Source organism: Mesorhizobium sp. M7A.F.Ca.US.007.01.2.1 (assembly GCF_003998165.1).
In the GTDB taxonomy this organism is placed as follows: domain Bacteria; phylum Pseudomonadota; class Alphaproteobacteria; order Rhizobiales; family Rhizobiaceae; genus Mesorhizobium; species Mesorhizobium ciceri.
The window spans coordinates 1-54527 of record NZ_RZQP01000016.1 but is presented as its reverse complement, the minus strand read 5'-3'; the positions used below and the strand labels follow the sequence as shown (position 1 = coordinate 54527).

Annotated in this window: 48 protein-coding genes; 16 read left to right on the top strand and 32 right to left on the bottom strand. The window is 63.7% G+C overall.

Annotation, left to right across the window (positions count from 1 at the left end):
* Together EN949_RS05355 and EN949_RS05350 are read left to right on the top strand one after the other, a co-directional pair.
* Positions 1 to 752: UTP--glucose-1-phosphate uridylyltransferase (locus EN949_RS05355; RefSeq protein WP_164782476.1), on the top strand; the 752-nt coding region annotated here is incomplete at its 5' end.
* Between the two features lie 235 nt (positions 753 to 987).
* The gene (locus EN949_RS05350) at positions 988 to 3375 is read left to right on the top strand and encodes a polysaccharide biosynthesis tyrosine autokinase (RefSeq protein WP_024501825.1); all 2388 of its coding nucleotides are present in this window, start codon (positions 988 to 990) and stop codon (positions 3373 to 3375) included.
* A 65-nt stretch (positions 3376 to 3440) separates the two neighbouring features.
* On the opposite strand, the gene EN949_RS05345 is transcribed toward EN949_RS05350, so the two are convergent.
* The 3 genes from EN949_RS05345 to EN949_RS05335 all read right to left on the bottom strand — a co-directional run bounded on the left by EN949_RS05345 (position 3441) and on the right by EN949_RS05335 (position 7549).
* The gene (locus EN949_RS05345) at positions 3441 to 4199 is read right to left on the bottom strand and encodes a metallophosphoesterase family protein (protein WP_013528097.1); all 759 of its coding nucleotides are present in this window, start codon (positions 4197 to 4199) and stop codon (positions 3441 to 3443) included.
* Positions 4200 to 4445: 246 nt separating this feature from the next.
* Positions 4446 to 5528 (bottom strand): acyltransferase, encoded by a 1083-nt coding sequence (locus EN949_RS05340; RefSeq protein WP_024501824.1) that lies wholly within the window; start codon positions 5526 to 5528, stop codon positions 4446 to 4448.
* A 113-nt stretch (positions 5529 to 5641) separates the two neighbouring features.
* The gene (locus tag EN949_RS05335) at positions 5642 to 7549 is read right to left on the bottom strand and encodes a propionyl-CoA synthetase (protein ID WP_127370852.1); all 1908 of its coding nucleotides are present in this window, start codon (positions 7547 to 7549) and stop codon (positions 5642 to 5644) included.
* 209 nt (positions 7550 to 7758) lie between these two features.
* Here EN949_RS05335 and EN949_RS05330 point away from each other — a divergent pair, with 209 nt between their 5' ends.
* From EN949_RS05330 to EN949_RS05315, 4 genes are all read left to right on the top strand, one after another.
* Positions 7759 to 8505 (top strand): DUF2259 domain-containing protein, encoded by a 747-nt coding sequence (locus tag EN949_RS05330; RefSeq protein ID WP_245459047.1) that lies wholly within the window; start codon positions 7759 to 7761, stop codon positions 8503 to 8505.
* 442 nt (positions 8506 to 8947) lie between these two features.
* Complete coding sequence (locus EN949_RS05325; RefSeq protein ID WP_032898709.1) at positions 8948 to 9235, top strand: PqqD family protein; 288 nt, start codon at positions 8948 to 8950, stop codon at positions 9233 to 9235.
* Positions 9235 to 9669 (top strand): lasso peptide biosynthesis B2 protein, encoded by a 435-nt coding sequence (locus EN949_RS05320; protein WP_064992960.1) that lies wholly within the window; start codon positions 9235 to 9237, stop codon positions 9667 to 9669. Before EN949_RS05325 ends, EN949_RS05320 begins: the two co-directional genes overlap by 1 nt.
* Positions 9666 to 10643 carry a hypothetical protein gene (locus EN949_RS05315; RefSeq protein WP_013528091.1) on the top strand — a complete coding sequence of 326 codons (978 nt, stop codon included), beginning with the start codon at positions 9666 to 9668 and terminating at the stop codon, positions 10641 to 10643. Before EN949_RS05320 ends, EN949_RS05315 begins: the two co-directional genes overlap by 4 nt.
* 7 nt (positions 10644 to 10650) lie before the next feature.
* Here the strand turns inward: EN949_RS05315 and EN949_RS05310 are convergent, their stop codons facing one another.
* The 15 genes from EN949_RS05310 to EN949_RS05240 all read right to left on the bottom strand — a co-directional run bounded on the left by EN949_RS05310 (position 10651) and on the right by EN949_RS05240 (position 24525).
* Positions 10651 to 11631 (bottom strand): nucleotidyltransferase family protein, encoded by a 981-nt coding sequence (locus EN949_RS05310; RefSeq protein ID WP_224618437.1) that lies wholly within the window; start codon positions 11629 to 11631, stop codon positions 10651 to 10653.
* 100 nt (positions 11632 to 11731) lie between these two features.
* A complete protein-coding gene (gene dhaK / locus EN949_RS05305; RefSeq protein WP_063173532.1) occupies positions 11732 to 12718 on the bottom strand; it encodes a dihydroxyacetone kinase subunit DhaK in 987 nt (328 codons plus the stop codon).
* 92 nt (positions 12719 to 12810) lie between these two features.
* A complete protein-coding gene (locus EN949_RS05300) occupies positions 12811 to 13233 on the bottom strand; it encodes a hypothetical protein (protein ID WP_013528088.1) in 423 nt (140 codons plus the stop codon).
* An 11-nt stretch (positions 13234 to 13244) separates the two neighbouring features.
* Positions 13245 to 14831 (bottom strand): phosphoenolpyruvate--protein phosphotransferase, encoded by a 1587-nt coding sequence (gene ptsP, locus EN949_RS05295; protein WP_127371028.1) that lies wholly within the window; start codon positions 14829 to 14831, stop codon positions 13245 to 13247.
* A complete protein-coding gene (locus tag EN949_RS05290) occupies positions 14815 to 15117 on the bottom strand; it encodes an HPr family phosphocarrier protein (protein ID WP_013528086.1) in 303 nt (100 codons plus the stop codon). Before EN949_RS05290 ends, ptsP begins: the two co-directional genes overlap by 17 nt.
* A 22-nt stretch (positions 15118 to 15139) precedes the next feature.
* Entirely contained in the window at positions 15140 to 15529 is a 390-nt protein-coding gene (gene dhaM / locus EN949_RS05285; protein ID WP_013528085.1) for a dihydroxyacetone kinase phosphoryl donor subunit DhaM, read from the bottom strand.
* Complete coding sequence (gene dhaL / locus EN949_RS05280) at positions 15526 to 16128, bottom strand: dihydroxyacetone kinase subunit DhaL (protein ID WP_063170451.1); 603 nt, start codon at positions 16126 to 16128, stop codon at positions 15526 to 15528. Before dhaL ends, dhaM begins: the two co-directional genes overlap by 4 nt.
* Before the next feature lie 72 nt (positions 16129 to 16200).
* On the bottom strand, positions 16201 to 17844 hold the full coding sequence (locus EN949_RS05275; RefSeq protein WP_063169895.1) for a dihydroxyacetone kinase subunit DhaK: 1644 nt from the start codon (positions 17842 to 17844) through the stop codon (positions 16201 to 16203).
* A 54-nt stretch (positions 17845 to 17898) separates the two neighbouring features.
* Complete coding sequence (locus EN949_RS05270) at positions 17899 to 18912, bottom strand: ABC transporter ATP-binding protein (RefSeq protein WP_063169896.1); 1014 nt, start codon at positions 18910 to 18912, stop codon at positions 17899 to 17901.
* Positions 18905 to 20017 (bottom strand): ABC transporter ATP-binding protein, encoded by a 1113-nt coding sequence (locus EN949_RS05265; RefSeq protein ID WP_013528081.1) that lies wholly within the window; start codon positions 20015 to 20017, stop codon positions 18905 to 18907. The genes EN949_RS05270 and EN949_RS05265 overlap by 8 nt, the downstream gene beginning before the upstream one ends.
* Before the next feature lie 2 nt (positions 20018 to 20019).
* Positions 20020 to 20226: a hypothetical protein gene (locus tag EN949_RS05260; RefSeq protein WP_013528080.1), complete on the bottom strand. Its 207-nt coding sequence runs from the start codon at positions 20224 to 20226 to the stop codon at positions 20020 to 20022.
* Positions 20223 to 21173, bottom strand: coding sequence for a carbohydrate ABC transporter permease (locus EN949_RS05255; RefSeq protein ID WP_013528079.1), 951 nt, complete (start codon positions 21171 to 21173; stop codon positions 20223 to 20225). Before EN949_RS05255 ends, EN949_RS05260 begins: the two co-directional genes overlap by 4 nt.
* A complete protein-coding gene (locus EN949_RS05250; RefSeq protein ID WP_063169897.1) occupies positions 21170 to 22117 on the bottom strand; it encodes a sugar ABC transporter permease in 948 nt (315 codons plus the stop codon). The genes EN949_RS05255 and EN949_RS05250 overlap by 4 nt, the downstream gene beginning before the upstream one ends.
* A gap of 109 nt (positions 22118 to 22226) precedes the next feature.
* Positions 22227 to 23558: an ABC transporter substrate-binding protein gene (locus tag EN949_RS05245; protein WP_027164284.1), complete on the bottom strand. Its 1332-nt coding sequence runs from the start codon at positions 23556 to 23558 to the stop codon at positions 22227 to 22229.
* 277 nt (positions 23559 to 23835) lie between these two features.
* Positions 23836 to 24525 (bottom strand): PIG-L deacetylase family protein, encoded by a 690-nt coding sequence (locus EN949_RS05240; RefSeq protein WP_063169898.1) that lies wholly within the window; start codon positions 24523 to 24525, stop codon positions 23836 to 23838.
* Between the two features lie 28 nt (positions 24526 to 24553).
* On the opposite strand from EN949_RS05240, the gene EN949_RS05235 reads away from it, so the two are divergent.
* The 5 genes from EN949_RS05235 to nhaA all read left to right on the top strand — a co-directional run bounded on the left by EN949_RS05235 (position 24554) and on the right by nhaA (position 31232).
* Entirely contained in the window at positions 24554 to 25444 is an 891-nt protein-coding gene (locus tag EN949_RS05235) for a DMT family transporter (protein WP_063169899.1), read from the top strand.
* A 47-nt stretch (positions 25445 to 25491) separates the two neighbouring features.
* Positions 25492 to 27954, top strand: coding sequence for an ATP-dependent helicase HrpB (hrpB, locus tag EN949_RS05230; protein ID WP_063169900.1), 2463 nt, complete (start codon positions 25492 to 25494; stop codon positions 27952 to 27954).
* Between the two features lie 26 nt (positions 27955 to 27980).
* The gene (locus tag EN949_RS05225; protein ID WP_063169901.1) at positions 27981 to 29312 is read left to right on the top strand and encodes an ActS/PrrB/RegB family redox-sensitive histidine kinase; all 1332 of its coding nucleotides are present in this window, start codon (positions 27981 to 27983) and stop codon (positions 29310 to 29312) included.
* An 85-nt stretch (positions 29313 to 29397) separates the two neighbouring features.
* Positions 29398 to 29961 carry an ActR/PrrA/RegA family redox response regulator transcription factor gene (locus EN949_RS05220; protein ID WP_013528072.1) on the top strand — a complete coding sequence of 188 codons (564 nt, stop codon included), beginning with the start codon at positions 29398 to 29400 and terminating at the stop codon, positions 29959 to 29961.
* Between the two features lie 62 nt (positions 29962 to 30023).
* Positions 30024 to 31232, top strand: a complete 1209-nt coding sequence (gene nhaA, locus EN949_RS05215; RefSeq protein ID WP_063169902.1) for a Na+/H+ antiporter NhaA — start codon at positions 30024 to 30026, stop codon at positions 31230 to 31232.
* A gap of 14 nt (positions 31233 to 31246) precedes the next feature.
* Here the strand turns inward: nhaA and EN949_RS05210 are convergent, their stop codons facing one another.
* From EN949_RS05210 to cueR, 4 genes are all read right to left on the bottom strand, one after another.
* Positions 31247 to 31747: an MmcB family DNA repair protein gene (locus EN949_RS05210; RefSeq protein WP_050596417.1), complete on the bottom strand. Its 501-nt coding sequence runs from the start codon at positions 31745 to 31747 to the stop codon at positions 31247 to 31249.
* A gap of 91 nt (positions 31748 to 31838) precedes the next feature.
* Positions 31839 to 32099, bottom strand: a complete 261-nt coding sequence (locus EN949_RS05205) for a hypothetical protein (protein ID WP_127219059.1) — start codon at positions 32097 to 32099, stop codon at positions 31839 to 31841.
* A 941-nt stretch (positions 32100 to 33040) separates the two neighbouring features.
* Positions 33041 to 33472 (bottom strand): OsmC family protein, encoded by a 432-nt coding sequence (locus EN949_RS05195; RefSeq protein WP_013528068.1) that lies wholly within the window; start codon positions 33470 to 33472, stop codon positions 33041 to 33043.
* Between the two features lie 58 nt (positions 33473 to 33530).
* Positions 33531 to 33953: a Cu(I)-responsive transcriptional regulator gene (gene cueR / locus EN949_RS05190; RefSeq protein WP_024501803.1), complete on the bottom strand. Its 423-nt coding sequence runs from the start codon at positions 33951 to 33953 to the stop codon at positions 33531 to 33533.
* A gap of 226 nt (positions 33954 to 34179) precedes the next feature.
* Between cueR and EN949_RS05185 the strand changes: the two genes are divergently transcribed.
* Complete coding sequence (locus EN949_RS05185; RefSeq protein ID WP_013528066.1) at positions 34180 to 34797, top strand: L,D-transpeptidase; 618 nt, start codon at positions 34180 to 34182, stop codon at positions 34795 to 34797.
* 111 nt (positions 34798 to 34908) lie between these two features.
* Here EN949_RS05185 and EN949_RS05180 read toward each other — a convergent pair whose 3' ends face one another.
* From EN949_RS05180 to EN949_RS05150, 7 genes are all read right to left on the bottom strand, one after another.
* Positions 34909 to 35235: an NIPSNAP family protein gene (locus tag EN949_RS05180; RefSeq protein ID WP_013528065.1), complete on the bottom strand. Its 327-nt coding sequence runs from the start codon at positions 35233 to 35235 to the stop codon at positions 34909 to 34911.
* An 82-nt stretch (positions 35236 to 35317) separates the two neighbouring features.
* Complete coding sequence (locus tag EN949_RS05175; RefSeq protein ID WP_013528064.1) at positions 35318 to 35887, bottom strand: NifU family protein; 570 nt, start codon at positions 35885 to 35887, stop codon at positions 35318 to 35320.
* Between the two features lie 189 nt (positions 35888 to 36076).
* On the bottom strand, positions 36077 to 36568 hold the full coding sequence (locus EN949_RS05170; protein ID WP_013528063.1) for a universal stress protein: 492 nt from the start codon (positions 36566 to 36568) through the stop codon (positions 36077 to 36079).
* Positions 36569 to 36660: 92 nt separating this feature from the next.
* A complete protein-coding gene (gene trpS, locus EN949_RS05165; RefSeq protein WP_013528062.1) occupies positions 36661 to 37728 on the bottom strand; it encodes a tryptophan--tRNA ligase in 1068 nt (355 codons plus the stop codon).
* Positions 37729 to 37898: 170 nt separating this feature from the next.
* Positions 37899 to 39506 (bottom strand): murein biosynthesis integral membrane protein MurJ, encoded by a 1608-nt coding sequence (gene murJ / locus EN949_RS05160; RefSeq protein ID WP_013528061.1) that lies wholly within the window; start codon positions 39504 to 39506, stop codon positions 37899 to 37901.
* A 46-nt stretch (positions 39507 to 39552) separates the two neighbouring features.
* Complete coding sequence (locus tag EN949_RS05155) at positions 39553 to 42354, bottom strand: [protein-PII] uridylyltransferase (RefSeq protein ID WP_063169904.1); 2802 nt, start codon at positions 42352 to 42354, stop codon at positions 39553 to 39555.
* Between the two features lie 78 nt (positions 42355 to 42432).
* A complete protein-coding gene (locus EN949_RS05150) occupies positions 42433 to 43257 on the bottom strand; it encodes a glycosyltransferase family 25 protein (protein WP_013528059.1) in 825 nt (274 codons plus the stop codon).
* 189 nt (positions 43258 to 43446) lie between these two features.
* Between EN949_RS05150 and EN949_RS05145 the strand changes: the two genes are divergently transcribed.
* The 3 genes from EN949_RS05145 (at position 43447) to EN949_RS05135 (ending at position 47319) form a co-directional block, all read left to right on the top strand.
* Complete coding sequence (locus tag EN949_RS05145; protein WP_013528058.1) at positions 43447 to 45951, top strand: heavy metal translocating P-type ATPase; 2505 nt, start codon at positions 43447 to 43449, stop codon at positions 45949 to 45951.
* Between the two features lie 43 nt (positions 45952 to 45994).
* On the top strand, positions 45995 to 46387 hold the full coding sequence (locus EN949_RS05140; protein ID WP_013528057.1) for a DUF305 domain-containing protein: 393 nt from the start codon (positions 45995 to 45997) through the stop codon (positions 46385 to 46387).
* An 86-nt stretch (positions 46388 to 46473) separates the two neighbouring features.
* Positions 46474 to 47319: an aldo/keto reductase gene (locus tag EN949_RS05135; protein WP_063169905.1), complete on the top strand. Its 846-nt coding sequence runs from the start codon at positions 46474 to 46476 to the stop codon at positions 47317 to 47319.
* On the opposite strand, the gene mutS is transcribed toward EN949_RS05135, so the two are convergent.
* The gene (gene mutS / locus EN949_RS05130; protein ID WP_063169906.1) at positions 47320 to 50049 is read right to left on the bottom strand and encodes a DNA mismatch repair protein MutS; all 2730 of its coding nucleotides are present in this window, start codon (positions 50047 to 50049) and stop codon (positions 47320 to 47322) included.
* 213 nt (positions 50050 to 50262) lie between these two features.
* Here mutS and EN949_RS05125 point away from each other — a divergent pair, with 213 nt between their 5' ends.
* Positions 50263 to 52542, top strand: a complete 2280-nt coding sequence (locus EN949_RS05125) for an NADP-dependent malic enzyme (RefSeq protein WP_127366779.1) — start codon at positions 50263 to 50265, stop codon at positions 52540 to 52542.
* A gap of 33 nt (positions 52543 to 52575) precedes the next feature.
* Here the strand turns inward: EN949_RS05125 and EN949_RS05120 are convergent, their stop codons facing one another.
* Both EN949_RS05120 and EN949_RS05115 read right to left on the bottom strand, forming a co-directional pair.
* Positions 52576 to 53277 (bottom strand): antitoxin Xre/MbcA/ParS toxin-binding domain-containing protein, encoded by a 702-nt coding sequence (locus tag EN949_RS05120; RefSeq protein WP_127370743.1) that lies wholly within the window; start codon positions 53275 to 53277, stop codon positions 52576 to 52578.
* Between the two features lie 240 nt (positions 53278 to 53517).
* Positions 53518 to 54510, bottom strand: a complete 993-nt coding sequence (locus tag EN949_RS05115) for an adenosine kinase (RefSeq protein WP_013528052.1) — start codon at positions 54508 to 54510, stop codon at positions 53518 to 53520.
* Positions 54511 to 54527: the final 17 nt, after the last annotated feature.

Here is a 54527-nt window from a genome sequence, read left to right as displayed (position 1 = left end):
GCATCGAACACATCGTCTTCGTGACCGGTCGCAACAAGGCGGTGATCGAGGACTATTTCGACCTGCATCCGGAATTGATCGGCACCCTGGAGCAGACCGGCAAGAAGACCCAGCTGGAGGCGCTCGAAAGCATGCTGCCTGTGGCCGGCGCCACCAGCTTCATCCGCCAGCAATCCCCGCAAGGCCTCGGCCATGCCGTCTGGTGCGCGCGCGAGGTTATCGGCAACGAGCCCTTCGCCTTGCTGCTGCCGGACATGGTGTCCTTCGGCGGTCGCGGATGCCTCGCCGAAACCGTCGAGCTTTATGAGCGCACGGGCGGCAACGTGATCGCCGTCGAGCGTTGCGAACCCAGCGAGACCAACAAATACGGCATCGTCGGCCGTGGCGCCGAGATCGGCGGCGGTTTCGAGGTGACGGCCATGGTCGAGAAGCCGGCGCCGGCCAATGCGCCTTCGAACTTCTACATCAACGGCCGCTACATCCTGCAGCCCGAGATTTTCGCGCTCCTGGGCAATCAGCAGCGCGGCGCCGGCAACGAGATTCAACTGACGGATGCCATGGTTCGTCTGTCGAAGGATCAGCCGTTCTTCGCCCAGCCTTTTCTCGGCCGCATGTTCGACTGTGGTTCCAAGGAAGGGTTCATCCAGGCCAACATCGCCTTCGCGCTGGCGCGCGACGACATGAAGGGTCCGGTTTTCGAGATGCTTCAGGAGTTCGTCCGGTCGCATGAACGCCAGGAAGAAGCCGCATAATGCCCATCTTTCGGGAGTATCGTCAGATGGCCGGCGAAGAGGGGCCGGCAGGTTCTCTCCGTCTGGCACGACGCTTGCATTGCTCTGGCGATGCTCCCGATCTTCGAGGCGCCTGCAAGCCAAGGCATGATCCCTGAAAGTGGGTCCCGGTTTCCGGAAAAGATCATGTTGAAACAGTAAGATAGAGCCAATTGCGATCAATCGGAATAGGACCGGCTCTAGAATTGGACCGAAGATGAATTATGCCAACTTTCCTCTCGACAAGAGGATGCCATTGCCGAATTCGGACGCAGGAGACGGCGAAGACTTCATCGATATCGAGCGGCTGCTTGGCATGGCCGCACGGCAGGCCAAGGTGGTTGCCGTGTGTGCCGTCATCGGTCTCTTCCTGGGCCTGCTCTATTTGCAGACAACGCCGCCCAAATATCAGTCGATCGCCAGCGTGCTGATCGACGAGGGCTTGAACAAGATCGTCGACGACATTTCGGCGACGTCGACAACCATGCAGACCGATTCCGCCATCCTGAGCCAGATCGAGATCCTGACCTCGACGCGGCTTGCCGCCGTGGTCGTCGACAAGCTGAAGCTCGACCAGAACGACACGTTCATGAATCCGCCCCAGTCGGCGCTTGCCCAAGGCATAGGCCTCATCCGCGGCCTGATCCAGTATGTCCGCCCCAGCTCTTCCATGCCGGGTGGCGCTGACTTCAGCAAGCTCGACCCGGCCGCCCGCGATGCGCTGATCGCCACGTCGCGCCGCGACTACGCGATCCTTAAGCTGCAGAACGAGATCCGGGCGGAACGCGTCGGCCGAAGCTACGTCATCGCGCTCGGCTATCAGGCGACGGATCCGGCCTTGGCAAACGCCATCACCAAGGCCTATGCCGATGCCTATCTCGCCGATCAGCTCGATGCCAGCTTCGATGCCACCGAGCGGGCTGCGGTCTGGCTGCAGGGCCGGTTGACGGAGCTGCGCCAGAGCTCGCAGGCAGCTTCGCTCGCGGTTGAGAAATTCAGGGCCGAACATGGGCTGGCCGCCAACAGCGATGGCCAGCTGATGAGCGACAAGCAGCTTTCCGACCTCAACGCCCAGCTTATCGTGGCGCAGGCCGACACCGCACGCGCCAGCGCCCGCTACCAGCAGTACAAGGCCATCGTCGACAGCGGCTCCGAAAACGCTTTCAAGGATGCCGCCATATCGAGCGACCAGCCAAGCAGCTCGGTCATATCGGCGCTCAAGACCCGCTACCTCACAGTGGCCAAGCGGCTGCAGGACGTCGAGGCGAATTTCGGCCCCGAGCACCCGCAGGCGGTGGCTCTCTCCAAGGAGAAGGCCGACATATCGACGCAGATTTTCGGCGAGCTGAAGCAGCTGACCGAAAGCTATCGCAACGAATATGAGGTGGCGCAGGCACGCGAGACCGCGCTCAGGGCCAACGTCGCGGCCGCGCAAGGCAAGAGTTCCGTCGACAACCAGACGCAAGTCAAGCTGCGTGAACTCGATCAGCAGGCGACGGCGCTCACCACGCTCTATCAGACATTCCTGGGTCGTTACGAGGAAGCCGCGCAGCAGCAGTCCTTCCCGGTCGGCAAGATCCGCATCATCTCGGACGCGTCGATGCCGATGACGGCCTCAAGCCCGCGCACCATCGTCGTGCTCGGACTTTCGCTGGTGCTTGGCCTGCTGATGGGCGCCGGCTTTGGTGGCCTGAACGAGTTCAACGAACGCTTCTTCAGGACCGGCGAGGACGTGCGCGACCGCGTCAACCTCAAATTCCTCGGCTACCTGCCGACGATCGGCGGCAAGCTCGGCAAGGAAGAAAAGCCGGGCGAGACCCAGGTGGACGCCAAGACCACCCAATCGCTGTCTTCAGCCGAAAAGCGGGCGCGCATGCGGGTCAGCATCGATTCTCCAGCCTCGATGTTCTCCGAAACGCTGCGCAGCGCCAAGATCGCCTTCGACGTCGTGATGGAAGGGCAAGGCAGCCGCGTCATCGGCATCATCTCGGTGCTTCCCGGCGAGGGCAAGTCGACGGTCGCGGCAAATCTCGCCGGCTTGCTTGCCGCCAATGGCTCCAAGACGCTGCTGATCGACGGCGACTTGCGCAATCCCGGCCTCAGCCGAGGCCTTGGCATGGAAACCGAGCAGGGCTTGATGGAAGCGGTGGTCGGCGGCCAGACCTGGCAGTCCGTCGGCAAGATCGACAGGCAGACGAAGCTGGCGATCATCCCGGCGGTGCTGCGCGGTCACTTCTCGCATACCAGCGAACTTCTCTCCTCGGCCGGCATGCGGCGCTTCATCGAGAACGCCAAGGAGACGTTCGAATACATCGTCGTCGATCTGCCGCCGCTCGGACCGGTGGTCGACGCCAAGGCCTTCGCGCCATTGGTCGACGGTTTTGTACTGGTCACCGAGTGGGGGCGCACCCCGCGCGCGATGGTCAGGTCGATGCTGGAATCCGAACCCTATGTCGCCAACAAGATCGTCGGCGCGGTGCTGAACAAGGTCGATTTGAAGAAACTGGCCAAATACGGATCGTTCGGCGGCTCGGAAAAATTCTTCGATAAATATTCGAGCTACTATCTGGAAAAGTCGGAAGTGCGCGGCAAGGCGCCGGTCTGACGTCGAGTGGGTCCACTCTGAAGTGTATCGATCTTCAGGCCAGCACACCTGAATATCGTTGCGCGTCAGGAGAAGATCAGCCTGCCTTGCTTGTCGGCGATCCTGACGGCGGTCAGGCGTCCGCTCTGGAAGGCGGCCGTGTCGATGCCGAGCCGGCGCCCTTCGAGCTTCGGGACATCCACCGGCGTATGCCCGTGCACCACCCAGCGGTCGAGCAGGTGCGTTGCCTCGAAGAAGTCCGAACGGATGTTGATCAGGTCATGGTCGGTTTGCGCCGCAAGGTCGACGCCGGGCCTGATGCCGGCGTGGACAAACACGAACTTCCGCGAACGGACCATGATCGGCAGCCCGCGCAGGAAGCTGACGTGATCGTCCGGAATGATCTCCCTTATGCGCCGGTCGATCTGCGCGCTGCTCCCGTAGAGGCTGGTGAGGCGCGCCGGATCGATGCCATAGGAAAACAGGGTTTGCAGGCCGCCCGTCGCCAGCCAGGGTTCGCGGGACAGATTTCCGTCGAGATAGTTCAGCATTGCCACTTCGTGGTTGCCCGCAAGACAAATGCGCTGAAATCCTTTCGGCGGCGGCGCCAGGAGGTGATCGAGCACCCGCGCCGACTGAAACCCCCGGTCGATGTAGTCGCCAAGCATGACGATGATCTTGCGGCTCTGGAAGCGCAGCGAATCGAGCAGGATCTTCTGCTCTAGCGCGCGGAGTTCCTTGTAGCAGCCATGCACGTCGCCGATCGCATAGACGACAGCGTCCTGCATATCGATATCGAGGCGCGGACGCGCCGCGATGCGGGGTTTTCGCTGGAACAGGGTCACGTGCCGGGCGTCTCGAGGCAAGCTCTCATGCCGAACGCATAAGTGCCTGTTATCATGCCCGAAACGAAGAATTCCGCAATCGTGGAAAATGTAGCTGCGCCGGGTCGGCACCGCCAATGCATGTCGCTCGGAAGTGAGCTCCGTTTTGGGAGAGCGATCCGTGGAACAAAGGCCTGGAGTGGGCCTGAATCCGCTCAGGCGCGACATGCTTTAGGTCGGCGGCCGGGCCGGTCTGCCGGACCGTCGTCAGGCTGCCTTGAGCCGATAACGGAAAACGGTATGGTCGAGCAGCAGCCGGATGCGTGGTTCGGCCTCGGTCGCCACTAGCCAGCTTGCCGCGATCATCGTCGCGCCGACGACCGCCATCGAGAACAGATGCGGCAGACCGGCGCGGACCAGGATGCCGAGCAGGGCCGCGCCGACGACATCGTGCAGCAGGTAGAGCGGATAGGTCATCAGCCCGATCCGACGCCAGCCGCTCCAGGAGAGGTCGAGCCGCAGCGACCACGCCATCAGCGCGATGCCTATGAGGAAGATGAGGATCGGCGGGGCGAAGGGCATATCACGCCCGACCTTCAGGATATGAACGTCGACCGAACTGGCGATCTGCAGCACGCCACCGGCCAGGAACAGGGCGCAGAAGGCTAGGCGGGCGGCTGTCACCGCCTTGAAGCGCATCAGCCACAGCATGACGCCGGTGGCGAAGAACACGCCGTGATGCACCAGAAGCAGGTCGAGCGTGCGTGTTTCGGCAAGGTCGGCCCAGTCGAGCGGGTAGTAGAGGCACCAGAACAGCGCGCTGACCAGGCCGATGGCGAGCGCCACAATTTCCATTAGATGGAAGCGGCCGAGCCGCAGCAAGGTCCAGACGACGGCATAGAAGGCGATCTCGATGCCGAGCGTCCAGTAGACGCTGTCCACCCATGGCGCGTAAGGGGCGAACAGGCCGGTGCGGACGAGCCTGACGACGGCATCGGTCGGCCAGCTGAGGCCGACGATCAAAAGCACCGCCGCAGTGACCGGCGCACAGATCCACACGGCCGGCGCCAGCCGTTTCACCCTGGCTTCGAAAAACCGCAGGGGTGTCGACCTTTCGGCGCTGAAGGCGATGACGAAGCCGCTGATGACGAAGAAGATCTGGACGCCGACCCAGCCGGATTCGACCCAGGCGCCTATTGCCGGCTGCGGGGGAACGCCGCCCGTGGCGCGCGCCGAAACACCGTCAGGATACGCCCACACCCAGAAGCCATAGTGGTAGACCATGACCATGACGGCGGCGAGAAAGCGCAGGATGTCGACGCCGCCAAATGTAATCTTCTGCTGAGCCATGCGACCTTTGTCGATGGCCCCCCGCGAACGACTTTAGGGTGCATTGCTGCGTCGCACAATAAAAGTATTGCTTGCCGATCGAAAAGGTCGTCCGCGGCCCACCCTTCAGTGGCTCAAAGTCCGATTCCGCGCTCCTTCAGCGCCGCAGTGATCTCGTCGAGGATGACCGGATCGTCGATGGTTGCCGGCATGGCCCATTCCTCCTTGTCGGCGATCTTCTGCATGGTGCCGCGCAGGATCTTGCCCGATCGCGTCTTGGGCAAGCGCTTGATCGTCACCACCGTCTTGAAGGCGGCGACCGGGCCGATGCGTTCGCGCACCAGGCCGACCACCTCGTTCTCGATGGAGCCGATATCGCGGGTCACACCCGCATTCAGCACCACGAAGCCCAGCGGAACCTGGCCCTTCATGGCGTCGGCAATGCCGATGACCGCGCATTCGGCGACATCGGGATGGGCCGAAAGCACCTCTTCCATGGCGCCGGTCGACAGCCGGTGGCCGGCGACGTTGATGATGTCATCGGTGCGGGCCATGACGTAGAGATAGCCGTCCTCGTCGACCATGCCGGCATCCGCCGTCTTGTAGAAGCCGGGGAACTCGTCGAGATAGGCCTGGCGGAACCGTTGATCGGCATTCCACAGCGTTGGCAGGCAGCCGGCCGGCAGCGGCAGTTTGATCACCACATTGCCCAGCGTGCCGCGCTTCACCTCATGGCCAGCATCGTCGAGCACGCGGATGTCGTAGCCGGGCATCGGCACGCCGGGCGAGCCGTATTTCACCGGCAGCAGGCCAAGCCCGGCGGGATTGATCGTCATCGGCGAGCCGGTCTCTGTCTGCCACCAATGGTCGACCACAGGCACATTCAGCTTCTGCTCCGCCCATTTGATGGTTTCCGGGTCGGCGCGCTCGCCGGCAAGAAACAGCGTGCGGAACTTCGAGAGGTCGTGTTTGGCAATGAACTCGCCCTTCGGGTCCTGCCCCTTGATGGCGCGGAATGCGGTCGGCGCGGTGAACAGCGCGACCACGCCATGCTCCGCTATCACCCGCCAGTAGGTGCCGGCATCGGGCGTGCCGACAGGCTTGCCCTCGAACAGGATGCTGGTGCAGCCATGCAGCAGCGGTCCGTAGACGATGTAGGAATGGCCGACCACCCAGCCGACATCGGATGCCGCCCAGAACACCTCGCCCGGCTTGACGCCGAACTCGTTTTCCATCGTCCATTTCAGCGCGACCATATGGCCGCCATTGTCGCGCACGATGCCCTTGGGCTGACCGGTCGTGCCCGATGTGTAGATGATGTAGAGCGGATCGGTGGCAAGCACCGGCACGCAGTCGACATTGGCGCCTGCTGCCCGTTCGCGGGCGACGGCATCGGCGTAGTCGATGTCGAAATGCTCCTTCAACTCGCATCGCAACTGGTCGCGCTGCAGGATCAGGCAGGCGTCCGGCTTGTGGCGGGAGATCTCGATCGCCTTGTCGAGCAACGGCTTGTAGGCAACGACGCGGCCTGGCTCCAGGCCACAGGATGCCGAAATGATCAGCTTCGGCCTGGCATCGTCGATGCGGGTGGCAAGCTCATGCGAGGCGAAGCCGCCGAAGACCACCGAATGCACCGCGCCGATGCGGGCGCAGGCGAGCATGGCGATGGCCGCCTCGGCCACCATCGGCATGTAGATGATGACGCGGTCACCCTTGCGAATGCCGCGGTTCTTCAGCACCGAGGTCAGCGCGATGACCTCGCGCTTCAGCTCGGCATAAGTGAACTTTTTCACGGTTCCGGCAATCGCACTGTCATGGATCAGCGCGATCTGGTCGGCGCGCCCGCCGGCGACGTGGCGGTCGATGGCATTGTAGCAGGTGTTGCAGGTGGCGCCGGTGAACCAGCGGCCATAGACACCGGCATTGGCGTCGAACACCTTGTCCCAGGGCGAATACCAGTCGATGGCGCCGGCCGCATCCGCCCAGAATTGTTCCGGATCGCGTTTCCAGCCTTCATAGACCTCGTGATAGCGTGAAGCCATCCATACCTCCCCGGGAAATGTTTTTCTTCCTTCCAGATAGCGCGCTCTACCCTTGGCCGCAAATCCACGCCATTGTGACGACGGCATCGACCTGGCGCTTGGGGGCAAGCAGCTATGAACTGCGAGACGGGACTGGGGTGGTGATGTCTGCTGCTGTGCGGATCATCGGGCGCTTTTCGCTATCATCGGTCATGGGCGCCGTACTTGCTATGTCCACCGGAACCGCTGAAGCCGGCGATGCCGCGGCACGGCACATCATCGGCTTTTCGCCGGATGGCGCTTATTTCGCCTTCGAGCAATATGGAACGCTCGACGCCGGCGCCTCGGACTCCGGCTGGTCTGAGATCGACATCATCGATACCCGTACGGATCGGTTCGTTGGCGGTAAGCCGATCCTCGTCGTCGATGAGACGGAGGAGGCGACACTGACGCTGGAGCAGGCGAGGGCGCAGGCCGCCGCTCAGGCGGCGCCCATTCTCGCCCATTATGCAATCACATCCCCAGCCGAGCAGACAGCGTCCGACAAATTCACCTTTCCGGGTGAAATGGTTGCCTACAACGACATCTCCCGCCTCGAACAGGTGTCGCAGAAATGGCTGTCGCCGCTCCATGGCGAAACGGGCGTTTCGACCATCCAGCTCGACGAGATCCTGGCAGCCAGCACGGGCGATTGTTCGGCGAGTTTCGCAACGACGGAGCGGCGCGACACATCTGGCAAGGCACTCGGCTTCCGGCTGACGCTGCAAGGCCAGGACGGCAAGCCGGTCAAGATCCTGCACGAGGACAAGACCGTGCCGGGCTCAAGAAACTGCCCGACCTCCTACAGCCTGTCGGAATCCTACGAACTTACCCCGGCCGGCAAGCCGGCGGTGATCGTTGTGCTGGTGCAGCGTTTCAGCCAGGGTTTCGAGGGGCGCGATCGCCGCTTCCTCGCAGTGACCGGGCAGCCACGCTGAGAGGTCACGCCCAAGCGCCGGCAGCCGCTCTGTCTCAAGGTTGTTTCTAGATCGGCAGGGCCATAAGCATGAGGCCAATGCCGCCAGCGATCAAAATGGCTGTCGCCAGCGCTTTTCTATGACGTTCGAAGCTCGTCGGAGCTCGCTCCCAATTGTAACGCATACGCTATCTCCCCAATACCCAGGCAGGTTTTACCTTACTTAGGGGAAGAAATGCAACGTCCGCTGCCGGCAGCCCGCTGTTTGTCACGTTTCATCGATGACTATTTCTGGGCCGAATGCGGCCGGGAAGACGCAACCGAGCAGGTTCTAACGCGACTGGCGCGGAGAATCTGTCAGCAAGGCCGTTGGTCCCCTGAACTGGGCTCCCGTGATCGGCCGATAGACAGCGCTCCACCTCCGCGCTATCTGATTTCCGGGATGAGCATGGCTTGGAGGGGGCGTGGTGGAAATAGTCTCTGGAACCGTTCTGCGGCTGGCCGAGGATGCCTCGGTGCAGCATGTGGGCGATGGCGCAGTCGTGCTTTTGGCGCGCAGCGGCCAGCTCTATACATGCAACGGCACGACCGAAGCCTTTCTCGACAAGGTGGACGGCGCGCGCAACCTCGACCAGATCGTCGACCTGCTTTGCGAGGAGTTCGAGGTCGACAAGGGGACGCTCGATCAGGACATGGCGGCACTGGCCACGGATCTGATCTCGGAAGGTATCCTCGCCGCGCCAGGTGCTTGATGGCTGACGGCCCGCTCCTGCGCGCTCTTTTTCGCTGCCATCTCTGGGCGAGCGCGCGGCTGATGCCGGTCCTTGTCACCAACCGGAGCTTCGAGGAGGTGCTCAAATGGGCGCCGCTCGCCTCGTCGACGCCCTATCGCGGTCTGGCGTCCGCCTACATCGTCGCGAGCGTCAACCGCACAGTCCGCCATCCCTGGCTGATGCGTGACCGCAGGTGCTTGAGGGAAGGTCTGCTCGGTCATCGTTTCCTGCGACTAGCCGGCTTCGATCCGGACCTGCGCTTCGGCGTCGATCCGCAGTCGATGCAAGCGCAGCGTCTATCGGCGCATTGCTGGGTCTGCCTCGACGGCAAGCCGGTGGTCAGCGACAAGCTTCCCGGCATGGTCGAGATCTATCGTCATCATGCCGATGCCGTAAAGGCGCGTCCCGCTTGACCAGACCTTCAGCCTGCTATGGCCTCAACGGCCTGATCCTTGGCATATCGGCCGAGCGCTCCGAGCTGTGGCAGGATTTCGACCGGATGCTGGGCAGCCTGCGCATAGAGGAACCCGTCGCGCCGGACTTTCGTCTTGAGATCACCGAAACAGACACGCTGGACGAGACACCCAATGGATCCCTGGTCTTCGATGGCGAGGTGCCGGAGGATGGTCCCTGCCGGATGATCGAGGATGGCGGCATTGTCCATCTGGTCTTTCCCGGGCGCCAAACCGTTGCGATCAATGGTGGGGAAGGTTGGGCCGAACTCCGGATTAGCACCGGTACGAAAGCCGCCTGGACGCCGTCGATGTTGGTCCTGGATGCCGCGCTCGACGCCGGTGGCCAGCATATGCTGCATACGGCCGGGCTGACCTTGCCTGACCGCGATGCGGTGGTGCTGATCCACGCCCCGAGCGGCACCGGCAAGACCACGACGTCGCTGGCGCTGGCAACACAGGGCTTTGGCCTCTGCTCCGACGACGCCATGATCCTGAATGTCGCTTCGGGCAAGGTTGTAGCCTGGGGCTTGCCGCGCGCCGTCAAAATCCACCGGAAGACTGCCGAAATGATCCCGCAGGTGGCGCCATGCCTTGGCCAGACGTGGGATCGCAACGGCGAACAGCCGGTCTCGTTAGAACGGTTGGGCGGTATCATCCGGGTGGAAAACGCATCCGCCCGGCCGGTGGCGGCGCTTCTGCACCTGGCGCGTTCCGCCGACGGGCAGACCCGGCTCGTCGCCATGGCCAGGACCGACGCGATGGTGGCGCTGGCAGTCGACAATGTCCGCACCGGCATGACCGGGCTGCTGCCGATGCAGAAGCGCAGGCTGGCGACCATCGCCGGGCTGGTCAATGCGGTGCCGACCTTCCAGCTCGAAGTAGGCGCGCGCCCGGCTGACGCTGCGGCGCTGATCCGCGGCACCCTGGATTGACGTCAAGTCAGGCTACTTGCGGCCTGGCCTTGGCCAATCTCTGAATCCACCGGAAGGCGTCGCGGCGCAGGCGCGAGCCCAGTCTGTCCCTGGAATTGACGCCAAGCAGCGTATTCGTTGTGATCAGCCGCCTGGCCAGCCGTATGGAGAGGTCGGGCTTGATGCGGCCGGCGAGTTCGAGCGCGCGGCTCTCGTCGAACAGCTGGCCGGTCACATTGAGCACGATTGCCAACTCCAGTTCGATGCCGGTCATACGGGCAGCGTCGAACAGGCGTGCTTCCGCTTCGGGTGATTGCAGCGCCCGCACGCCTTGCAGCACGTCGACGCAAAGCTGCAGGCGGTGGAATTTGTGGCCGCCGGCGGCGTGCACGATGGCGATCGTTAGAAGAGCCGCCGGCGTGTCCGTGGCTTCGCCGTCGATGGCGCGCAATTCAGGGAAACCCAGCGACAGGCGCCGCCGCATGCCGGTGTCATGCACGAGGTCGCCATGCAGTTCGACCAGCAGGCTGGAATTCTCTTTTTCCAGCCATTTGAATTCCTGCAATTCGTAGGATTCGGCCTCGTTGCTGCCAAGCTCGAAGCCGCATGCCGCGATCACCTGGTTTGCCCTGGCCAGATTGGCGGGTTCGACCAGGATGTCGATGTCGGTGAAGGGCCTGTCGGCGACGTTGCGGTAGAGCTTTCGCGCGAAGACGGGTCCCTTGACGATCCGCGCCGGAATATTGTCCGCCGCCAGTCCCTTCATGATGCGGTCGCCATGATACTTCAACAGCATCGACTGGCCGGTGGCGATCGTTGCCTTCTGGCGCAGATCCTCCAGCTTGCCGTGCAGGTCGGCATCCGCTGGCAGCCGCGCGTCCCCGCTGAGCTTGCGCAACATGATCGGCAGCACGCCGTGAAACTCGGCATTGTCGAGCAGCGCCGTCAGCGTCTTTGCCGACAAATCTTCGCCGCCTGCCGCCGCCTCGGGGTCAGCGAAGCGCAGCAAGAGTCTTTCTTCGGCGGAAGTAAGCGGTGGCAGCATCAACCCAGCTAGCATTGCGAGCAAGTCAGGAATGGTTGCAGAAAAGCCTAATGTAAGCCAGCTTTTACATGCCCCAGCGCAGCGCCGCAGTGTGTACCGGCGCGTCCCAGAATGCGGTCGTCTCGTCGTCGAGCATGGTCAGCGTGATCGAGCAGCCGGCCATATCGAGCGAGGTGACGTAGGAGCCGACCAGCGAACGGGTCACCGTCACGCCATGCTTCTCGAAGATTAGCCGTGCGCTGTTGTACATCAGATAGAGTTCCATCAGCGGCGTGCCGCCGAAGCCGTTGACGAACAGCAGCGCCGGGCCTTTCGCTTTGTCGCCGAGATCGCCGAGGATCGCGGCGCAAATCTCCTGCGCGATCGCATCGGCGCTTTTCAGCGCATCGCGCCGGCGGCCGGGCTCGCCATGGATGCCGACGCCGAACTCCATCTCGCCGTCGCCGATATCGAAAGTCGGCTTGCCCGCCGCCGGCACGGTGCAACTGGTCAGCGCCACGCCCATCGAGCGGGTAGCAGCGTTGACGCGGTCGCCAAGCGCCTTCAGCGACGCCAGAGCCAGGCCATGTTCGGCCGCCGCGCCGACGATCTTTTCCACCACCAGCGTGCCGGCGACGCCACGCCGGCCCGTCGTATAGGAAGAATTCTCGACCGCGACATCGTCATTGGTCACGATCTGCTGGACGCCTTCCGACATTTCGGCCGCCATCTCGAAATTCATGACGTCGCCCTCATAGTTCTTGACGATGAACAGGCAGCCGGCGCCGGTGTCGACGGCCTCTGCCGCCGCCAGCATCTGGTCCGGTGTCGGCGAGGTGAACACCTGGCCGGGGCAGGCGGCGTCCAGCATGCCGTGACCGACAAAGCCGCCATGCAGCGGCTCGTGACCGGAACCGCCGCCGGAGATCAGCGCCACCTTGCCCGGCCGCAAGGTCTTTCGGCGGATGAATTTGTGCGCGTCGCCGAGCACGAGGATGTCGGCATGGGCGGCGACGAAGCCGTCGAGGCTTTCGGTCAGCACCGTGTCCACCGAATTGATAAACTTCTTCACGGCCGTCTCCTCCCGAAATAGGCCTTCCAAAGCAATTCCAGGAAAAGTGTATCGCGGTTTTCCGTCCGGAATTGCGTAAAACAAGAGTTCGATCAGCCACTCTTGCCGGTGATGCTGGTGATCTTTTGGATAAAATCGTTCACCGCCTTATCGAGCGCGGCGTTCTGCTTGTCGTCGCCGAAATCCGGCACGATCAGCGAGACATGCCGCGTCTTGCGCATGCCTGATGCGATCGACATCTTGCCTGGATGCGCCTGGTGATAGGCGGCGAGAAACTGGTCGCGCTCGGCCGGGCTGAAATGGCAGACGGAAAATATAGCCGGCAAATGTTTTGACGGAATCGGGATCGAATAGGCAGGACTGGAAATCTGCGTGACGAAGCTGCGGTGCTTGCCGAGCGCATCGGCCAGGCGCTGGCGCATACCGGACGGGCGCTGGTCGATAACCTGCGACAGGATCGTCTTGTAGGCGCGGATCGCCTCTTCGGAACCGGGTTCGGGTGTCCTGTCGACCATGCCGGCCGCGCCTAGACAGAAACGTCCGCGATGGCCGCCTTGGCCATGGCGAGTTGCGCCGGCGCGACGGAAAGATCGCGCAGGCCGGCCTCGATCAGTGACGGGATCGAGGCTGGATCGCCGGCTGCATCGCCGCACAGGCTGACCGGGATCTCTTCCCGCTGGCCAAACGCCGTCACGGCAGCGATCAGCCGCAGCACGGCCGGATGACGGACCGAATTGAGATGCGCCACGGCAGCGTTGTCGCGGGCGGCCGCCATGACATACTGGGTGAGATCATTGGAGCCGATCGAGAAGAAGGCGGCACCGGTAAAGGCTTCCGGTACGATCGCCACCGAAGGCACTTCGACCATGATGCCGAGCGGCGGCATGTTGTGTGCGACGCCGCGTGCGGCAAGTGCAGTCTGCTCTTCGGCGAACATCGCCGCTGCCTGTCGGTATTCCTCCACAATGGCGATCATAGGGAACATCACTTTCAGGCTGCCATGGACAGCGGCGCGCAGCAGCGCCCGGATCTGTACACGAAACACCTCGGGTCTTGCCAGCGACAGCCTGATCCCGCGCAGGCCGAGAAACGGATTGCTCTCCTCGATCGTAAAGCCGGGCACCGGCTTGTCGCCGCCGGCGTCAACGGTGCGGATCGTCACCGGTTTTTCACCGGCCCACTCCAGCACCTTGCGATAGGCGCGATACTGCGTCTCCTCATCCGGCAGCGTCTTGCCGAACAGGAATTCGGTGCGCATCAACCCGACTCCGTCGCAGGTCGTAATGTCGATGAGGTCGACATCGGACGGGTCGGCGATGTTGACCTGCACGCGCACCGCCGTGCCGGCCTTGGTCACCGCCGGTCGCGCCAGGAACGTCCCGGCCCGGTCGCTGCGCGCCCGGAATGATGAGGACGATTGGCGAAAAGCAGCGATTTCAGTCTTGGAGGGTGACAGCACAATGCCGCCATGTTCGGCGTCGAGCAGCGCTGTGCCGGTTAGACGAGCCAGCGAAGTGCCCAACCCGACAACCATCGGCACGCCGCGCGAACGCGCCAGCATGGCGACGTGGCTGGCGGTGCTGCCCGCCTTCAGTGCGATGCCGCCGCCGCGGCTCCAGTCGGTTTCGAGAAAACGCGTCGGCGCGATATCCCAGCCGTAGAGGATGGCGCCGGTTGGCGCCTGGACGTCGCCATCCTCGGACAGCGCCCGCAGCACCTGGTCCCTGATATCGCGTATGTCGGCGGCCCGTGCGCGGAAATAATCCTGGTCTGACGCGTCGTAGCCGGCAATCTCGGTATCAAGCGCTTGCCGCCAGGCTTTGTCGGCTGGCAGGCCGGTGCGGATCGCGGCAAAGGCCGGGCTGCTCAGCGCATCGTCTTGCAGCATGGCGATCTGAAACTCGAGAATGTCGGCGGCATCGCCCTCGGCCATCTCGCTCAATGCGGTGAGACGGCTTGTCGCGACGGCGATTGCGGCTTCGAGCGCGGCCTTCTCGTCGTCGGCTGTTTCTTTGCCGACATAGGATACGACAGTCTGGTCGAGGTCGAACAGTGGCCCCTCGGCATAGCCGGCCGAGGCCGAAATGCCTTGCAGTCTAAGCGGTTCGGACATGGTCCGCGCCTTCGTCGAAATCGCGCCGCACCAGTTCGACCAACGCGTCGACGGCATCATTGGCGCCGTCACCGCTGGCCCTGATGTGCAGCACGGTGCCCTTCGGCGCCTTGGCCGCCATCACCTTGACGATGCTCTTGGCGTCGAACCATGGCCCGTTGGCGGCGAGCGCGATCTCCACCTCGGCGGCAAAACTCTTGGCCAACTTGGTGAACTTCACCGAAGGACGCGCGTGCAGACCCACCTCGTGGGTGATCACAACGGTCGCTTCGGCGGATGCGGACATGTCTTTCAAAATTCCCGTTCGTTCACGACGGCGACAATTCATGTGCCGTCGCCACCACTTCCCGCAGCGAGGCGCCGCCGGAGGCCTCGGTCGCTGCCATCACCGCGCCTTCGACGATCGGCGCGTTGCAGACTATGATCTTGTGCGAGCGTGGCTCGCCGATCATCTCCACCGCCATTTCCGAGTTGGTCTCGGCGCCGCCGAGATCGACCAGAATGGCGACACCGGCTTCCGACCAGGCCTTGTCGATGGCGCCCATGATCGCCTCGACATTGGTGCCGAGCCCGCCATGGCCGTTTCCGCCGCACCATGCAAGCGGCACTTCGTCGCCCACCATCTGCCGCACCATGTCGGCCGTGCCCTCGGCAACCAGCGGCGAATGCGAGACGATGACGATGCCGACATTGCTCATGCGCTTTCCCCGAGGCTGTGCGCCACTGTGCGCACCAGCAGCGCGGTTGAGCGCGCGCCGGCGTCCATATGACCGATCGATCGGTCGCCCAGGAACGAGGCGCGGCCACGCAAGGCTTTCATAGGCACGGTCGCGTCGGCCGCGGCGTCGGCGATATCGGCGATTTCAAGAGCTGTCTTTCCCTGCAGCAGCGCGTCATGCACCGGCTGCAGCACGTCGAGCATGGTTTTTTGTCCGATCTGCGATTTGCCGCGTGCTGCCACAGCTTCGATCGCCTTGCCGAACGCCGCCGTCAGATTGGCGCGATCGGGTTTCGCCGAAATCTCCTTGCCGAGTGCCAGGAACAGGGTGCCGAACAGCGGGCCGGAGGCGCCGCCGACCGTCATCACCAGCTTGGTGCCGATCGCCTTCAGGGCATCGGGCAGCGGTTTGGCCGAAAATGCTTCGGCTTCGGCGCGCACGGCCTCGAAGCCGCGCTTCATGTTCAGCCCGTGGTCGCCGTCGCCGATCGCCTGGTCGAGCGCCGTCAATTCCTCGGCGTTCGCGGCGATCGTATCCGCGGCGGCCGCGATCAGCCGGGCAAGGTTCAACGCCGCCATGTCACCCGCATTCCCGGTTTCCATCTTGCCGGCAGTATCGAAAGAACGGTCATTCGACAACTGGAGCATACGTCAGGCCGCTTCATGCAATGCCGCGGCCGCCGCGAAGACTTCGGCCACCGCGTGAGCGCCGGGGTCGACCACACCTTGCAGCTTGCTGCCGACATAGGCCGACCGCCCGGCTTTTGCCTTGTCCATGGCGGCCGTGGCCTCGGCACCATGGCGGGCTGCTGTTGCCGCCTCCTCCAGGCCGTTCGCGTCGAGTGCTTTGAGCGCCGGCTCCAGCGCATCGACCATGGTTCTATCGCCAATTCTGGCGCCGCCATAAAAGGTCATCCGTTCAAGGCCGGCAAGCAACGCTCTGGGCAGGCTCGCGCCGCCGCCCAGAGCCTGCGCCGCCGCCGTGAAGAAGATCGACAGCAGCACGCCGCTGGAGCCGCCCATCGACGCGCTCAGAATGTCGCCTATCGCGCCAAGGGTGGCTGCAGGCTCGGCAAGCGGCAGCGTGTCGAGCCGCTCGAGAACACTGCGCGCGCCGGTCGCCACCGTCGAACCGGTGTCGCCGTCGCCTGTTTTGGCGTCCAGTCCGTTCAAAGTCGCTTCGAGCGCGATCAGCCTTTCGCAGATGGTAACGAGAAGAGACCGGGTCCGCGCATCCTGGCTGGGCTTGCGTGCCACGCTTTGTCCGGCCGCTTTCGCCATCGGCACGACGGCAGGTGAAACAACCGGCTTTGCCGGTATCCAGGCATGCGGGCCGACCGGCGCCTGCAAGGCGGTTTCGCGCGCCGCATCCAGCCGGATCAGCGACAGCGAGAAGCCGTTCATGTTGAGCGCCGTCATCAGCGGGCCCGGCCCGATCGTCAGTTTGATGGTTTTGGCCAACGGCGAGGCAAGCACCGCATTGGCGATAACGGACATTTCCAGCGGCGGCACGGAGCCGAGATTGTTGATCAGCAAGGCGTAGGTGGCCTTGGGATCAAGCCGTGCCGCGAGGCGCTCCGCCATGATCGCCACCAGCCTGTCGGCGCTCTGCACCGCAATCCGCTCGACGCCCGGCTCGCCGTGAATGCCAAGGCCGAGTTCGCCATCGTTCTCGCCAAATCTGTCTTCGTGCGGCTGGCCCGGGATCGAGCAGGACGACAGCGACATGCCGAGCGAAACTATGTCCTTAGCCGCCGCCCGCGCCGCTGCCGCGATTTCAGCCAGATCGTGGCCGGCTTCCGACAGGTGGCCTGATATCTTGTGCACGAACAAGGTGCCGGCAACGCCGCGCGGCTGGGTGATGTCGGGCAAAGCGATATCGTCGGCGACAATGACCATCTCGACACGAAACCCTTCGGCGCGCGCCTTCTCTGCCGCCAGGCCGAAATTGAGACGGTCGCCGGTGTAGTTCTTGACGATCAGCAGGCAGCCGGCCGGGCCGGTGACCGCGCGAATGGCGGCCAGCACCGCTTCGACGCTTGGCGAGGCAAAGATCTCGCCCGAAACCGCCGCCGTCAGCATGCCCCTGCCGACGAAACCGGCATGTGAAGGCTCGTGCCCGGCCCCGCCGCCGGAGACGACACTGACTTTCGTCTTGTCCCAGTCGGCGCGCAGGACGACCTTGATCTCGGGATAGCCGTCGAGGCGCGCGAGATCGCCGGAGCCAATGGTTCGTAGCAGGCCGTCCAGCGCCTCGGTGACGATCGTTTCCCTGCGATTGAAAAAGTGCTTCATCGATTCGTCCCGTACTGGCAAAGTCAAAACCGGTGCTGAATCACCGAAAACCGCTCACATCAATCGCTGTCCATCGGCGCCGAAATACAGCGGCGCCCGGTAGCGGATCACCACTTTGTCGCCCTGCGCCAGATCCGTGTCGGGATCGGTCAGCGTCACCAGTTTCTTGGTGCCTACCGTCACATGCAAATGGTTCTGGTCACCGAGATGCTCGACCCAGTCGACAACGCCGTCAGCATGGCCATTCGCGGCCTTCGCGATCGTCAGATGCTCGGTGCGCGCGCCGATCGTCTTGGTGCCGGCCGGTGCGCCGCCGTCAGGCAGCAGCCCGGTCGGCAGAAGATTGATCGCCGGCTGGCCGAGCCTCGCCGCGACATGCAGGTTTGCCGGCTCTGAATAGATGGTGCGCGGCGAGCCGATCTGCACCAGCACGCCCTCGGTGAGGATGCCGATGCGGTCTGCCATCGTCATCGCCTCGATCTGGTCGTGGGTGACGTAAAGCATGGTGGCGCCGAGCTCGGTCTGGATGCGCTTCAGCTCGAGCCGCAGATCCGCCCGCAGCTTGGCGTCGAGCGATGACAGCGGCTCGTCCATCAGATAGATGGACGGTTTGTGCACCAGCGCGCGGCCGATGGCGACGCGCTGCATTTCGCCGCCCGAAAGCTTGGTCGAGCGGTTGGCGAGCTTGTGATGGATGCGCACCATCTTCGCCACCTCCTCGACCCGGCGGCGGATCTGGTCTTCCGGCATTTTCCGCGCCGGCGAGCGCAGCGGAAAGGCGAGATTGTCGAACACCGACAGATGCGGATAGAGCGAATATTGCTGGAAGACGAAGGCGGTGTCGCGCTCGGCCGGCGACAGCGTCGTGGCATTGTGTCCGCCGATCTCGATCGTGCCGCTGTCTGGCCGTTCCAACCCGGCGATGAGCCGCAGCGTCGTCGTCTTGCCGGCCCCGGTTGGCCCGAGCAGCACGACGAATTCACCATCTGCTATGTGCAGGTCGAGGCCGTCGACGGCGACATGGTCGCCGAAACTCTTGGTCACGTTCTTGATGTGCACCTCAGCCATGCTGGGCCCTCCGTTCCGAGGCGACATCGTGGATCGCGGTTCTCACCGCGCGGCCCGATCCCTTCTCGAACAGCGACAGCCGCGCGCTGCTCAGCGTCAGGCCGACATGGTCGCCGGTGGCGAGCCTGATTTCGGCCGGTACGCGTGCCTTGATGATGCCATCCGCCGTCTCCACCGCGACGATCTGCGTGGTGCCGAGATATTCGGTGCCGTAGATGGCGCCGCGCAATTTTGAGGCGTCGTCGAAGCGGATGTGTTCAGGGCGGATGCCGAGCGCCATGTCGCCAGGTGCGATGTCCTCGCGCACCTCCGGCACCGCGACCTTCGCGCCTTGCACGATGATCTCCCTGGCGCCCTTGGCGAGCCCGCCGCCAAATCCCAAAAAGTTCATCGGTGGCGAGCCGATGAAGTCGGCGACGAACATGGTCGCCGGGCGGTCATAGATTTCGCGCGGGCTTCCGAACTGCTCGATGACGCCATGGTTCATCACCGCGATCTTGTCGGCCATCGACATCGCTTCCATCTGGTCGTGCGTGACATAGACCGTCGTGGCATGGATGCGGTTGTGCAGTTCGCGCAGCTCGTGGACCATCAAATCGCGGAATTCGGTGTCAAGGGTTCCCAGCGGCTCATCCATCAGGAAGCATTTTGGCCGCCGCACGATGGCGCGGCCGAGCGCGACGCGCTGGCGGTCGCCGCCGGCAAGTCCGGAGACGGATTTGTTGAGCAGATGGTCGATGCGCAGCAGCTTCGCCGTTTCCTCGACCCGCGTGCGGATTTCGGCCGAAGGCATGCCTTGCGCCAGCAGCGGGAAGCCGATGTTCTTGCGCACATTCATGTGCGGATAGAGCGCGAACAGCTGGAAGACGAAGGCGATGTCGCGCTCGCGGGCCCGCAGCATGGTGACGTCGTCGCCGCCGAGCAGGATCTGGCCGCCGGTCGGCAGCTCAAGCCCCGCGATCATGCGCAAGGTCGTCGTCTTGCCGCAGCCGGACGGGCCGAGCATGACGAAGAACTCGCCATCCTCGACGACGAAGTTGGAATCCTGCACGGCGACGAAATCGCCGAAGGCCTTTCTCAGGTGCTGGACACGGATTTCGGCCATGATTATTCCGGGAATTTGGAGACGATGATGAACATCACGGTGCCGGCGAGCATGGTGATGAAGGAGTAGGTGTAGAGCGACAGCGCGAAGGGCTGGAACAGCATCAGGAAGCCGATGGCGATCAGCGCTGTCGCGATGTTTTCCATCAGCCCGCGCCGTGCCCAGGCCGGCCAGCGCGATTTGCGGTTCCCAGGCTTGGTCAAGCTCATTTGCGCACCGCGCCGAAGGTGATGCCGCGCAGCAATTGCTTGCGAAGCAGGATGGTGAAAACCAGGATCGGCACCAGGAAGATCGTCGTGCCGGCCGCGACCGCCGGCCAGTCCTGGCCGCCTTCGCCGATGATGGTCGGGATGAAGGGCGGCGCGGTCTGCGCCGTGCCGGAGGTCAGGAGAGCTGCGAACGCATACTCGTTCCAGGCGAAGATCAGGCAGAAGATGGCGGTCGCGGCTATGCCGGTCGTCGCCTGCGGCAGCACGGTGCGCCAGAAGGCCTGCAGCCGCGTGTAGCCGTCGATCATTGCCGCTTCTTCATATTCGCGCGGGATCTCGTCGATGAAGCCCTTCAGCAGCCAGACAGCCAGCGACACGTTGACCGCCGTATAGAGCAGGATCATGCCGAGCGCGGTGTCCGACAGGCCAAGCTCGCGGTACATCAGATAGATCGGAATGGCGACGGCGATCGGCGGCATGAAGCGCGTCGACAGGATGAAGAACAGGAGGTCGTCGGCGAGCGGCACCTTGAAGCGTGAGAAGCCGTAGGCCGACAGCGTGCCTAAGAACACGGCGCAGAAGGTCGAACCGAAGGCGATGATCAGCGAATTGACGAAGCGCGGCAGGAAGTTGGACGGACCGGCGATCACCATGTTGCGCTTGCGCGTGGTCTCGTCGCAGAAGCCCGTCGCCGGACCCAGCGAGTTGATGTATTCCGGCGTCTGCCGGGTCCGCGTCGTGAACAAATTGCAGTAGCCCTCAAGACTGGGCTGGAACAGGATCTTGGGCGGATAGGCAATCGAATCCGGCGGCGTCTTGAAGCTGGTGGCGAAGATCCACAGCAGCGGCACGATCGAGATCAGTGCGTAAAGCACGATGATCGTGCCGGCGATCCGTTTCGAGTTGCTGCTCGGTGCGACGACCGAATGGGCTGTGGTCAGGCTCATCTCTGCTTCACCTTGTTGAGCGCCTTGACGTAGATGTTGGCCAGGCCGAACACCGCCACGAAAAGGATGATGGCGAAGGCCGAGGAATAACCGGTGCGCCAGCTTTCGAAAGCCTGCCGCTTCAGCGTTATCGAGGCGACCTCGGTCGTCGAGCCCGGCCCGCCGCCGGTCAACAGATTGACCATGTCGAACATCTTGAAGTTCTCGATGCCGCGAAACAGCACCGCCAGCATGATGAAGGGCAGCGCCATCGGCAGCGTGATCGACCAGAACTGCCGCCAGTTCGAGGCGCGGTCGACCTCGGCCGCCTCGTAGATGTATTCGGGGATGGAGCGTAGGCCCGCGAGGCAGATCAGCATCACGTAGGGCGTCCACATCCAGGTATCGACGATGATGATCGACCAGGGCGCCAGCGACACGTTGGAGAGCATCTGAATATTGGTCGGCGGGATCCTCGTGACGAAGGAGATCGCATAGGCGAACAGGCCGATCTGCGGCTCATAGAGGAAGCGCCAGAAATTGCCGACTACCGCCGGCGACAGCATCATCGGCACCAGGATCAGCGTCGTCCAGAAGGCGTGGCCTCGGAACTTCCTGTCGATCAGCCAGGCCAGCGTGAAGCCGATCAGCGTCTGCAAAAGGATCGTCCAGAACACGAAATGCGCGGTCGTCTGCATGGCGATCCAGATGTCCTTGTCGCCGAGGATGCGCTGGTAGTTGGCAAGGCCGAGATTTTTCACCACCTCGTTCGGGCGGTTGGCCCGGTAGTTGGTGAACGACAGATAGATCGCCCAGAACAGCGGGAAGATGTTGATGGCCAGCAGCAACAGGATCGTCGGCGAGATGAACAGCCAGGCGAGGCCCTTGTCGCTGATGCCCCGGACCTTGCGGGCCAACGGTTCCGGGGTCGCCCGGGCAACGTTCTCCGCGGTCCGATTGAGCATGGTGAGTCCTGCTTCGGTCACTTGGTCGTCTCTGTCATGGAATTTATCTGAACTGCATCCCGTGCCAAGGGGCGGCACGGGATGCTTGGCTTAGCTCGGGAGGAGCTGGTTACATCTTGCCATCGTCCTGGAAGACCTGGGTCCAGTCCTTGACCAGGCCGTCGAGCGCATCCTTGGCCGAACCCTGGCCGGCGACGACATAGTCGTGGAAGCGTTTCTGCGAAGCCTGCAGCAGCGGGGCGTAGCTCGGCTCGGCCCAGAAGTCCTTCACGATGGCCATCGAGTCGAGGAAGGTCTGCGCATAGGGCTGGCTGGCCGGGAACTTCGGATCCTTGACCACCGCGTTGAGGCACGAATAGCCGCCGAGCGACCACCATTTGGCCTGCACGTCCTTGTTGGCGAACCACTTGATGTATTTCAGCGCCGCCTCCTGCTTGTCGGAATAGGACACCACGGAGATACCCTGGCCGCCGAGCTGGGCGAACTGCTCGCCGTCGGGACCCTTCGGGTTGACGAAGTAACCGATCTTGTCGCCGCCGACATTCTCGTCCTTCTGCAGGCCCGGCCATGTGAAGGCGAAGTTCATGTGCATCGCCACCTGGCCGGATTTGAAGGCATCGACGCCTTCGCCCATGTAGCTGTTCGAGGCACCGGGCGGCGTGCAGCAATCATAGAGCGCCTTGTAGAACTCCAGCCCCTTGACCGACTTGTCGGAGTTGACGAAGCCTTCCATTTCATAGGGCTTCTTGGGGTTTTCGTATTGGAAGCCATAGCTGTAGAGCACGTCCATGGCGCCCATGGTGATGCCTTCGGAGCCGCGCTCGGTGTAGATCGAGGCGCCATAGACGGTCTTGCCGTCGATCTCGCGCTTCTGGAAGAACTCGGCGACCTGCTTCAACTGGTCGAAAGTGGTTGGCGGGCCGAGGTCCCAACCGTACTTCTCCTTGAATTCCTTCTGCAGCTCCGGCTTGGAGAACCAGTCCTTGCGGTAGGTCCAGCCGACGACGTCGCCCATGGCCGGCAGCGCCCAGTAGTTCGGCGTGTTCTTCGGCCATTCCGAATAGCCGACGACGGTTGCCGGCACGAAATCGTCCATGCTGATCTTCTCCTTGTCGAAGAAGTCGTTCAGCTTGACGTAATGGCCGTTCTCGGCAGCGCCGCCGATCCACTGGCTGTCGCCGATGATCAGGTCGCACAATTTGCCGTGCGAGTTGAGCTCGTTGAGGAAACGGTCGGCATAGTTGGTCCACGGCACGAACTCGAATTTCATGCCGATACCGGTTTCCTTGGTAAAATCCTTGGACAGTTCGACAAGCGCGTTGGCCGGGTCCCAGGCGGCCCAGCACAGGGTCAGGTCTTCAGCGTGCGCGACGTTCGCGACGGCTGTCGACGCTGTGATTGCCGAGGTCAGTCCCAACGCCAGTTTCAAGCTCGATTTCATGACTTCCTCCCATTTGCGAAACGCGCCCGGATGACGGTTTCAAAAAGCCCTCAACCCCTCTCCTCAGGGGCCCAAACATGGCGGCGCGGTTGCGCTGCAGATGTTTAGTAATTTGTTTAGTGATGCAATTTTTACTAAACAAGGCAAGCGAATTCGTTGCTGCGCCGCAGCATGCTTATGGCGATGTCTGAAAACGTTGGGAAAAGCGCGGGTCGCTGGCTGGTTTACCGAAGCTGTTCAGGCCGATTCTGACCGGGACGTGGGGCAGCCTCGGCTTTCAATCTACCCTTCTGGTGCTCACCATCACCTTGCGGATCGCCGGCGCCGGCGGCAGCAGCGCGCGGATATCGGCGAACGGGAACGACGGTTCGAAACGGAAGGCTTCGGCCGATGAGCCTTGCGCGCCGTTGCACTGGCCGGCGCGAAAGGCGTTCTGTGTCCGCGCAATGTCGACGAAGCGGTCGGGATCCTGCGATTGATGCATGCGGATCGCCTCGGCCTTGACGTCGGCATGGGCGGAAATGTCGACATAGTGCGTCGGCGAGAAACCGGTGCCGCCCATCGTGTCGGCATGCAGCACTGGGACGGCGAAAGACGCCGCGATACGAACGCCGTCCGACAGCGCGCGATGGTCTGCATGATAATCGTTGGGCGCATGCGTGATCACCAGATCCGGGCCGATTTGACCGATCAGTGCTTTCAGAGCTCCAATCAGCGCTGCATCGGCCACCAGCTCGCCGTCCGGGAAGTCGAGGAAGCGTGGCACTGCGCCTACCAGCGCGGCCGCGGCCGTTGCTTCGTCGCGACGGACACGAGCGAGAACAGCGGGATCACTTGTGCCGCCCCTGGCACCATCGGTGGCCATGGCAAAAGTGAGTTCTGCGCCTTGCGCAGCATAGGCGGCCATCGTACCGAACATGAAGATCTCGATGTCGTCCGGATGCGCACCGAGCGCCAGGATTTTCAAACCACTCTCTCCCCGGAATTGGAACAACGTGACGAACGGAATCCTGCTCGCCCTGATCGCCTACGCAAGCTATTCGGGTAGCGATGCCGTTGTCAAAAGCCTGGGCGGTCAGCTCACGATCTTCGAGATCGGCTTTTTCATAACCTTGTTCGCGGGCTTCTTCCTGTTCTTCACGCGGCCCGCGGGCGAACGCTGGCGCGATTTCTGGCGCACCAGAAGGCCATGGGCGGTGCAGGCGCGTGCCTGGGCGGGCATCGCTTCCGGCGTGCTCAGTGTCTACGCCTTCACCACCATTCCGCTGGCCGAGTCCTATGCGTTGATATTCCTGGCGCCGCTCTGCGTCACCATTCTCTCCACGGTGATCCTCAAGGAGAAGGTCGGCCCCTGGCGCTGGCTGGCAGTGGTCGCCGGTTTCGCCGGTGTCATGCTGGTGGTGCGGCCGGGCTTTCGCGAGCTCAATCTCGGCCACCTTGCCGCCTTCGGTGTTGCCTTCCTCGCCGCCACCAGCGTCATCCTGATGCGCTCGCTGGCGCAGCAGGAAAAGCGCACCACCATGCTCGGCGTGCTGGTCGGCTACGGCCTGCTGTTCAACGGCATTGGTGCCGCCGCCACCTCGTTCACCGTTCCCGACGGCAAGCAGTTGCTGTGGTTGGCGGCGGCCGGTGCCTTCACAGCAGGTGGACAATTCCTTCAACTGCTGGCCATGAAATACGCGCCTGCCAACCGGGTCGCGCCGACGCATTATTCGCAGATCGCCTGGGCGGTGATCCTCGGCGCGTTGTTTTTCCAGGAATATCCGGACGGGCTGTCGCTGGTTGGCCTGGCGGTCGTTGGCGGCGCCGGCCTGTTGACCATGGTGCGTGAGGAAGCGCGGCTGGGGACCGTGCGCTGGAACCCGTTTTCGCGTACCCGGCTTTGAACCGACTCTGGTTGCGCCGTGGCCGTAACCGCTGATATGCGGGCGCCATGACCACAAAACCCCTGCCGGAGCTTCCTGTGTCCGTCGTGCTGCCGGCGCTGAGGGAAGCGCTTGGCGATGGCAACAGCGCCGTGCTGGTGGCGCCGCCCGGCGCTGGCAAGACCACGCTGGTGCCGCTGGCGCTGCTTGACGCGCCTTGGCTCGGCGCCGGCAAGATCATCCTGCTTGAACCGCGCCGCCTCGCCGCTCGCGCCGCCGCTCGCCGGATGGCTGAGTTGCTTGGTGAGGAACCCGGCGCCACCGTCGGCTACGCCATGCGCATGGAAAACCGCATTTCGGCAAAGACCAGGATCGTGGTCGTCACCGAAGGCGTGCTGGCGCGCATGATCCTCGACGATCCCGAACTGCCCGGTGTTTCGGCTGTCATTTTCGACGAATTCCACGAGCGTTCGCTCGACGGCGATTTCGGTCTCGCTCTGGCGCTCGACGTGCAGGGGGCGCTCAGGCCGGATCTGCGCTTGGCTGTGATGTCGGCGACGCTCGACGGCGCGCGCGTCGCCAAACTCATGTCGGGCGCGCCGGTCGTCGAAAGCGAGGGTCGCGCCTTTCCCGTCGATATCCGTTATGACGAACGGCCGGCCGGCATCGCCATCGAGGACGCGATGGCCAAGGCGATCCGCGCCGCCCTTGCCGACGAGAGCGGCAGCGTCCTTGCCTTCCTGCCCGGCCAGCGCGAGATCGAGCGCACCGCCGAACGGCTGGCCGGCAAGGTCGGCACCGATACCGACATCGTCCCGCTCTACGGCATGCTGGACGGCAAGGCGCAGGACGCGGCGATCAAGCCGCCGCCGGCGGGCCGCCGCAAGGTGGTGCTGGCCACCTCGATAGCCGAAACCTCGATCACCATCGACGGCGTGCGCGTCGTCATCGATTCCGGCCTGTCGCGGCTGCCGCGCTATGAGCCGGCCAGTGGCTTGACCCGACTGGAGACCGTGCGTGTCAGCAAGGCTTCCGCCGACCAGCGCGCCGGCCGTGCCGGGCGCACGCAGCCAGGCGTCGCCATCCGGCTGTGGCGGGCCGAGCAAACGGCTGCACTTCCCGCTTTCACGCCGCCGGAAATCCTTGAGGCCGATCTGTCCGGACTGCTGCTCGATTGTGCTGCCTTCGGCGTTGCCGATCCGTCAGCGCTTGCTTTTCTCGATCCGCCACCTGTTCCGGCCCTCAATGAGGCAAGGGGGCTACTGCGCGCGCTGGATGCCATCGACGAGACGGGGCGCCTGACGGAAGCGGGTGCAGCGATGCGCAAGCTCGCTCTGCCGGTGCGGTTGGCGCATATGGTTGCCGAGGCAGCCGGCAGCGGCCATGCCTTCGAGGCGGCAATGTTCGCCGTGCTGCTTACCGAACGCGGCCTCGGTGGCCTCGGCGCCGATCTGGAGCGGCGGCTGATGCGTTTTCGCGGGGAAAGATCTCCGCGCGCTACCGCCGCCAAGCAGCTCGCCGAAAGGCTGGCAAGGCAGGCTGGCGGAGCAAAGGGCAGCGAAGCTGCGGCGGGCGGTCCCCTGCTCGTGCACGCCTGGCCGGATCGGGTGGCGAAGGCGCGCGGCGAGCGCGGCCGTTTCGTGCTGGCCAACGGCTCCGGCGCCATGCTCGACGCCGCCGACCCGCTGGCGGGCGAGCCGTTTCTGGTCGTCGCCGACCTGCAGGGCAAGGCACAGAATGCGCGCATCACGGCGGCAGCGGCGATCGGCGAGGACGATGTCCGTGTCGCGTTGGCGGACAGGATCGAGGCGCGCCGTGAAACGAGCTTCGATCGGGACAAGCGCGCCGTGCGTGTACGTGAAACCGTGCGCCTTGGCGCCATCACGCTCGCCGAGCGCATGCTGCCGCCGCCAACGGGGGCCGACGCCGACCGCGCCGTCCTCGATGCCGTGCGCCAGCACGGGCTGTCGCTGCTGACCTGGAGCAAGGAGGCGCAAACGCTGCGCCAGCGGCTTGGCTGGCTGCATCGCGGCCTGGGCGCGCCATGGCCCGATATGGCGGATGACGCCCTCGTCGAGCGCCTCGACGACTGGCTGCTGCCTTACCTCGCCGGCGCGGCATCGTTTGCCGCCATCGATGCAGGCGTTGTCTCGGCCGGGCTGGCCAGCCTCGTGCCGCATGATCTGCAGCGCAGGATCGATACGCTGGCGCCGACCCATTTCGACGCTCCGTCCGGCAGCCATGTGCCTATCCGCTATGACGGCGAATGGCCGGTGCTGGCGATTCGCGTACAGGAGCTGTTCGGCCTCGACCGCCATCCTTCGATCGCCAATGGCACTGTGCCGCTGACGCTCGAACTCCTGTCGCCGGCGCACCGGCCGATCCAGACGACGCGCGACCTGCCCGGCTTCTGGCGCGGCTCCTGGACCGACGTGCGCGCCGACATGCGCGGCCGCTATCCCAAGCATGTCTGGCCGGAAAACCCGCTGCTCGCCGCCGCCACCGCCCGGGCCAAGCCGCGCGGGACCTAGCCTTTGGAGCTTCGCGGCTGTAATTCATGGCCATGATCAACGTTTTGCGTTCGCCCGATTTCCAGCAGAGCCAGAGACTGCGCCTCAACACGCTAATCCGGTTGCGATGGCTTGCCATTGTCGGTCAGAGCCTGGCGGTGCTCGTCGTCGCCTATGGGCTGAAGTTTCCGCTGCCGGTCAGCCTCTGCTTTGCCCTGATCGCCTGTTCGGCCTGGATGAACCTGTTTCTCGCCTTTCGCTTTCCGGCGGCACACCGGCTCACGCCGCTTGCGGCCTTCGGCATCCTCATCTTCGACAGCCTGCAGCTTGCCGGCCTGCTCTACATGACCGGCGGCCTCACCAATCCGTTCTCGCTGCTGATGACCGTGCCTGTCGTCATTTCGGCGACATCGCTGCCCCTGCGCCTGACTGCCATCCTCGGCGGGCTGGTCATGTCGGCGGCGACCTTTCTGGTCTTTGTCCATCTGCCGCTGCCCTGGCATGAGGATGCGCCGCTGGCCATGCCTTTTCTCTATGTCGCCGGCATGTGGATGGCGGTGCTGTCCTCGATCGCCTTCACCGCCATATATGCTTTTCGGGTGGCAGCCGAAGCCCGGCTTCTGGCCAATGCGCTCGCCGCAACAGAGCTGGTGCTGCAGCGCGAGCAACACCTTTCGGCGCTCGACGGGCTGGCCGCCGCGGCCGCGCACGAGCTCGGCACGCCGCTCGCCACCATCGCGCTTGTCGCCAAGGAGATGGAAAAGGCGCTCGGCAAGGATCCGAAATATGGGGAAGACGTGACGCTGTTGCGTTCGCAGAGCGAGCGTTGCCGCGAGATTCTCAAGCGGCTGACCAGCCTGTCCTCGGAGGGTGAGGCGCATCTTTCGCGGCTGCCATTGACATCGCTGGTCGAGGAGGTCACCGCGCCGCACCGGGACTTCGGCATCTCGATCAAGCTTCGGCCCGGCGAACGCATCGGCCCCGAGCCGGTCGGGCAGCGCAATCCGGGCGTCATCTACGGCCTCGGCAACCTGGTCGAGAACGCGGTCGATTTCGCCCGCAAAAGCGTCACCGTGCGCTGGAGCTGGGACGAGGCCACCGTCACCTTCTCGATCGTCGATGACGGCCCCGGTTTTCCGGCCGAGATCATCGACCGCATCGGCGAGCCCTATATGTCGACGCGCCAGGGCAATGAAACCGGCGGTGGTCTGGGCCTCGGCCTGTTCATCGCCAAGACCCTGCTCGAACGCTCTGGTGCCGTGCTCGATTTCCGCAATTCGGGTGGCCTGGGCGAGGGCGCCATGGTCCAGATATCGTGGCCGCGTGGTGTGTTCCTCAATCCGGAAATCACTTCGGCCAGCATGTTCGACACTGCCTGAGAGCCTTGAAGGACCTCTAAAAATTGGACAAGGAGGCTCAGGAACTATATTTGCGTAAAATTAAGGCAGCAGGAATTTTGAGACTATGACAGGCGACGAGAATATTGGCGCAATGGTTGAAGGCGAGGACACCTCGCTGCTTGTCGTCGATGACGACAAGCCGTTCCTCACGCGTCTGGCCCGCGCCATGGAAGCCAGGGGCTTCGTGGTCGAGACGGCCGAGAGCGTCGAGGAGGCGGTTGCCAAGGCGCGCGCCAATCCGCCCGCCTACGCCGTGGTCGACATGCGGCTCGGCGACGGCAACGGCCTCGACGTGGTCGCGGCCATCCGCGAAAAGCGCGAGGATTCCCGCACCATCATCCTGACCGGCTATGGCAACATCGCCACCGCGGTGACCGCGGTGAAGCTCGGTGCGGTCGATTATCTCTCCAAGCCCGCCGACGCCGATGATATCTTCGCCGCACTCACCCGCACCGCCGGCGAGCGCGCGGCGCCGCCGGAAAACCCGATGTCGGCCGACCGCGTCCGATGGGAGCATATCCAGCGCGTCTATGAGATGTGCGAGCGCAACGTCTCCGAGACAGCGCGCCGGCTCAACATGCACCGTCGCACCTTGCAGCGCATACTGGCAAAGCGCGCGCCGCGTTAAGGCCACCGTTTGCCATCTTGCCGATTGAAACCCGCCGAAACAGGCGGCATGACGGAGGCGACATGCAGGATCTGAAGCAGCGGCCGATTTCCGTCTTCCGCGAATTTCTCGATAGCGAAGCGGCCGGCGGCATCATCCTGATGGCGGCGGCGGCACTTGCGTTGATCGTCGCCAACTCGCCGCTCGCCGAAACCTATTTCTCCGTGCTCCACGCCTATCTCGGCCCGCTCAGCGTCTCGCACTGGGTCAATGACGGGCTGATGGCGGTGTTCTTCCTGCTCGTCGGGCTGGAGATCAAGCGCGAGATGCTGGACGGCCAGCTCTCCACCTGGCCTCGGCGCGTGCTGCCCGGCATCGCCGCCGCCGGCGGCATGCTGGTTCCGGCACTCGTCTATGTCGCCGTCAACCGCAACAATGCGGCCGCCCTGTCCGGCTGGGCGATCCCGACCGCCACCGACATAGCTTTTGCGCTCGGCGTGCTGTCGCTGCTCGGCAGCCGCGTGCCGGCTTCGCTGAAGGTGTTCCTCACAGCATTGGCCATCATCGACGACCTCGGTGCCGTCATCATCATCGCCATCTTCTACACCAGCGGCTTGTCGCTGGCTTATCTGGGTGCCGCCTTCGCAATCATTGCCGCGCTTGTCGTGCTCAACCGCATGCGGGTGATGACGCTTGTGCCCTATCTCGTTCTGGGCGTCGTCCTGTGGGTTCTGGTGCTGAAATCTGGCGTCCATGCAACGCTTGCCGGCGTGGCGCTGGCGCTGACCATCCCGCTTGAGCGCTCCGCCGGGATCGGTCACGATCTGGACCGTTCGCCGCTGCACCGGCTCGAGCACGGCCTGCACAAGATTGTGGCTTTCGTCGTCATCCCGATCTTCGGCTTTGCCAATGCCGGCGTTTCGCTCGCCGGCCTGAGCTTTGGCGCGCTGATCGAGCCGTTGACGCTGGGTGTCGCCGCCGGCCTGGTGGTCGGCAAGCTGGTCGGCGTGTTCGGCTCCTCGGCACTTGCCATCAGGCTCGGTCTTGCCGACCTACCCGCCAATGCCGGCTGGACGCACATGATCGGCATATCGCTGCTGTGCGGCATCGGCTTCACCATGAGCCTGTTCATCGGCCTGCTCGCCTTCGCCGGCGACGTGGCGCTGCAGGACGCGGTCAAGGTCGGCATCCTCGCCGGCTCCTTCATCGCCGCCATCCTGGGCGCTGCCGTGCTGCTCATGGCGTCCGCTAGGGGTGGCGTGGAGGACGGCGAAGAGGAGAGCCGGCCATAGACTGAAGGACGCCGCTACTCGCTCTCACCCTCCAGCGCCGGCACCGACACGCCGGCAAGCTCCGCCGCCAGCAGCCGCGAAGCGCCGGCCCGCGCGATCCGCAGCATCAGCGCCTTGCGCGTTGCCGCTGCCATGCGGTGCTCGGGCGCATCGCGCAGGATCTCGGCGCCATAGCCGTCGGAAAGGATGAAGCCGCATTCGTGCGGGAAGATCTCCGAGGGTACGCCGGGATGGGTGGCGAAGAAGAAGCGGTCGGAATGCAGCCGGTAGTCGGGCCATTTGCGGTCGACCCTGAAATCCTCGATCGAGGATTTGATCTCGATGATCCAGATATCGCCCTGCCGGGTCAAAGCGACGAGGTCGGCACGGCGGCCGGTGGCCAGCGACAGTTCGGGCAAGACATGCGCGCCCATATCCATGAGCAGCCGCTGCACACCGCGCCGCACCAGCATGGCGCGTTCGGACTGGCGACCGTCGATGAGAGGGTTGATTGGGATGGGCGAGATGATCGGCATGCCAGGCACCATGCCAGATTCTGTTCACGGTTTGAACCTGTTTTATGCAGGCGATTGTATATTCGATATACCCGGATATACCCAAAAGAAGTCAGGCATTGATCCTTGAAAGATTGAGCTTGTGGTGCACACCATCGTTCTCATGGGGACGGGCGGCACAAAATTGAACAGCACTGATGGTGAACAACTGTGGGCCTTTGACCTTGATGCTCTGCGCAAGGCTTTCAGAAAGTCCGTTCAGGAGCATAAAGTCACCACGGCTGATTGGGCGGAGCACGCCAAGCAGTTCCTGGAAAAACAGAGAGATCGTCAGCGCAAATCGACTTGATATGCTGCGCCGGTCAATTTCCATTTGGTAACTTTAAGATAGCAGCGAAAAAGTCTTTGCGCGTCACCAACCAAAGTCAGATGCAACCGCTTTGGTTCCGCGAATTCCGAATGGCATAAGCAGGGAGACGTCACTTCGACACTTTCGTGAAGTGCGCACCCCATCTGCGGGTGATGCATGGCTTTATGTAAATTAGCTAAAGCGAATATAAGAGAAAAGTGATATTTTGGAAGCAGCCGGGGCTCCCCCAATACACCCCGCTCCGGTCAGGCCCGGTGGCGGTCCACCCAAAGGAAGGCTACCGGGCCGATCCCTGCAACCAACCGGTGATCCGCTCGTTGATCCCATGCCGGGTTGATCCCCCGGCACTCCAGGACCTGCCCGCTGCCGAGGGGCGGCGGGCCTTTTTTTGCCGATTGATTGAAGCCCGCAGCGATAGCGAAGGCCCCGGCGGGCGCCGGGACCTTCGCGTTGCTGGTCTCGTCAGAAGTGGATCCAGAAGGATCTGCGGAAACATCTGCGGCGCCAATAGCCATTGCGCCAATAGCGACGGCAGACCCGCCTCCACCCGCGTCGGCGACGGCGGCGGTGCCATCTGCGGTGCCGCACCAACTCGACGCCATCCTGGACACCGGGACCATCCGGGTCGAGAATATCGTCGGACGGTTTGTCGAGCTCGTCGAGAATGCCGGGCCCCGTATTCGGGATGCCGGCCAAGGCGGTGGCAGGACGCGCGATTGCGACGACGGTCGCAGCCCCTGCCAGCCCAAGCATTCCAGTCAGAAACAATCGCCGATCCATGCCAACCTCCATCGTTGATCATTGCGACAAGGGAAGACATAGAGCGGCTGATTGACGCGCCCAGATGCCGAAGAAAATTGGGTCAATCGCTCTGCCGTGCCGGCGGCGGGCCTTTTTTGGCGATCTCTGACAATCCACGCGGCCAATGCGCCTGTTCCCGGGGATCATTCCTCCGACAAGCCGGCCGTCGTTGCGGCCGTTTCAATGCTCACCGACACGCCCTGGCGCAGGGAGTTGCTGACCGTGGAAATCGCCGCGGCCCTTGTAATGATCTCGGCCGGGTCGGAGCCGTCCAGCGTCGTGCATGAAACCGCCATGGTTGACGAGGTCGCGAGCAAAGGCTTGCCTTCGAGGTTCAGCGTCACGGTCACGGCGATCTTGTCGAGCGTTACGCCCATTTCCTCGGCGACGTAGCGAAGATCGTTGCAGAAGCAGCCGCCGATCGCCAGGGCAAGCAACTGGCCGCCATTGAAGCCCAGGCCCATGCCGCCGGCCTTGCCTTCGGGCCGGTCGACGATGATCGTGTGGCCGCCGGCCCAGCCCATGGCGGCTCGCGTGTCCTCCACATTGCGCAGTTCGACGGTCATCGAGACCATTGCGGATGTCCTCCCGGCAGGAGTCGACCAGGCTTCGGGCGTCGTCGACATACGGTCATTATGCAGGCGCAGAGGCGCCCTTGTCGCTAGGCAATGCCGCGCCCGCCATGTCATCAAGGATCGGACAATCCGGCCTTTCGTCGCCGTGACAGGCATGAATCAGTTTCTGCAGCGTCGAGCGCATCGACTGCAACTCGCGCACTTTCTCCTCGATCGCCGTGACATGGGCGGCGGCGATTTCGCGCACGTTTTGGCTGGCGCGGCTGCGATCCTGGTAAAGCGCCATCAGCTGGCGGCAATCGTCGATGGAAAAGCCGAGATTGCGCGCGCGGCGCAGGAAGGCCAGCCGATGGATGTCGTCTCCGGAATAATCGCGGTAGCCGTTGGCGGCGCGTGCCGGGGCGATCAGGCCGATCTCTTCATAGTAACGGATGGTCTTGGCCGGCAGGCCGGAGCGGTGGGCGGCGTCACCGACATTCATGACGGTTCTCCTCGATTTCCAGGAACCCATGGAGCAGGCCCCTTGAATTTGCTTCACAATCCTGTGAGTCCTGTTGCCAAAATGCCATAGTGATACGCTTACCGGTACGTCAAGGCAGGCATATAGGCATCGCGCGCTTGGCAAGCAAAGCAAATGCCAGCATGAATGATGATGAGAGAGCGGCCGACTCGTGCCGCCGAGTTTGGGCGGGGCACCGGATCACCTGATGCGCATGAAGTCGTTTGCAATCATCGCCGCACTGGCGCTCTCCACTGCTATCGCCGGTTGCAGCACCATCGGCTCGCAGATCTTCTCCAACGACTACGGCGCGGTCACCGACGCCGGTTATCAGCTGCCGCGCATCCCGATCGAGAAAGTGCCGATGAAGTACCATCGGCAGGAAGTGAACTACGATAGCCCGGAAAAGCCGGGCACGATCATCGTCGATACGCAGAACAAGTTCCTTTATTTCATCGAGGGCGACGGAAGGGCCATTCGCTACGGCATCGGCGTCGGCCGCGAGGGCTTCGAGTGGCATGGCACCGCCCACATTGCGCTCAAGCGCGAATGGCCGACCTGGACGCCGCCGAGGCAGATGATCCAGCGCCAGCCGGAATTGGAAAAGTTTGCCGGCGGCATGGAGCCGGGCCTGAAGAACCCGCTCGGCGCGCGCGCCATGTACCTGTTCAACAAGGGCGGTGATTCAGGCTATCGCCTGCATGGCAGCCCCGAATGGAATTCGATCGGCAAGGCGATGTCGTCTGGCTGCATCCGGCTGATGAATCAGGACATTATCGACCTCTATGACCGCGCCTCGGTCGGCGCCAAGGTCATCGTTCTCTAGAGGCAGTTTTCGTACGCGGACCGTCTAGGCAACAACGGACGTCCCAAGCAGAAAACCGGGCAATTCGGCCCGGTTTTTTGTTGTTTGCGCGATGCGACGCCTGCTCGGCGGTCAGGACACCGCCGAGAACGCGGTGGGTACCAAAATTTGGTTGATGATTGTCTCGGTGATCTGGCCATCACGCTCGGAGTCTTCCCGCGCCTGCGTCCAGGCAGGGTCCTTCACGAACGCCGTCCAGCGCTCTTCGCGTTCGGCCAGCGATTCCCATGCCAGCATGTAGGTCAGTTCGTTGTTCGAAGCTCCGATCAGCGTGGTAAAGAAACCCGCTTGGCGGATACCGTGCTTTTCCCATAATTTGAGCGTGATCTTGTCGAAGCGATCAAGAAGCGCCGGCAAGCGTCCCGGCAGAGCCCGGTAAACCCGAAGTTCGTAGATCATTTTGGAGTTCCTTCTGACCGATGCGCCGGAAGCGAAGAAATCGGACCAGACGGTCAGCAGGGTAGAATTGTCAAAACGGGCGTCAGGAGACCTGCTCGACCTGCTGCACTTCCGGCACGAAATGGCGCAGAAGGTTCTGGATGCCGTGCTTCAGCGTCGCCGTCGATGACGGGCAGCCGGCGCAGGCACCCTTCATGTGCAGGAACACCGTGCCATTCTCGAAGCCGCGGAAGGTGATGTCGCCGCCATCCTGGGCGACCGCCGGGCGCACCCGCGTGTCGAGCAGCTCCTTGATGGTGATGACCAGCTCCTCGTCGGCCTTGTCGTAGAACTCACCGGTCTGGCTGGTCTCGGCGGCCGGGCCGGCCTTGGCCATGACGGGCGCGCCGGACATGAAATGCTCCATGATGGCGCCGAGGATCGCCGGCTTCAAATGCTGCCAGTCGGGGCCATCCTTGGTCACGGTGATGAAGTCATAGCCGAAGAAAACGCCGGTGACGCCAGGAATTTCGAACAGCCGGCCGGCCAGCGGCGAGGCGACGGCGGCGCTGTCGGCATCGCGGAAATCGGCGGTGCCTTCCACAAGCACTTCCTTGCCGGGCAGGAATTTCAGCGTCGCCGGGTTTGGCGTCGATTCGGTCTGGATGAACATGGCCGTCTCCGTGCCCGGTTGGGCATCTAGTTTGGAACAATTCTAAATAGGCTCAATTGGCTGGACATTCAAGCGAAACGCATCGCCGGAATGGCTGGCTGGCGGAATGTTTTTTGCGCGCCCCTGGGACGCGCCCGAAGGTGTGTTGAGATTCAGGTCAGGCCGGCATCACCTGAAAATCAGCACACCTCAGGCCAGGCTGTCTATTTCCTCGTCCGAAAGGTTCTGCGGCACGACAGTCACCGGGATCGGGAAGGCGGCACCCTTGCCGGCCACGGCGCCGACCAGCGGTCCCGGGCCTTCCTTGCCCGCACCGGCGGCCAGCACCAGGATGGCGATGTCCTGGTCTTCCTCGATCAATTTGTGAATCTCTTCCGTCGGCTTGCCTTCGCGGACCACCATCTCGGGCTCGATGCCGAGCTTCTGGCGCACCTTGTTGGCATAGCTGTCGAGTGCGGCGCGCGCCGTGGCGTTAGCTTCCTCGCGCATGATCTTCTCGACACCCAGCCAATGCTGGAAATCGTCCGGCACGATGACATAGAGCAGCACCAGCGTGCCGCTGGTGCTCTGCGCCCGTTTCGAGGCATAGGCGACGGCACGCTCGCATTCCGGCGTGTCGTCGATGATCGTCAGGAATTTCCTGCGATGGCCGGCTTCGCGGCTGAGGCGTTTGGAGACCATGTCTATCTACTCGGTGTCTTGCGGCGCAATCTGCCACTGCGGCGGACCGGCGGCAAGCCGCCGGCCTTGTGCCAGTGCACCCGATGTCGCGATCAGCCCTGCAGCAGGCCGATAATGTCGCGCACCGTCTTCATCGTCGCTTCGGCCAGCACGCCGGCGCGCTCGCCGCCGTCCTTGAGCACCGCGTCGACATAGGCGCGGTCATCCGAAATGCGGCGCATCTCGCTGGCGATCGGCGCCAGTTTTTCCACAGCAAGATCGGCCAAGGCCGGCTTGAACACGGAAAACTGCTGGCCGGCGAATTGCTTGAGCACATCCGCCTTCGACATCTCGGCGAGACCCGCATAGATGCCGACCAGGTTTTCTGCCTCGGGCCGGCCGGCCAGGCCATCCAGCTCGCTCGGCAACGCTTCCGGATCGGTCTTGGCCTTGCGGATCTTCTTCGAGATGTCATCGGCGTCGTCGGTCAGGTTGATGCGCGACAGATCAGACGGGTCCGATTTGGACATCTTCTTGGAGCCGTCGCGCAGCGACATGATGCGCGCCGCCGGCCCGCCGATGACCGGCTCGGTCAGCGGGAAATAGCCGTTCACGGTCTCTTCGCCGACCTGCATCTCGACGCCGACGCCGAGCGCTGCGATACGGTCGGAGAAGTCGTTGTTGAATTTCTGCGCGATGTCGCGGGTGAGCTCCAGATGTTGTTTCTGGTCCTCACCGACAGGGACGTGGGTGGCACGGTAGAGCAGGATGTCGGCAGCCATCAGCGAGGGATAGGCGAGCAGGCCGAGCGAGGCATTCTCGCGGTCCTTGCCGGCCTTGTCCTTGAACTGCGTCATGCGGTTCATCCAGCCGATGCGCGCCACGCAATTGAAGATCCAGGCAAGCTCGGCGTGCTGCATGACCCGTGACTGGTTGAAGACGATGTGCTTCTTCGGATCGATGCCGGAGGCCAGGAACGCCGCAGTGATCGACCGCGTCTGGTCGGCCAGGTCTTCATAAACGAGTTGGGCTGTCAGCGAATGCAGGTCGACGACGCAATAGATGCAATCGGAGGTGTCCTGCAGGGCAACGAATTTCTTGATGGCGCCGAGATAATTGCCGAGATGCAGATTGCCGGTCGGCTGGACACCGGAAAAGACGAGTGGCTTGAAGGCGGTCATGATTGTCCTCATGGCTTGTGGAGGGCCGTATAAGCGTGATTCCGAAAAGTTGCAGACTTTTCGGAGCCAATCACGCGGCTGGAAACCGCGCGCGGCGAAAGTCTTGCGACGGCGCGCTTATGGACGAAGACGGCGCTGCGATCAAGACGGCGCTGCGAGCGTGTCGGGCGCTACTCGTCCAGGTCGGTCTTTGCGATCGGTGGCGCCGACTTGCCAGATCCCCGCTTGACGTTGCGACGGATCATGCCGAAATCGGCGCCGCCGGTGGCAAACGCCGTGATGAAGTACAGCAGCGCCCCACCCGCGACCAGCGACAGCAGCGTCGTCGCCTTGACCACCAGCGGCGAGCCGGGCCCGAGCCTGACGGCGAACCAATGCTCGGCAAAATAGAGCGCTGCCCCCATCACGATAGCCGACAGCACCAGACGTGGAATGCGCTTCATCAGCGGCACGTCGCGGCCCCAGTGGCCGCGCCGGATCAGGACGCCGAGCAGCATCACCGCGTTGACCCAGCCGGCGACGGCCGAGGCCACCGCGATGCCGGGCGCGCCCATCCGTGGAAACAGCGTCAGCGCCGTGGTGACGTTCACCGCCACCGAGATGGCGGCAAAGATCATCGGAGTACGCGTGTCCTCTCGGGCGAAATAGCCCGGCGTGAATGCCTTGATCAGCACGAAGGCCGGGAGGCCGAGGCCGAAGATCGCCAGGATCGCCGCCACCGTTGGCGTCGAGCCGTTGGCGGCGAACGCGCCGCGCTCATAGACCAGCCGTACGATCGGCTCCGACATCACCCAGAGTGCGGCGGCTGCCGGCAGCGTCAGGAACAGTGTGAACTCGACCGAGCGGTTTTGCAGATTGGCCGCCTCGATCAGATTGCCCGACTTCAGCGCGCGCGACAGTTCGGGCAACAGCACGATGGCGACCGCGACACCGACCACGCCGAGCGGCAACTGGTAGATGCGGTCGGCATAGGCGAGCGAGGACACCGCGCTGTTCTGCGCCGAGGCGATCGCCGTGCCGATCAGCTGGTTGATCTGTGTGATGCCGCCGGTGATGGCCGCCGGCAGCGCCAGGATCAGCAGCCGCTTGACCGCGGGCGTCATTCTGGGACGGCGAAAGCCGATCGAGATGCCGGCATGGCGCACTGCCACCCAGACGATCGCCAGCTGCACCAGTCCGGCGGCAAGCACGCCCCAGGACAGCCCGTAGCCGACTGTGAGGGCATCCGAGCCCTTGTACCAGGCATAGGCGAGCACGCCGATCAGGATGATGTTGAGGAACACCGGCGCCACGGCGGCGGCGAAATAGCGGCGCAGCGAATTCAGCATGCCCGCCATCATCGCGCCCAACGACATGCAGATCAGATAGGGGAACATGATCGTCGCCAGCGTCACCGTGGTGTCGAACTTCCCCGGCGTGCCGGCAAAACCCGGCGCCACCAGATAGCGCACGATCAGCGGCATCGACAATTCCATGATGATGGTCAGCGCCAGCAGCGCCGTGAACAGCACGCCGAACACTTCCTCGGAAAAGCGCTTGGCGCCTTCGGTGCCGTGGGTCTCGATCTCCTTGGCGAACAGCGGCACGAAGGCGGCGTTGAAGGCGCCCTCGGCAAACAGCCGGCGAAAGGTGTTGGGAAACTGGAAGGCGGCGTTGAAGGCATCGGCGACCGGTCCGGTGCCGAGTGCGGCGGCCATCAGCATCTCGCGGCCGAAACCGAGCGCGCGGCTCATCAGCGTGCCGGAAGCGACCGTTGCGAATTTCTTGACGAGGCTCATGCTTTTGGGAACTGCCTGCGGAATTGGGACAAAGTGATGGTCGTTGTCACTCGGCCGCCGCCCTGGACTTGCCGCCGCGTTCGGACACGATGCCTTCGAGCGTTGCCATCAGCCGATTGCGGATGGTGGCGATGCGGGCCGGGTTATCTATCTTCTGGCCAGTGAGATCGGTGACATAGAAAGTGTCGATGACCTTTTCGCCGAAGGTGGTGATGTGGGCCGATGCGATGTCAAGCGACAGGTCGGAAAGCGTTCCGGTGATCTCCGACAGCAGCCCAGGCCGGTCGAGGCCCTCGACCTCGATGACCGAAAAACGATTCGACAGCGTGTTGCGGATTTCGGCACGCGGCGGGATCTTGAACACCTTGGAGCCGCGCCGCGGCTTGGTGCGCTTCTCGATCATTTCCGGCAGCCAGCTCTTGCCCGACAGCACGTCCTCGATCAGCCGGCCGACACGCTCGGCACGCCGGCGCTCGTCCTCGTCGCGGTCGAATTCTCTGCTGATCAGGATCGTGTCGAGCGCACGGCCGTCCGACGTCGTGAAGATCTGCGCGTCGACAATGTTGCCGCCGGCCCCGGCGCACGCCCCGGCGATGACCGAGAGCAGGCGGGGGTGGTCCTGCGCCAGCACGGTGATTTCGGTCACCGCCTCGAACTGGTGGGTCTTGACCATGGTGGCAAGCTTGTTGCCTGACGCGTCAGCCTCACGAATGAATTCGGCATGGCGCAGCTGGTCTGCGAGATCGACGGTCAAAAGGTAATTCTCGTAGTGCTGGCCGACATAGCGCTTGCGGGCCTTGTCCGGCCAGTCGGCAAGCGCCTCGGCCAGACGCTCGCGCGCCGCCGCCGTGCGTTGCGCGCGCGACACTTCCGAAAACCCGCCGGTCAACAGCAATTCGGTCTCGTAGTAGAGCGTGCGCAGCAACTGGCCCTTCCAGCCGTTCCAGACACCCGGTCCGACGCCCCTGATGTCGCAGACGGTGAGGATCAAAAGCAGCTTCAGCCGCTCGACCGACTGCACGATCGCGGCGAAATCCTCGATGGTCTTGCGGTCGTTGAGGTCGCGGGTCTGGGCTGTCATCGACATCACGAGATGGTTCTCGACCAGCCAGGCAACGGTCTCGGTATCGGCAGGCGACAGCCCCATATGCGGACAGATGCGGCGTGCGATCCTGGCCCCCGCCTCGGAATGGTCCTCCGGCCTGCCCTTGGCGATGTCGTGCAGCAGTACGGCGACATAGAGCGCCTCGCGGCTCTTCTTCAGCCCCGGCATCAGCGTGTGCGACAGGGGATGGACCTTTTCGCCGTCGCCGCGTTCGATCTCGGCCAGCACGCCGATGCAGCGGATGAGGTGCTCGTCCACCGTGTAGTGGTGGTACATCGAGAACTGCATCATGGCGACGATCTTGCCGAAATCCGGGATCAGCCTGCCGAGCAGCCCGGCCTCGTTCATGCGGCGCAGATTGAGTTCGGCATTGCGATCCGAGGTCAATATGTCGAGGAACAGCCGGTTGGCCTCCTCGTCGCGCCGCAGCGACTTGTTGACCAGGCCGAGCGAACGGGTCAGCAGCTTCAGCGCATCGGGGTGGAATTCCAGACCGTGCTTGTCGGCGAACCAGAACAGCCTGAGCAGATTGACCGGATCGCGCTCGAACACCTGGTCGTCGGCGATGTTGATGCGGTGGTTGTCGACAATGAAGTCCGACGTGCCGGCCAGCTTGCGCTTGCGCCGCGAGAAAGTCAGGAAGATGCGGTTGAAGCCCGGCACGTGCTTGGCCTGCTCCTCCTCGAGCGCGGCACAGAAGATGCGGGTCAGGTCGCCGACGTCCTTGGCAACGAGGAAGTAGTGCTTCATGAAGCGCTCGACCGCCGACAGGCCGGGGTGCGTGGTGTAGCCGAGCCGTTCGGCGATCTCGCGCTGGATGTCGAAATGCAGCCGCTCCTCGGCCTTGCCGGTGAGGAAATGCATGTGACAGCGTACCGCCCACAGGAAATCCTCGGCTTTCTGGAACTCGCGGTACTCACCCTCGGTGAAGACGCCTTTATCGACCAATTCCTCGCCGGTGCGCACCCGGTAGAAATATTTGCCGATCCAGAACAGCGTCTGCAGATCGCGCAGGCCACCCTTGCCGTCCTTGACGTTGGGCTCGACCAGATAGCGGCTTTCGCCGGCCTTGGCATGGCGGTCATCGCGTTCGGCAAGCTTGGCCTGGACATATTCGGGGCCGGTCGTGCGCACCACCTCATGGTCGAAGCGCAGCATCAGTTCATCATAGAGCTTTTCCTCGCCCCACAGGAAACGTGCTTCGAGGATCGAGGTGCGGATGGTGACGTCGGTGCGCGACAGGCGCAGGCATTCGTCGATATTGCGTGTGGCGTGGCCGACCTTCAGCCCCAGGTCCCACAGCATATAGAGCATGTATTCGACTGTCTGTTCGCCCCACGGCGTCTGCTTGTAAGGCAGCAGGAACAACAGGTCGATGTCGGACCCCGGCGCCAGCGTTCCACGGCCGTAGCCGCCGACAGCGACGACGGCCATGCGCTCCGCGGAGGACGGGTTCTTGACCCGGTAGACATGGGTGACGGCGAAATCGTAAAGCGCCCGGATGATCTCGTCCATGAGATGCGACAGCCGCGCCGCGCAGGCGCTGCCGCCGCCATCGTCCCTCAGCATGCGTTCGGCAATGGCGCGCCCGTCCGCCAGTCGTCCCTTGAGCAGCTGGAGCACACCATTGCGCGCAGCCTGCCCTGAGCCGTCGCCCGCCGTGCCCGCGGTCAGCGCGGTCATCTCGCGGCGCAAGGCTTCGCCGTCGATCAATTCGTCGAGCTTCAGGGAGATTCTTGCCATATATCCAGTCGGCCTTGCCGTTTCGGCGGCGTCTATAGCGCGTTTTGGCGGCGCTGGGTATGGGGCGTTGAAGCCGGTTCAAGACCCGGCTGAGTTTTGGCTCGGATAAGTAAATGGAATGACCATTCTCCGCTTCAGTCGACCGAAATCGACAATGCGCTTGCCTATTCGCCGAGCCTCGGCTTTGACCCTCGCTATGGCTGTCTTTCTGCGTTTCCCGGTCCCGGCGGGTGCGGCGCACTGGATATCCCGCTTTTCTCTGAGCAGGCTTGGCAATTGGAGCGCCCTGTCGCCAAGGAACTGATCTTGCGCGCAGAGCGCAGGAACAAGCTGATAGATCGTCTCGCCTCGCAAAACCGAAAACTCGGGGTTGAAGACAAGGTCGTCGACAGCGATGCCGATCTCCTCGGTGGCCTTGATCAGGTCGAGCGCGGTTTGCCTGGAGATGATGTAGCCGGCGGTTCCTATATGTTCGGCGTCGAGTTTGGATGTGGAAAAGCCGTGACCGATGGCAATGCGCTTGCGTCGGATCACGGTCTTACAGAAGTAGCTTTCGAGCTTGACGACTTCGGCATCGGCTGGGATCCAGTCGCTGTCGCGAAGCAATGCGCCGGCTTTTGCGGCAAAGACGATGTCGTCCTCGAAAATCGCCCCGTAGCGGGCGTCGCCTTGCGCGATGACAGCCCAGCAGGCCCGGTGACTGAGCAGGCAGGCGATCTCGCCGTCAGTCAATGGCAGCCTGTTCCGATATCCGACATTTTGCGGCAGCTGGTCCAGCTCCGGCCGGTCGCGTGCGTCTATGGCCTGAACGCGTTCGAATGCAACGCCGATGCGGGCAAACTCCGCCGTCACACGGGCAAGGCGATCGGGAGACCGATCGAGATTGATGACCAGACGCTTCATTGCCGAAGAAAATCCCCACCCCCGCGACGCTCGCGCTTTCTAGCAGGCCTGGTGTTGCCGCGTGAGACTTTTTCTGGGGTGGATGGACGCGCCGTGGACCGGAGAAGAAAAGTCGAAACAGCCCTTGACCTTCCAGTTACTGGAAGCCCTATCTCCACGTCACACACCGATCCATCAAGGCATTTTCGAATGACGCATTCAGATCACGATCATCACGCGCACGGCAGCTGCTGCTCGACAAAAGGCGCCGTGCCCACCACGAAGAGCGTCGTCCGCGACCCGGTCTGCGGCATGACTGTCGATCCGGCGGCTGGCAAGCCGACGGCCGAGCATGATGGCCATCTCTATCATTTCTGCAGCCAGGGCTGCCGCACGAAATTCGTCGCCGAACTGGAAAAATTCCTGACCGCCACCGATCCGGTCTGCGGCATGAGCGTCGACCGCGCGACAGCCAGTCATTTTGCCCGCCACGAAGGCCAGGGCTTCTATTTCTGCTCGGCCGCTTGCCAGGCGAAATTCGAGGCGGAGCCGCAAAAATATCTCGGCGGCAGGCCAGCACCGCAGCCGATGCCCAAGGGCACGCAATACACCTGCCCGATGCACCCGGAGATCGTCCGCGACAAGCCCGGATCCTGCCCGAAATGCGGCATGGCGCTGGAGCCGATGGGCGTACCAACGGGTGACGAGGGTCCCAATCCGGAACTGGTCGATTTCACCAGGCGATTCTGGGTCAGTGCCGCTCTATCCGTCCCTTTGCTGGTCGTCGCCATGGCGCCGATGCTTGGCCTGACTTTCCAGGCTTTTGTCGACGAGCGGACGAAGGTCTGGCTTGAGCTGGCATTGGCCAGCCCCGTCGTGTTGTGGGCGGCACTGCCTTTCTTCCACCGCGGCTGGGATTCGCTCGTCAACCGCAGCCCCAACATGTGGACGCTGATCTCGCTCGGCGTCGGCGCCGCCTATCTCTACAGCGTCGTCGCCACGCTGTTTCCGGATATCTTTCCGCATCAGTTCCGCGGCCATGGCGGTGCGGTGCCGGTTTATTTCGAGGCTGCCGCCGTCATCGTCGCGCTGGTCTTCCTTGGCCAGGTGCTGGAGCTGCGCGCCCGTGAAAAGACCGGCTCGGCGATCCGCGCCTTGCTCGATCTCGCACCGAAGACAGCGCGGCTGATCGCCGCCGATGGTTCCGAAAACGACGTGCCCCTCGCCGCCGTCAAGGCCGGCGATCGCCTGCGCATACGCCCCGGTGACGCCGTGCCGGTCGATGGCACGGTGCTGGAAGGACGGTCCTCGCTCGACGAATCGATGATCACGGGCGAGCCGTTGCCGGTCGAGAAGGTCGAGGGCGATGCGCTGACCGGCGGCACGCTCAACAAGAATGGTGCGCTGATCATGCGCGCTGAGAAGGTCGGCGCCGAGACGACGCTGGCGCGCATCGTCGAGCTCGTCGCCAAGGCGCAGCGCTCGCGCGCCCCGATCCAAGGGTTGGCTGATCGCGTTTCTTTCTACTTTGTCCCGGCCGTCGTCCTTGTCGCGATTGTCGCCTTCATCGCTTGGGCCGTGTTTGGACCCGAGCCCAGCCTGATCTTTGCCATCGTCTCGGCGGTGTCGGTGCTGATCATCGCTTGTCCCTGTGCGCTCGGCCTCGCCACGCCGATGTCGATCATGACCGCCACCGGGCGCGGGGCGCATGCCGGCGTGCTGATCAAGGAAGCCGCAGCACTCGAACGCTTCGCTTCCGTCGACACGCTGATCGTCGACAAAACGGGGACGCTGACCGAAGGCCGGCCGAAGCTGACCGATGTCGTCACGGCAAACGGCTTTTCCGAAGACGAATTGCTGGCGCTTGCCGCGGGCCTGGAGAAAGGCTCGGAGCATCCGCTGGCTGAAGCCATCGTTGACGGCGCCGCTACGCGCGGCGTGACCGTTGCAGAGGCCAGCGGCTTCGAGGCGGTCACCGGGAAGGGTGTGTCCGGTTCGGTCTCGGGAAAGACGGTCGCGCTCGGGAACGCCGCGATGATGGCCGACCTTGGCGTCGACATCGCATCCATCTCGGCCAAGGCCGAGGCGCTGCAACTCGAAGGCAAGACGGCGATGTTCGTTGCTGTCGACAAAAAACTGGCCGGCATCGTCGCCGTCGCCGACCCTATCAAGACAACGACGGCCGAGGCGATCAAGGCGCTGCATGAAAGCGGCTTGCGGATCATCATGGCGACCGGCGACAATGAACGCACGGCCAACGCGATCGCCAGAAGCCTCGGCATCGACGAGGTCCGCGCCGGCCTGCTGCCGGAACAGAAGGCAGCCCTTGTCGAGGAACTGCGCGCAAAAGGCACCGGCGTTGCCATGGCCGGCGACGGCGTCAACGATGCACCGGCCCTTGCCGCCGCCGATGTCGGCATCGCCATGGGCACCGGCGCCGATGTCGCCGTCGAAAGCGCCGGCATCACCTTGGTCAAAGGCGACCTCAACGGCATCGTGCGGGCGCGCACGCTGGCTCAGGCGACGATCCGCAACATCCGCCAGAACCTGTTCTTTGCCTTCCTCTACAACGTGCTTGGCGTGCCGGTCGCCGCCGGCGTGCTCTATCCGCTCACCGGCACGCTGCTGTCGCCGATGCTGGCAGCGGCGGCGATGAGCCTGTCCTCGGTGTCGGTGATCGCAAACGCATTGCGGCTGAGAACATTGAAACTCTGATCCAAGCCCCCAAATACGAAACCCATCCAACAGGAGACCATGTATGACCTTCGCCAAAAAACTCGTGCTGCTGCTGATGGCGGCCGGAATGCTGGTTGCCGTCTTCCTCGAAAGCGTTCCGGCGCAGAGCGAAGAGATGAAACACGACATGGGCGCTATGGCGACGGACGCGACCAGTCCTTCGACGGAAGGCTACAAGGCGGCGATGGACAAGATGCATGCCGACATGATGGCGTCCGACTATACCGGCAATGCCGACGTCGATTTCGTCAGAGGCATGATCCCGCACCATCAGGGTGCGATCGACATGGCCAAGGTTGAACTTGCCAATGGCAAGGACCCGGAAATCCGCAAGCTGGCCGAAGGCGTCATCGCCGCGCAGGAAGCAGAGATCAAGCAGATGCAGGCCTGGCTCGCCGCCCATCCGGTGAAGTAAGTCTTCAGCCATCGCCAGCGCGGCGAGAACGCCTCTGGATTTATCGCCCAGCCTGTGATGCGATCCGGCCCCAACTGGAGCCCGCCATGCCACCGACCATCAGAACCACCAAACTGCCCTCCGGCGAAGCCGTTCAGGTGCTTGGCCAGGGCACATGGAAGATGGGCGAAGATTCCCGTCGCCGCGCCGATGAGGTGAATGCCCTCAAGCTCGGCCTCGACCTCGGCATCACGTTGATCGACACCGCCGAAATGTATGCCAGCGGCGGTGCCGAGGAGGTGGTGGCCGAAGCCATTGCCGGGCGCCGCGACGAGACCTTCCTGGTCTCGAAAGTGCTACCGTCGAACGCCTCGCGCGCGGGCGTGCAGCGGGCCTGCGAAAACAGCCTGAAACGCCTGCGCACCGACCGCATCGATCTCTATCTCTTGCATTGGCCCGGCAGCGTGCCATTGACGGAAACCGTCGCGGCCTTCGAGGCCCTGAAAAAGGCCGGCAAGATCCGCCACTGGGGCGTCAGCAATTTCGACACCGACGAGATGGAAGAGCTGATCGGCCTGCCCGATGGCGGCAATGTCCAGACCAACCAGGTGCTCTACAATTTGGTCCGGCGTGGCCTCGAATTCGATCTGGCGCCCTGGAGCCGGCAGCGCGGCATCCCCTTGATGGCCTATTCTCCGGTCGAGCAGGGTGCGTTGGCGCGCAATGCCAGGCTCGAAGCCATCGCCGGGCGCCACAATGCGACCCCAGCGCAAATCGCCCTGGCCTGGGTGATGCATCAGGAGGGCGTCATCGCCATCCCGAAGGCCAGCAGCGAGGAGCATGTCCGCCAGAATGTCGCTGCGCTCGACATCAAGCTTGCGCCGCAGGACATCGCCGATCTCGACCGCGCCTTCCCGCCACCAGCGCGCAAGCGCGGGTTGGAGATGATCTGACTACGTCCCCGCCAACCCCTTCAGCCGGTAGAGCGCTTCCAGCGCCTCGCGTGGCGTCATTTCGTCCGGGTTGATGTCGCCGAGTGCCGCCCCCAGCGCGTCGCTCTTGACCGGCTTCGGCGCTTCTCGCTTCACCGCCACCGAAAACAATGGAAGATCGTCGACCAGCCGGTTGGTCTTGCCCGAAACTTCGCCCTCTTCCAGTTGGTGCAGCACTTCCTTGGCCCGGTCGACCACCGCTTCCGGCAGGCCGGCCAGCCGCGCCACCTGCACGCCGTAGGAGCGGTCGGCGGCACCCTTGCCGACCTCGTGCAGGAAGACGACGTCGTTTTCCCATTCCTTGACCCGCATGGTGACGTTGGAGAGACGCGCCAGCTTGCCGGCCAGCGAGGTCATTTCGTGGAAATGGGTGGCGAAGATTGCCCGGCAGCGGTTCTTCTCATGCAGATATTCGACCGCCGCCCAGGCGATCGACAGGCCATCGAAAGTGGCGGTGCCGCGGCCGATCTCGTCGAGGATCACCAGTGCGCGCTCGCCGGCCTGGTTGAGGATCGCTGCCGTCTCGACCATCTCGACCATGAAGGTCGAGCGGCCGCGCGCCAGATCGTCCGAGGCGCCGACACGCGAGAACAGCCGGTCGACGACGCCGATATGGGCCGATGTCGCCGGCACGAACGAGCCGGTCTGGGCCAGGATGGCGATCAGCGCGTTTTGCCGCAGGAATGTCGATTTACCGCCCATGTTCGGGCCGGTCAAAAGCCAGATCGCGCCGTTCCGGGCAGCTCCCTCCGGCGACAGGTCGCAATCATTGGCGACGAACGGGCCTTCGCCGGAGCGGCGCAAGGCCTGTTCGACCACCGGATGCCGCCCGCCCGTAATCTCGAAGGCAAGGCTCGAATCCACCACCGGCCGGCACCAGGCTTCGCTTTCCGACAGAAGCGCGAGCGCCGCGGAGACATCGAGCACGGCCAGCGCATCGGCGCCGGCACGGATCTTCTCCGCTTCGCCGACCGCTTCCGTCGTCAGCGCCTCGAAGGCGGCCAGTTCGATGTTGAGCGCCCGGTCGGCGGCATTGGCGATCTTGGTCTCGAGCTCGGCAAGCTCGGTCGTGGTAAAGCGCATGGCGTTGGCCATGGTCTGGCGGTGGATGAAGCGCGCCTTGGCGCCATCGCTGCCGGTCATCACAGCATGGTGGTTGGCGGTCACCTCGATATAGTAGCCGAGCACATTGTTGTGCCGGATTTTCAGCGAGCGGATGCCGGTCTCGTCGATCAGCGAGCGTTCCAGCCCGGCGATCACCTTTCGCGATTCGTCGCGCAGCGCCCGCATCTCGTCGAGATCGGCATGGTAGCCGCCACGAACGAAGCCGCCGTCGCGCTTGAGCAGCGGCAGTTCGTCGCCAAGTGCCTGCATCAGATGCTGCGAAAGCGCTTGGGGCAGTGCATGGATGGCGGCCAATGCCGCCGCAAGTTCCGGGGGCAGGGCGGTCGCGGCAAAGATTTCGGCGATCGCGCCTGCCGCCTCGAAGCCGGCGCGCAGCGCGCCAAGGTCGCGCGGCCCACCCCGGTTGAGCGCCAGCCTGGACAGCGCGCGGGGCATGTCGGCAACGCTCTTCAGGCTCGACCGCACCGCCTGGCAAAGTCGCGTTTCGGAACGAAAGAACGACACTGAGTCCAGCCTGGCGCCGATCGCCGCCGGGTCGGTCAGCGGCGCCATCAGCCGGTCGGCGAGCAGCCTTGCGCCGCCGCCGGTCACCGTGCGGTCGATCGCCTTGAACAGCGAGCCTTCGCGGCTGCCCGACAGCGTGCGCAGCAGTTCCAGATTGCCGCGTGTCGCCGGATCGATGAACAGGGTCGAACCCTGCTCCTCGCGTTCGGGCCGCGACAGCGGCGGGCGCTCCGCTTTCTGCGTCTTCTCGACATAGGCAATGGCGCCCGAGATCGCCGACAGTTCGGCGCGCGAAAAGGCGCCAAAACTGTCCGGCGTCGCCACATCGAAGAAGCGGGCGATGCGCCCTGTCGCCGACGCCGAATCGAACAGTGACGGTGGTTGCGGGCTGGCGACGCGGCCGAGCACGTCGAACACCGGCTTCAGCTCCGGATCGTGGAACACTGGCTCGGCAACGATCAACTCACGCGGATCGACACGGAAGATGTCAGCCAAAAGCCGGTCGGCGGTGGTGTCGGTGACGCGGAAGGCGCCGGTCGAGATGTCGATCCAGGCCAGCGCAAAGGAGTGGTCCGCTCCGCCTTTCACCCGCCCCAGCGCCATCAGGAAGCTCGATTCCGACGGCGCCAGCAATTTGTCCTCGGTGATGGTGCCTGGTGTCACCAGCCGCACCACATCGCGGCGCACCACCGATTTGCCGCCGCGTTTCTTCGCCTCGGCCGGATCCTCGATCTGTTCGCAGACGGCAACGCGGAAACCCTGGCCGATCAGCTTCTGCAGATAGTCGTCAGCAGCATGCACCGGCACACCGCACATCGGAATGTCGAGCCCTTGATACTTGCCGCGCTTGGTCAAGACGATGCCCAGCGCCCGGCTTGCCTTCTCGGCATCGTCGAAGAACAGTTCGTAGAAATCGCCCATGCGATAGAACAGCAGCGAATCCGGGTTTGCCGCCTTGATCTCGATGAATTGCTCGATCATCGGCGTGGCGCCGGCGTGGGCGGTCGGCACCGGCGTCATCGCCTCGGGGGCGTCTGGCTCGTTCGGGCTGTGCATGTTCATGCGCCGCACGCTAGCAGATGTGATCGCGCGGTTTAATGCCGGGGCTTCGAAAAACAGGGGACGACCGGGACGGCAGGATGCCCGCAATCGCGCGTACCAACCGCGATTCCGCACGCTGGCAGTTTACACGCGGCGGCGCGTGGTCTTAATTCGGTCCGACACAAAGCACCCGCTTCAACGAGGTGCTGCACCGGTGAGGAAATCAAGTACATCATGGCCAGGAAAACCGAGAACAGCGGTCCGTCCGTCAGTGCGCAGGAAGCGCTCGAATTCCACGCCATGGGTCGGCCGGGCAAGCTGGAGGTCGTCGCCACCAAGCCGATGGCGACGCAGCGCGACCTCAGCCTCGCCTATTCGCCTGGTGTCGCGGTTCCGGTCCTGGCCATCGCCGAAGACCCCTCGCGCGCCTTCGACTACACGACGCGCGGCAATATGGTCGCAGTCATCTCCAACGGCACAGCCATTCTCGGTCTCGGCAATCTCGGCGCGCTGGCCTCCAAGCCGGTGATGGAGGGCAAGGCGGTGCTGTTCAAGCGCTTCGCCGATGTCGATTCCATCGACCTCGAGGTCGACACCGAGGACGCCGACGAGTTCATCAACTGCGTGCGTTTCCTCGGGCCCTCCTTCGGCGGCATCAATCTCGAGGACATCAAGGCGCCGGAATGCTTCATCATCGAGCAGCGGCTGCGCGAATTGATGGACATCCCGGTCTTCCATGACGACCAGCACGGCACCGCGATCATCTCCGCCGCCGGCCTGATCAACGCGCTGGAGATCACCGGCCGTGACATGAAGACCACGAAAATGGTCTGCAACGGCGCCGGCGCCGCCGGCATCGCCTGCATCGAGCTGATGAAGGCGATGGGCTTTTCGCCGGAAAACATCATCCTATGCGACACCAAGGGCGTGGTTTTCCAGGGCCGCACCGAAGGCATGAACCAGTGGAAGTCGGCGCATGCGGTGAAGACCGAGGCGCGCAGCCTCGCCGAGGCGCTCGACGGCGCCGACGTCTTCCTCGGCCTCTCCGCCAAGGGCGCGCTGACCACCGCCATGGTGCAGTCGATGGCCAAGAACCCGATCATCTTCGCCATGGCCAATCCCGATCCGGAAATCACGCCGGAGGAAGTGGCCGAGATCCGCACCGACGCCATCATGGCCACCGGCCGTTCGGACTATCCGAACCAGGTCAACAACGTGCTCGGCTTCCCCTATATCTTCCGCGGCGCGCTGGATGTCAGGGCAACCACCATCAATGACGACATGAAGATCGCCGCCGCCCAGGCGCTGGCGGCACTGGCGCGCCAGGACGTGCCCGACGACGTCGCCGCCGCCTATCAGGGCAATCGGCCGAAATTCGGCCCCAACTACATCATCCCGGTGCCGTTCGACCCGCGCCTGATCTCGGCCATTCCGATTGCGGTCGCCAAGGCGGCGATGGATTCAGGCGTCGCCCGCAAGCCGATCCTTGACCTCGACCGTTACGCGCAGGAACTGTCGGCCCGCCGCGACCCGATCGCCTCGACCCTGCAGCGCATCTACGACCGCGTGCGCCGCCAGCCCAAGCGCATCGTCTTCGCCGAGGGCGAGGAGGAACAGGTCATGCGCGCCGCCGTCTCCTATGTGAACCAGAAGCTCGGCACCGCCATCCTGCTCGGCCGCGACGACGTCATCAAGGAAAACGCCAGGCACGCCGGCATCGATCTCAACAAGCAAGGCATCGAGATCATCAATGCAAGGCTGTCGCGCCGCAACGGCATCTACACCGACTACCTCTACGAGCGCATGCAGCGCAAAGGCTTCCTGTTTCGCGACTGCCAGCGGCTGATCAACAACGATCGCAACCACTTTGCCGCCTGCATGGTGGCGCTGGGTGACGCCGACGGCATCGTCACCGGCGTCACCCGCAACTATTCGACAGCGCTCGACGACATCCGCCGCGTCATCGATGCCAAGCCCGGCCACCGCGTCATCGGCGTCTCGATCGTGCTGGCGCGGGGCAAGACCGTGCTGGTCGCCGACACCGCCGTGCACGATATGCCGAACGCCGAGCAGATCGCCGACATCGCCGAGGAGGCGGCAGGCTTTGCCCGCCGCATGGGTTATGAGCCGAGGCTCGCCATGCTCGCCTATTCCACCTTTGGCCATCCGCAGGGCGAACGCTCCGAGCGCGTCCAGGAAGCCGTGCGCATCCTCGACAAGCGCCGCGTCGATTTCGAATATGACGGCGAAATGGCCGCCGACGTCGCCCTCAACGCCCGCGCCATGGCGCAATATCCGTTCATCCGCCTGACCGGCCCGGCCAATGTGCTGATCATGCCGGCGTTCCACTCGGCCTCGATCTCGACCAAGATGCTGCAGGAACTCGGCGGCTCGACGGTGATCGGGCCGCTGCTGGTCGGCCTGAACAAGCCGGTTCAGATCGTGTCGCTGAATGCCAAGGACAGCGATATCGTCAACATGGCGGCGATCGCGGCGTACACGGCGGGGACTTGAGGGGCTGGCCTCAGCGGTGAGTCCGCGAGGCGTTCAGCCCGGCGCGAATATGCGCGCGGCCTCGACGACCTCGTCCACCTGATCCTTCCGCAGCAGGTCGATCGGAATACGGCCGTCGAGCTGCGCCGAGGGCCGCGTCAGCCACAGCCATGCGAGCCTCGGATTGGTGATCAGGGATAGCACGTCGCGAATGCCTGCAACCGGCCGGCCGTCGACGAACTGCGCCAGCGGGAAGACATGTTTGCGGCCGCCCTTGCGCAAGGCGATGACCTCACCCCGCCGCTGCCAGCGGTGCAGGGTCGAGCGGGCGATGCGCAGATGCTCTTCCAGATAGGTCGAACCGGCGACGCGGCCGGCCCAGTCCTCGATCAGCATCGATTCGAGATCGTCGGACTTTGGCAGCGAAGGAGGCTCGACATCGGCCAACGGGGTCGTCGGCGGATTTGTCACGCCGGCAATACCGGCTTCGCTGCGGCGCGCGGCTTCCGCCGCCAGCGCGCGCACGAATTTCGACGCCAGGCCGGGCAGGTCGGCATGGATGGCGTCGATGGCGCGCCGGTGCTTCGGTGACAGCAAGGTGACGGCGGACGCTATGCTGCCGGCGATCTTGCCGACCGAGACCATGGTGGGCTTGTTGATGGCCTCGTCATAGTGGGCAAGTGCACGTTCGACGTCTTCCGCGACCATCTCCGCGAAGTCGTCCTGCTTGAGGCCCTGGATTTGAAATCTGTTCATGCATCTGTCTTCTGGCCGCGCGCTCCCCCTCAGCTGCGGCCGATTGTTGAACTTCTAGTGCGGAAAACGGAAATCGCGGCGGCAACGAATCCTGCCGCCCGACAGCATGCTGTCCAGCATTTCTTGACACCCCCAACTGACTGAGGGCGCACCGAAATGTCAGTCGCGGGACGCCCAGATTGCGTGTAGGTGCGATGTATGACAACTGCGCGACGGTGAGGGGCGGCAGCTTGACGGTTGTTAAAGCAATCCCGCCTGCTCAGCCTCGCGGCGCAGATTCTGCCGGGGCCTGGGGCCGATCTGCTGGATCACCAATCCGGCCGCCAGTGAGCCAAGGTCGCCGCAGGTTTGCAGGTCGCGGCCTTGCGTGTAGCCATGCAGGAAGCCGGCGGCATAGAGATCGCCGGCGCCCGTCGTGTCGACCAGTTCCTTGATGGCGGTCGCCTTGATCACCACGGTCTCGTCGCCGCGCACGATCACCGAGCCTTTTTCCGAGCGGGTGACGGCGGCGATCCGGCAATCCTTGCGGATCTGCGCCAGCGCCTCGTCGAACGAGGATGTCTGGTAGAGCGATTTGATCTCGTGGCTGTTGGCAAAGACGATGTCGACCGTGCCCGAACGCATCAGCTCGAGGAATTCGTCGCGGTAGCGGTCGACGCAGAACGAATCCGACAGCGTCATCGACACTTCGCGGCCTGCTGCGTGCGCCAGCTTCGCCGTCTGGCGGATCGCTTCCTTGGCGCGCGGCGGGTCCCACAGATAGCCTTCGAAATAGGTGACCTTGGCGCCGGACGCCTTGTCGGCTTCGACATCCTCAGGGCCAAGCTCGACGCAGGCGCCGAGATAGGTGTTCATCGAGCGCTCGCCGTCGGGCGTGACGAAGATCATCGAGCGCGCCGTCGGCGGCTCACCCTTGAGCGGCGTGGTGTCGAAGGCGACGCCCTGCGCATGGATGTCGTGCGCGTAGATTTCGCCCAGCGCATCGTTGGAGACCTTGCCGAAGAAGGCGGCGCGGCCGCCGAAGCTGGCGACGCCGGCCGCCGTGTTGCCGGCGCTGCCGCCGGACGCCTCGATCGCCGGGCCCATGCGGCTGTAGAGCAGTTCGGCGCGTTGTGTGTCGATGAGGTTCATCGCGCCCTTGATGATGCCGTTGGTCTCGAGGAATTCCTCGTCGCACTGGGCGATGATGTCGACAATGGCATTGCCGATGCAAAGCACGTCATAATCCGGCATCAAAATCTCCGCCAAAA

Bases quoted from the DNA above. Each gene is read 5' to 3' on its own strand.
- EN949_RS05350 (WP_024501825.1), top strand. From the start codon at position 988: ATGAATTATGCCAACTTTCCTCTCGACAAGAGGATGCCATTGCCGAAT.
- EN949_RS05340 (WP_024501824.1), bottom strand. From the start codon at position 5,528: ATGGCTCAGCAGAAGATTACATTTGGCGGCGTCGACATCCTGCGCTTT.
- EN949_RS05335 (WP_127370852.1), bottom strand. From the start codon at position 7,549: ATGGCTTCACGCTATCACGAGGTCTATGAAGGCTGGAAACGCGATCCG.
- EN949_RS05330 (WP_245459047.1), top strand. From the start codon at position 7,759: ATGTCCACCGGAACCGCTGAAGCCGGCGATGCCGCGGCACGGCACATC.
- EN949_RS05320 (WP_064992960.1), top strand. From the start codon at position 9,235: ATGGCTGACGGCCCGCTCCTGCGCGCTCTTTTTCGCTGCCATCTCTGG.
- EN949_RS05300 (WP_013528088.1), bottom strand. From the start codon at position 13,233: ATGGTCGACAGGACACCCGAACCCGGTTCCGAAGAGGCGATCCGCGCC.
- ptsP (WP_127371028.1), bottom strand. From the start codon at position 14,831: ATGTCCGAACCGCTTAGACTGCAAGGCATTTCGGCCTCGGCCGGCTAT.
- EN949_RS05290 (WP_013528086.1), bottom strand. From the start codon at position 15,117: ATGTCCGCATCCGCCGAAGCGACCGTTGTGATCACCCACGAGGTGGGT.
- dhaM (WP_013528085.1), bottom strand. From the start codon at position 15,529: ATGAGCAATGTCGGCATCGTCATCGTCTCGCATTCGCCGCTGGTTGCC.
- dhaL (WP_063170451.1), bottom strand. From the start codon at position 16,128: ATGGCGGCGTTGAACCTTGCCCGGCTGATCGCGGCCGCCGCGGATACG.
- EN949_RS05275 (WP_063169895.1), bottom strand. From the start codon at position 17,844: ATGAAGCACTTTTTCAATCGCAGGGAAACGATCGTCACCGAGGCGCTG.
- EN949_RS05270 (WP_063169896.1), bottom strand. From the start codon at position 18,912: ATGGCTGAGGTGCACATCAAGAACGTGACCAAGAGTTTCGGCGACCAT.
- EN949_RS05265 (WP_013528081.1), bottom strand. From the start codon at position 20,017: ATGGCCGAAATCCGTGTCCAGCACCTGAGAAAGGCCTTCGGCGATTTC.
- EN949_RS05260 (WP_013528080.1), bottom strand. From the start codon at position 20,226: ATGAGCTTGACCAAGCCTGGGAACCGCAAATCGCGCTGGCCGGCCTGG.
- EN949_RS05255 (WP_013528079.1), bottom strand. From the start codon at position 21,173: ATGAGCCTGACCACAGCCCATTCGGTCGTCGCACCGAGCAGCAACTCG.
- EN949_RS05250 (WP_063169897.1), bottom strand. From the start codon at position 22,117: ATGCTCAATCGGACCGCGGAGAACGTTGCCCGGGCGACCCCGGAACCG.
- EN949_RS05245 (WP_027164284.1), bottom strand. From the start codon at position 23,558: ATGAAATCGAGCTTGAAACTGGCGTTGGGACTGACCTCGGCAATCACA.
- hrpB (WP_063169900.1), top strand. From the start codon at position 25,492: ATGACCACAAAACCCCTGCCGGAGCTTCCTGTGTCCGTCGTGCTGCCG.
- EN949_RS05225 (WP_063169901.1), top strand. From the start codon at position 27,981: ATGGCCATGATCAACGTTTTGCGTTCGCCCGATTTCCAGCAGAGCCAG.
- EN949_RS05220 (WP_013528072.1), top strand. From the start codon at position 29,398: ATGACAGGCGACGAGAATATTGGCGCAATGGTTGAAGGCGAGGACACC.
- nhaA (WP_063169902.1), top strand. From the start codon at position 30,024: ATGCAGGATCTGAAGCAGCGGCCGATTTCCGTCTTCCGCGAATTTCTC.
- EN949_RS05210 (WP_050596417.1), bottom strand. From the start codon at position 31,747: ATGCCGATCATCTCGCCCATCCCAATCAACCCTCTCATCGACGGTCGC.
- EN949_RS05205 (WP_127219059.1), bottom strand. From the start codon at position 32,099: ATGGAAATTGACCGGCGCAGCATATCAAGTCGATTTGCGCTGACGATC.
- EN949_RS05195 (WP_013528068.1), bottom strand. From the start codon at position 33,472: ATGGTCTCGATGACCGTCGAACTGCGCAATGTGGAGGACACGCGAGCC.
- cueR (WP_024501803.1), bottom strand. From the start codon at position 33,953: ATGAATGTCGGTGACGCCGCCCACCGCTCCGGCCTGCCGGCCAAGACC.
- EN949_RS05185 (WP_013528066.1), top strand. From the start codon at position 34,180: ATGCGCATGAAGTCGTTTGCAATCATCGCCGCACTGGCGCTCTCCACT.
- EN949_RS05180 (WP_013528065.1), bottom strand. From the start codon at position 35,235: ATGATCTACGAACTTCGGGTTTACCGGGCTCTGCCGGGACGCTTGCCG.
- EN949_RS05175 (WP_013528064.1), bottom strand. From the start codon at position 35,887: ATGTTCATCCAGACCGAATCGACGCCAAACCCGGCGACGCTGAAATTC.
- EN949_RS05170 (WP_013528063.1), bottom strand. From the start codon at position 36,568: ATGGTCTCCAAACGCCTCAGCCGCGAAGCCGGCCATCGCAGGAAATTC.
- trpS (WP_013528062.1), bottom strand. From the start codon at position 37,728: ATGACCGCCTTCAAGCCACTCGTCTTTTCCGGTGTCCAGCCGACCGGC.
- murJ (WP_013528061.1), bottom strand. From the start codon at position 39,506: ATGAGCCTCGTCAAGAAATTCGCAACGGTCGCTTCCGGCACGCTGATG.
- EN949_RS05155 (WP_063169904.1), bottom strand. From the start codon at position 42,354: ATGGCAAGAATCTCCCTGAAGCTCGACGAATTGATCGACGGCGAAGCC.
- EN949_RS05150 (WP_013528059.1), bottom strand. From the start codon at position 43,257: ATGAAGCGTCTGGTCATCAATCTCGATCGGTCTCCCGATCGCCTTGCC.
- EN949_RS05145 (WP_013528058.1), top strand. From the start codon at position 43,447: ATGACGCATTCAGATCACGATCATCACGCGCACGGCAGCTGCTGCTCG.
- EN949_RS05140 (WP_013528057.1), top strand. From the start codon at position 45,995: ATGACCTTCGCCAAAAAACTCGTGCTGCTGCTGATGGCGGCCGGAATG.
- EN949_RS05135 (WP_063169905.1), top strand. From the start codon at position 46,474: ATGCCACCGACCATCAGAACCACCAAACTGCCCTCCGGCGAAGCCGTT.
- mutS (WP_063169906.1), bottom strand. From the start codon at position 50,049: ATGAACATGCACAGCCCGAACGAGCCAGACGCCCCCGAGGCGATGACG.
- EN949_RS05125 (WP_127366779.1), top strand. From the start codon at position 50,263: ATGGCCAGGAAAACCGAGAACAGCGGTCCGTCCGTCAGTGCGCAGGAA.
- EN949_RS05120 (WP_127370743.1), bottom strand. From the start codon at position 53,277: ATGAACAGATTTCAAATCCAGGGCCTCAAGCAGGACGACTTCGCGGAG.
- EN949_RS05115 (WP_013528052.1), bottom strand. From the start codon at position 54,510: ATGCCGGATTATGACGTGCTTTGCATCGGCAATGCCATTGTCGACATC.